Source organism: Nonomuraea sp. NPDC003560 (assembly GCF_042878785.1).
In the GTDB taxonomy this organism is placed as follows: domain Bacteria; phylum Actinomycetota; class Actinomycetes; order Streptosporangiales; family Streptosporangiaceae; genus Nonomuraea.
Genome location: NZ_JBIAOF010000017.1, coordinates 57180 through 112924, shown reverse-complemented (window position 1 = coordinate 112924; position 55745 = coordinate 57180). Strand labels below are relative to the sequence as shown.

The following is a 55745-nucleotide window of genomic DNA, read 5'->3' as shown; positions in this document are numbered from 1 at the left end:
GTCGCCGTCCGCGCTGTTCCTGCCCGGCCAGCCCGAGCGCACCAAGCTCATCCACGACTTCGAGACCAAGATCGCTCCTATGCTTCAGGAGCGCGTCACCACCGGCCACTTCTCCGACACCTACACCCAGAAGAACGGCGAGCTGAGCACCATGGGCAAGGACATGGTCGACGACATCGTCACCGGGCGTAAGTCGATGTCGGACTGGCCGGCCTTCGTCAAGAAGTGGCTGGGCAGGGGCGGCGAGGCGATGCGGGCCGAGTACGAGGCCTCCATCGCCAAGGGCTGATCGTTCTACCGTTTGAAAGGACACTTGTGGAAGACCTGCGCATCGGAGTCATCGGGCTCGGCCTGCGGACGAGTCTCGCCCTGGCCGCCCACCGGCCGGGCAAGGGCTCGGTCGTGGCGGCGCTGTGCGACTCCGACCCGGCAGTGCTCAAGAAGCAGTCGGAGCGGTTCGAGGCGGAGTTCCTGACCGGGGAGTACCGCGAGCTGCTCGACCGGCCAGATCTCGACGCGATCGTCGTCAACACCCCCGACGACACGCACGAGCGCATCGCCATCGACGCCCTCCAGGCCGGCAAGGCCGTCTACCTGGAGAAGCCGATGGCCATCACCGTCGAGGGCTGCGACAACATCCTGCGGGCCGCCCGCGAGACGGGCAGCCGCCTGTACGTGGGGCACAACATGCGCCACATGGGCGTGGTGCGCCTGATGCGGGACATCATCCGCAAGGGTGTGATCGGTGAGCCCAAGACCGTGTGGGTACGCCACTTCGTGTCCTACGGCGGCGACTACTACTTCAAGGACTGGCACGCCGACCGCACCCGTACGACGGGCCTGCTGCTGCAGAAGGCGGCGCACGACCTCGACGTGATCCACTGGCTGGCCGGCGGCTACACCACCCGCGTGAACGCCCTCGGCGACCTGATGGTCTACGGCGACCTGCCGCGCCGCGAGCCCGGGACGCCCCGGCCGGAGGGCTGGCTGCGGGAGTTCGAGTGGCCGCCCACGCAGCGGCGCGACCTGCACCACGTGATCGACGTCGAGGACGTGTCGGTCATGAACATGCGCCTGGACAACGGCGTCATCGCCGCCTACCAGCAGTGCCACTTCAGCCCCGACTACGTGCGCAACTACACGGTCATCGGGACCGAGGGCCGGCTGGAGAACTTCGGCGACGGCCCGGGGGACACGGTCAAGGTGTGGAACACCGGCCCCACCTCCTACCGGGACGACTGCGACATCGCCTACCAGGTGCCGGCCGCGCAGGGCTCGCACGGCGGGGCCGACCCCCAGATCATGGCCGAGTTCTGCCGGTTCGTCACGGAGGGCGGGGCGACCGACACCTCACCCGTGGCGGCCAGGATGAGCGTCGCCGCCGGGTACATGGCCACGATGTCGCTGCGCGACGGCGGCATGCCGTACGACGTGCCGCCGCTGGACCCGGAGCTGGCCGCGTACTTCGACAACGGCCAGCGCTGAGCGGCGCCGGGGCCGGGCGGGGGAACCCGCGCGGCCCCGGCGGACGTCAGCGGCCGGTGTCCTTGGGGTCGCGTTCGCGCTCCAGGTCGGGGAACGGGGACGGCTCGTTGACGGCCTGGGCGATCTGGCGGGGGCCCTTGGGGCTCTCGGCCTCCTGGGCGTCGGCGACCGCCTCGGCCGCCGCCTCCGAGGCCGCCGCGATCTCCCGGTCCAGCTCCTCCGACGGCCGGGGCTGCTCCTCGCGGGTGGCGGCCGACTTCGGCAGCGCCTCGGTGAACGCCTTCGAGACGCCCTGCAAGGCCGAGGTGACCTCGCTCGGGATGACCCAGAACGTGTTGCCGCTGCCCTGGGCGAGCTGCGGCAGCACCTGAAGGTACTGGTAGGCCAGCAGCTTGGGGTCGGGGTCGTTGCGGTGGACGGCCTGGAAGACCTGGTCGATGGCGCGCGACTGGCCCTCGGCCTCCAGGATGGCGGCCGAGCGCTGGCCCTCGGCCCGCAGGATGCGGCTCTGCTTGTCGCCCTCGGCCGTGAGGATCTGCGACTGGCGCTGGCCCTCGGCGTTGAGGATCGCGGCCCGCTTGTCGCGCTCGGCCCGCATCTGCTTCTCCATCGCGTCCTTGATGGTCTTGGGCGGGTCGATGGCCTTGACCTCGACGCGGTTGACCCGGATGCCCCACTTGCCGGTGGCCTCGTCGAGCACGCCGCGCAACTGGCTGTTGATGGTGTCGCGCGAGGTGAGCGTCTTCTCCAGGTCCATCGAGCCGATCACGTTACGCATGGTCGTGACGGTGAGCTGCTCTATGGCCGTGATGTAGTTGGCGATCTCGTACGCCGCCGCCCGCGGGTCGGTGACCTGGAAGTACAGGACGTTGTCGATCTCGACGACCAGGTTGTCCTCGGTGATGACCGGCTGCGGGCGGAAGGTCACCACCTGCTCGCGCAGGTCGATCATCGGATAGACGCGGTCGACGTAGGGGATGACGAAGTTGAGACCCGGCTTGAGCGTGCGGTGGTAGCGGCCGAGCCGCTCCACGTTGCGGGCCCGCGCCTGCGGCACGATCCGCACGGCCTTGAGCACGGTGAACGCGGCGAAAAGGATGATCAGCAGTCCGGCTATCAGCAACGGGTCCATGTGGTCACTCCCGTGGATACACGAGGGCCGTGGCGCCCTCGATCTCGATGATGTCGACGGTCGCCCCGGTGGGGATCACCAGGGTCTCGTCATAAGCGCGTGCGGACCACTCCTCACCCCCGATGCGGACCCGCCCGTCGCGGCCCGTGACCTCGGAGACCACGTACGCGGGCTTGCCGACCAGCGCCTCCACGCCGAAACGCTGCAACGGCGGCTGCTGAAGATGGCGGACGGCGAGCGGCCGGATGACCACCATCCCCGCCGCGGACGACAGGGCGAACACGAGGATCTGCAAGGGGACGGGCAGCCCGACGGCGGCCGTCACGGCGGTCAGGAGAGCGGCCACGCCCAGGAGCCCGAGGGCCGCCGTGAGAGTGAACAGTTCGGCCACACCGAGGACGACTGCGAGGATTATCCAGATGACCCATTCATCCATGCTCCGGCCCTCCTGAACCTATAACGGGCCTGTGTGTAGGACTGGTTCCCCCTTACCACCGTAATCCCCCATTCGTCCGCAGGGCACCCGTCACCGGCCGGTCGCCGGGGCGGTCAGGGCGCTTCCCAGGATCCACTTCTCCCACGGAAGTTGCCAGAAGCCCCACCCGTTGTCCCATTCCAGCCGGCGGGCGGTGCCCGTGATCAGCACCGGGTCGCCGCGCAGCGAACCGGCGTAGAACCAGGCCGCCTGGTCGGGGCGGGCGTTGATGCAGCCGTGGCTGACGTTTTCCCTTCCCTGGGCCCAGACGTTGTCCTTCGCGTGCACGTACTCGCCGCTGTTGGAGATGCGCACGGCGTGCTCGATCAGCAGGTCGTAGTAGCCGGGGTCGCCCTTGGCGCGGCCTGGGGAGATCATCCGGACCGGGTTGCCCTTGTCCATGGTCAGGTGCATGCCGCTGGTGGTGGTGTATTCCCGCGTGGTGGCCATGCCGGCGCTGATGGCCATCTGCTGCACCACCCGGCCGTCGCGGCGCACGACCATCTGGTGGGTGCGGGCGTCGACCGTGCTGGTCTGCCTGCGGCCCACGGTGAAGGCGAAGGTGGAGTCGAGGGTGCCGTAGACGCCCGGGGCCGGGCGCACCCCGGCCAGGTGGGCGCTGACCATCACCTGCTGCCCCGAGGCCCAGAACCGGCGGGTGCGGTAGACCACCTGCGTGTCGCTGGTCCAGCGCCAGGCGCCCTCGGCCGGGGTCTTCGTGGTGACCTCCAGCGACCGCTCGACGGCCGCCTTGTCCTGGATCGGGGTGTCGAAGTCGATGACGACCGGCATGCCCACGCCCACGGTCTCGCCGGGCAGCGGCGCGGTGGCGGCCACCCCGAACGTGTGCTCGGCGGCGCGGGTGCGGAAGCGGCCCATGGAGACCGTGGACGGGCCGTTCTCGCCCGCGGCCGTGGCGGTGACGGTGTACTCGGTCGCGGGTTTGAGCGTCCAGTCGGAGCGCCACCTGGTGTGCGAGGCGTCGAGCCGGCCCGGGACGTGCTCGCCTCCCTCGTAGACCAGGACCTGGGTCAGCCGGCCGCCCTGCGCCGTGATGAGCAGCCCCTTGTCGGGACGGGCCCGCTTGGCGTCGAAGGAGGGGGAGACGTGCACGACCGCGGGCGCGGCCGGGGAGTCGCCGACGGGACCGCAGCCGCAGCAGGCCAGGAGGAAGGCGACACACAGGATCGCGGCACGCCGCACGTCACTCTCCGAGGGCTTTCCGAGGGAAGGGGACTTCCCAGGTTAGCGGTGAGTGACGGTCTAAGCACCTTGAGTTACTTATCCGATGGTTCCGGACACCTCGCCCAATGTCAGGCCGCCCGCGGTGGCCCGGATCGTCACCGTGTCGCCGTCCTGGAGGAAGGTGCGGGTGTCGCCGCCGGACAGCTTGATCGGTTCGGCGCCGTTCCAGGTCAGCTCGATGAGCGAGCCGCGCTCGTCGCGTTCAGGGCCGGAGATCGTGCCGCTGGCGAACAGGTCTCCGGTGCGCAGGGAGGCGCCGTTCACGGTCATGTGGGCGAGCATCTGGTCGGGCGTCCAGTACATGCTCGGGTACGGCGGGCGCGAGATCACGTCGCCGTTGAGCACGACCTCGACGGCGATGTCCAGGCCCCAGTCGCCCTGCCTGCGCAGGTAGTCGAGCGGCTCGGGGTCCTGCGGGCGGCCCGGGACCCGGGGCAGCGCCTCCAGCGGCGTGACCCACGGCGAGACCGAGGTCGCGAACGACTTGCCCAGGAACGGCCCGAGCGGCACGTACTCCCACGCCTGGATGTCGCGCGCGCTCCAGTCGTTGACCAGTGTCACCCCGAACACGTGGTCCTCGAACGCCCCCGCCGGCGAGCCCAGCTCCGACGGCACGCCGACCACGAACCCCAGCTCGGCCTCGATGTCGAGCTTGGCGCACGGCCCGTAGACCCCGGCCCTGAGCTGGCCGTGCGGGCGCCGGACCGGCGTGCCGGACACGACGACCGTGCCCGACCTGCCGTGGTAGCCGACGGGCAGGTGACGCCAGTTGGGCAGCAGCGGCTCGGCGTCGGGACGGAAGATCCGGCCGATGTTGCTGGCGTGGTCGAGCGAGCAGTAGAAGTCGACGTAGTCGGCCACCTCGAACGGCATGTGCAGCCGCACCTGGTCGAGCGGGATCAGGTGGCTCTCGGTGACCGAGGAGTCGCCGGTCAGCTTGTTCTGGATGAGGGTCCTGGTGTCGTGCCAGGCCGAGCGGCCCCTCGCCATGAAGGGGTTGAGCGAGGGCGCGGCGAACACCTCGTCGTGCAGCGCGGCGGCCAGGTCGAGCACCTTGTCGCCGTACCTGACGCCCACTCTGGGCGATTCGCCCTGACGGGAGAACACGCCGTAGGGCAGGTTGTCCACTCCCCAGCTCACTGAATCACTCCTAGCGTCTGCAGGTCCTCGATGGGCGTGCCGGTGCTGCAGGAGCCGTAGCTGACCAGCAGCCGCCGCGCCCGCTTCGCGGTCTCCTCGGTCACGGCGCCGGCCAGCCGCACGAGATGGCCGACGTCGGTGGTGCGCAGCACGGGCGCGGGGTCGCGGCCCTCCACGGCCTCGCAGACCGACAGCAGCAGGTTGAGGAAGCCGTGCCGGTCGACGCCGAGGCTCGGGTCGAAGTGCCGCACCGCGTGGTGCAGCCCGGCCGTGGCCTTGAACGGGACGTCGGCCTCGACGCAGGCCCGGACGAACGCCGCGAGGTGCTCCACCGACGGGAACGCCTCGGCCTTGAGCCCGCCGCAGCGCACCTTCAGCCCCACCCCGTCGGGCACCCCGGCGACCTTCCGGTCCGGCGGGACCTCGACGAACAGCCGCACGTGCGCCGGCAGGCCGAGGCGCCGGGCCAGCTCGGCGACGGACTCGTCGGCCCCGAGCGGGATCTCGACGAAGTCCACCGGCAGGTCGCCGAAGTCGGGGAGCTCGGGCGTGTCCACGATCAGCCCGATGCGCCGCGGCCGGTAGGCGTGCCCGCGCAGCCGGTCGAGCCGGCTGGCCGGGCAGAGGAAGCGGTGGGTGAGCACGCCGTTGCCGTGCTCCAGGTCGCGCTGGTTGCGGGCCAGCGCCTCGTCCATGTGCAGCGACGTCGGCGGGAACAGGCCCGCGTCGTCGACCAGTTCGCTGAAGAGAGTCATCGTGCCCAGGTCCATGCGTAGCCGGGATCCTCACAGGACAGCGCGCCCGGCCCGAGGTCGAGCGGGCGGAAGGTGTCGACCATCACGGCCATCTCGCTCGTGGTGGTGACGCCGCGGGCGACCGCGTCGATCACCGCCTCGACCGCGCCGGGCTGCGGGCCGTGCGTGAACCCGGCCGGGTGCAGCGAGACCGAGCCGACGTCGATGCCCGAGCCCTTGCGCGCGGTGTAGTCGCCGCCCACGTAGAACATGAACTCGTCGGAGTCCACGTTGTGGTGGTTGTACGGGATCGGGATGGCCTCGGGGTGGTAGTCGAGCGGCCGCGGGCAGAACGAGCAGACCACGAACCCGGGCCCCTCGAACGTCTGGTGCACCGGCGGCGGCGCGTGCGTCTTCTTCACGATCGGCTCGAAGTCGTCGATGTTGAAGGCGTACGGATAGAGGTAGCCGTCCCAGCCGACCACGTCGAAGGGGTGGTTGCGGTAGACCAGCCTGGTCAGGCCGCCCCGCGTGCGGACCAGGACGGGCACCTCCTCGCCCTCGGCGAGCAGGGTCTGCGTGGGGGCGCGCAGGTCGCGTTCGCAGTACGGCGCGTGCTCCAGGAACTGCCCGTACTGCGACAGGTAGCGCTTGGGCGGCCTGATGTGCCCGGACGCCTCGATGGCCAGCACGTTGACCTGCCCGTCGGGCACCCAGCGGTGGATCGTGCCGGTCGGGACGACGACGTAGTCGCCCTCGCCGGCCTCGATGACGCCGTAGGTGGACTCGAAGCGGACCGAGCCGCGCTGCACGTAGACGCACTCGTCGCCCATGGAGTTGCGGTACAGCTCGCTGGGGCGGTCGCTGGTGGCGTACGACAACCGGACGTCGGCGTTGCCGGCGAGCAGGATGCGGCCGTCGACCAGGTCACCGGCGCTGGACAGCTCCTGCGTGCGGAAATGGCGCGGGGAGAGCGGCAGATTGGGCTCCAGTCGCGTCGCGGACGCGGGCGTGACCGCCTCGGCCTTGATGATCGCGGTGGGCAGGTGGCGGTGGTAGAGCAGCGAGGAGTCGGACGAGAAGCCCTCCTCGCCCATCAGCTCCTCGGCGTAGAGGCCGCCGTCCGGCCGCCTGAACTGCGTGTGCCGCTTGCGTGGCACTTCCCCAACGACGCGGTAGTACGGCATCCGCCCTCCATGTTGTCCGCTTATCGGACGCATGTGTCCTCTATGTGTGACCACCGTCCGACATCGGTGTGGAGATGTCAACCCAGCGCGGCGGCCAGCTCGGCGGCCGCCGCCACCACGCGCGGCCCCGTCTCCTCCTCCAGCGGGCCGAACGTCACCACCCCCACCGAAGCCTCCAGCCACGGCAGCCCGGTCACGGGCGCGGCGATGCCCCGCGCCCCCACCTGCAACTGCCCCTCCGTCACGAGGTATTCGTCGCGCCCCTCGCGCAGGGCCAGGATCGCCCGGCCCGCCGCGCCTTTCGCCAGCGGATGGCGCGACCCCTCCCGGTAGGCCACGTGCAGATCGGTCCAGGACGGCTCCACCACCGCCACCGCCAGCCCGTCGTCGCCCTCGGCCACGGTCAGGTGCGCGGTCGCGCCCACCTGCTCGGCCAGCCGCCGCAGCGTCGGCACCGCCGCCGCCCGCAGCAACGGCTGCACGGCCTGGGCCAGCACCAGCACCCCGAACCCGAGATGCACCCGCCCTTCGGCGTCGCGGCGGACGAACCCCTCGTTCAGCAGCGTCGTCAGCAGCCGGTAGACCACCGGCCGGCTCAGCGACAGCTCGGTGCTCAGCTCGGTCGGGGTGCGCCCGCCCTTCCCGTCGGCGAGAAGTCGCAGCAGGCGCAGCCCGCGTTCGAGCGTCTGGGCGGATTCGGCGGCCATGACTTCGATTATGGAGTGACGGCTGACCAGTGAAAGAGCACGGTGAAGGGGTACGTAGGGACGAGAGGCGTCGGGGGGTGGAGATGCGGCAGAGGTGGCTGTTCCTGGTCGCCGGGCTGGCTCTCTGCGCCCTGCCGCCGGCCGTGCCGTCGCTCACCACGCCGATCGCGTACATGGCGAGGGAGACCCTGATCGACCCGCCGCCGCGCGCGGAGGGCGACCGGCTGGTGGAGAACACCTTCTACCTCACCCAGGGCATCACGGTGAGCCAGTGGCTGCTGCCGGTCGCCAAGGGCGTGACCTTCCGTCCCGGCTACGTCGCCGTGGGGGTCAGCGTCGACGCGGGCGGGCGGCTGTCCGGCACGCCCTCGCGCGTGGGCACGTTCATCGCCCCGGTCCGGCTCTGCGCCGGGCACTCGTGCGACGAGCAGCTCATCACCCTCGTCGTGCTCGGGAACGTTCCATGGGAGCCGCGCGAGCTGACCTTCCCGGGCCGGGCCGGCGTCCCGCTCGCCGGCGAGATCGGCATCAACGGCGGTCCCCCGGGCGTCATCCCGACCTTCAGCGTGACCGACCACGCCAAGCTGCCCGCGGGCGTGACGATCGGCCCCGACGGGCACGTGGGCGGGGTGCCCCAGGCGGCCGGCATCTCCGAGGTCCCGGTGCGTGTCTGCGTGGCGGGCAACTGCGCGGGCGTCGTGGTCCGGTTGATCATCGTCTGAACCCTTGCGCGGGGCGGTTCCTGCGGTCACGGTGGTTCCATGAAATCGGTCATTGTGGTCGGAGCCGGTATATGGGGGTCGTCGCTGGCGTTGCGGCTGGCCGAAACCGGCTGGCAGGTGACTCTGGTCGAACAGCACAAGCCTGGACACGTCCGGCAGGCCAGCGCGGGGGAGACGCGGCTCCTGCGCTGCGCGCACGGCGCTGACGACTGGTACGCGCGGCTGGCCTGGGAGGCGCGGGAGGGCTGGCGGCGGCTGGGCGAGCGGGCCGGCGAGGAACTGTTCCTGGAGTCGGGCATGGTGTGGTTCGCGGCCCGGCCGGACGGGTGGGAGCACGCCAGCGCCCAAGTACTGAAAAATCTGGATATCCCGGTTGAGGTGCTCGACCCGGCGGACGGCCGGCGCTTCTTCCCCGACTACCGCGGCGACGACCTGAGCTTCCTGCTCCACGAGCCGCACGCGGGCGTGCTCAGGGCGCGGCGAGCGACGCAGGTGACCGCCCGGCTGGCCCAGGCGGCCGGCGTCCGGCTGGTCAGGGGACGGGCGACGCCCGTGCCGGGGCTGAGCGCGGTCGAGGTGGACGGCGAGGTGCGGCGGGCCGACCGCGTCGTGTGGGCGTGCGGCGCCTGGCTGCCCGGCCTGTTCTCCGTGCCGGTCACGGTGACCAGGCAGGACACGGTGCACTTCGCCGCGCCCGCCGCGTGGTCGTCCCCCGAGACGCCCGCCTGGGTGGACTACGGCTCCTCGGCCTACGGGCACGGCGACGTGGACGGGGTCGGCATGAAGGCCACCTCCGACGCCGAAGGGCAGCCGTACGAGCCGGAGGAGGGCAGCCGGGCGGTGGACCCGTCCGCGGTCGAGCAGGCCCGCGACTACCTGCGGCGCAGGTTCCCCTCGCTGGCGGCCGCGCCGGTGCTGTTCAGCCAGGTCTGCCAGTACGCGCTCACCCCCGACGCCGAGTGGATCATCGCCGAGGACGCGCCCGGCGTGTGGCTGCTCGGCGGCGACTCGGGCCACGGGTTCAAGCACGCCCCGGCCCTGGCCGCGTACGTGGCCGAGATCCTGGACGGCGAGCGCGCCCCCGAGCCGCGCTTCGGGCTCGGCCACGAGCGCGTGGTGACCCGCGGCCTGCGCACGAGCGGAGACCTCGGGGTAGGGCCCGCCTCACCGGGATTCGGGGGACGACGGGCATGATCGGCGCGGGCGCGCGGATCAGACTTTCCCTGTAATCGAAACGACAGGGAGCCCGCCATGACCACCGCCCTCGCCTCGCAGACCGCCGAGCCTCGTACCCCCCAGCCGCCGCCCGTCGTGCACGCCGCCGCGCTGCTGTGGATGTCCGCCGTCGCGGCGGGGGCGTTCGAGACCGTGCTCGCCGTCGGCAGGGAGCTCTACGAGGGCACTTCGGGCGTCCTGGACCTGCTGCCCGGCGCCGGTCTGCGGGTGGCCGTCTTCGCCGCGGCGGTCTTCCTGGCGCTGCGGATGCGCGCGGGGCAGAACTGGGCCAGGCTCACGCTGGCCGTGGGGCTCGGCGTGTTCGGCACGTTGTCGCTGGTCGTGGGGCCGATCCAGTGGCTGCTGCACGGCGGCTCGATCGCCGGGGCCGCCGCCGGGGCCGACGTGGTGACCTGGCTCTTCACGATCAGCCGGGTGCTGCACGTGACGGCCGTGCTCGGGGCCGTCACGCTGATGTTCCAGCCGAGGGCCAACGCCTGGTTCCGCTCAGAGTGAGACCGGCTCGGGCTCCGGCTCGGGGGCGCGCAGGTTGCGCACCCCCGGCGCGGCCAGCGCGGCGAGCGTGGACAGCACGACGAGGGCGGCGCAGCCGAGCAGCGCCCCCTCGGTGCCGAAGGCCACCGCCGCCGGCGCGGCCAGCATCAGCCCGATCGGCCCGAACATCAGTGACCCGAGCGCGTCGTACGAGCTGACCCGCGACAACGACTCCGCCGGGATCTCGCGCTGCATCGTCGTCTGCCACAGCACGCCGAAGACGTCGAAGCACACGCCCAGCACGAACGCCCCCGCCACGATCGCCCACAGCGGCGCGTCCAGCCCGAGCAGCACGTACGGCAGCGCGGTCGGCAGGCACAACAGCGTGCCGAGCAGGATCGGCCGGCGCGGACGCAGCCGCAACGACACCAGCACCCCGGCGATCGTCCCGACGGCCTCGCCCGCCAGGAACGCCGACCAGGCCGCCGGCCCGCCCAGCGTCTCCTTGGCCAGCAGCGGCCCGAGCACGCCGTGCCCGGCCTGGATCGCCATCACCAGCACCGAGAACTGGGCGACGACCACCCAGATCCACTGCCGCGAGCGGAACTCCCGCCACCCGTGGCGCAGGTCGGCCAGCACCGAGTGCCGCTCGGCCGCCGCGCGCTCGGCGGGGGGCAGTCGCAGCAGCGCGATCAGCACGCCGGCCACCGCGAACATCGCACCGCTGACCAGCAGGGCCCAGCCGCCGCCGAACCACAGCACCGTGGCGCCGCTCAGCACCACCCCGGCCACGCGCGAGGCGTTCGCGCCGAGACCGAGCAGCGCGTTGCCGGCCTGCAGCCGCTCGGCGGGCACGATCTCGGGGATGATGCCGGTCAGCGCCGGGAACATGATCGCCATGCCCACGCCGCAGGCCGCCGCCGCGACGCTCATCACGGGCAGCGGCGCCCAGCCGGTCAGCAGCATCGCCGCCAGCGCGAAGTAGCCCAGCGCCATGAGCAGCTCGCCGGCCATCATCACCCGCTGCCGCGGCAGCCGGTCCGCGATCACCCCGCCGATCAGCATGAACACGATCATGGGCAGTGACTCGGCGGTGAGCACCACCGACAACGTCGTGGCGTCCGCGCCGGGCAGTTCCAGGATGCCGAAGGCGAGCGCCACGGGCGCGAAGGCGCTGCCGAGCATGGAGATGGTCCGCGCGGACAACAACAGGGCGAACTTGCGGTCGCGGAGCAGCCCGAGGTCGCGGAGGTAGCTGTGCACTGGGCCGGTCCCCTCGAAAACGTTCAAATCCGTCCCAGTCTGCCGCTTGTGGCAGTGCGGTGTCGTCCCAATATTTGCCATGGGGGTGACGAGGCCGGTCGGGCCGCGCGGGCGGAGGGGTGATCGCCTGCGCTCGACTGCGACGCCTACTGCGCGTCGAGAACCGCGTGAGGATCGCCGTGGATCTCATTGAAGGTTGTTGATCGTCCCGATATTGTGCTATCTGCCCACGATCGCCCCCCATGGGAGTAAAGGCGCCATGCGACTGCGGAAGATCTTCGTCATCGGACTGGCCCTGTCGTTGCTCGGCGTCGGAGTTCCCGCCTGGTCGGAGGACGATCCACGGGGCTGCAACGACCTGATGTCCGCCGACACCCCGGCGTTCGTCGTCTGCCGCTGGCTGGCCACTCCCGAGGAGGCCGCCGACATCGCCCGGTTCTGGCTGGACAACGACGGCAAGAACATGATCGACTCCGGGCCGATGCACGAGATCGTGGTCGACTGCAGCGAAGCGGGCAACGAGTGCGCGACCGACTCCGAGGGCGACGGCGAGATGCACGACGTCGGCTCCCCGGACGTCGACGGCGCCGAGGACGGCGGCACCCCCGACCAGTGCCCGGACGGCCAGAAGTGCCACGTCGACCCCGACGGGATCTCGGCCGCCGCCAAGACGGCCGCCGCCGAGAGCCCGGCGGGCCAGGCCGTGAAGAGCGCGGTCGAGGCCGGCCTGCGGACCTGGATCGAGACCGAGCTGGCCGACGACTACAAGGCCGGCAAGCTGGCCGAGGCCGCCAAGAAGGTCGCCGCCCTGGCCGCGCAGCCGGGGGTCGCCGGGATCAGGTTCACCTCGCAGCTCGGCTACAACCAGACCTTCGCCACGGCCGAGGAGCTGGACAAGTTCGTCACCGAGGCCACGACCGCGCTGCGCAACCTCGTGCCGGGCAAGAAGCTGGCGGCGCACACGGTGGTCCCGCTGTTCGGCTGCGGCGCCAACGACGCCTGCAAGGCCGAGATGACCAAGAAGTACCCGCTGCTCGACCCCGCCCGCATCGGCGCCTGGCTTTCCGGCGGCCAGATCGACCAGCTGACCCTGGACACCGGCCACCTGGCCACCGAGTACGCCACCTGGAAGATCGACGCCGCCGAGGCCCAGCGCAACCAGTGGATCCAGGTCCGCGCCCGCGCCTGGGACGCCTACGCCCAGATCGCCGCCGAGGACGCCGGGTTCACCGCCGCCGGCACCTCCAAGCTCACCGCCGAGCAGGCCACCCAGGCCATCACCGACCGCATCGCCGCCCCGCTCCAGGCCGACGCCGCCGAGACCGTCGTCCTGTGGAGCCGCTGGCAGGACGCGCAGGGCCAGGTCAACCGGGTGTACGGCGAGAAGTGGGCGGCCAACACCACCTGGGACCAGCTCAAGAAGCTCGGCACCGTGCGCCCGCGGCTGGCCACCGTCTACGACTACAGCAGCCCCGAGGCCGACGTCGCCACGGACATCAAGAACCTGTCCGAGGTCTTCGGCCAGGTCTACCTGCACACCGCCTGACGGCAGCCGCCCGGCCCCGCCCGGTCCCCGCCGCGCCGGCCGGGCGCGGCGGGCCGCTCACGGCCCGGCGGCGATGAGGGTCTGGCGGGCCCTGAGCACGATCTCCAGCTCGAACCGGACGTCGGGATCGGCGAGCTGGTCGCCGTAGAGCTCTTCGAGCTGCCGCAGCCGGTAGCGCACGGTCTGCGGATGCACGTGCAGCCGGGCGGCCACCTCGCCGGCGCCCCGGCCGTGCCGCAACCAGGCCAGCAGCGTCTCGGCCAGCCGGTCCTGCTGGGCGGGCCGCAGGTGGGCCAGCGGCGCGAGGCGGGCCTGCGCCATGGCGCCGACCAGCTCCTCGTCCTTGAACACCACGAGCGTGGCCATGTGGTCGGCGCAGCGCAGCAGCCCGCGCGGCAGCACGCCGCGCCGGGACAGCTCCAGCGCCTCGCGCGCCCACCTCAGGGACGTCGCCGCCGCGGCCAACGGCACCGCCGGGCCGATCGCGGCACGGTGGCCGCGCAGCGCGTGGTCGAGCAGCTGCGCCTGTCCCGGCCCGTCCGGGTCGGGCACCAGCAGGCACGGCGCGGGCCGCTCCAGGCCGCCGAGCACGCCCGGCGGCAGCGCGGGCGCCCGGTACGTGCCGTGCCGGTCGTCGAGCGCCACGCCCGCCACGGTTCGCGGCAGCCGCCATCCGGCGGCCCTGGCCAGGTCGGCGACGGCCTCGGGGGCGGCGGGTGGCCGGCTGAGGAGCAGGTCGAGCAGGCGGTTGCGGCGGCGTTCGAGCTCGCCGGCGGCGTGCGCCCTGGCCTCGTCGAAGCCCTGGGCGGCGGCGTCGGCGAGCCGGTCGAGGCAGACGAAGATGGCCTCGCCCAGGTCGTACAGGGTCTGCGGGGTCAGGCCGAGCGGGTCGGCGATCTCCGTCAGCCGCCGCCAGCAGACGCGGGCGCCGAGCCGCATGGCCGTCTGCAGCGGCTCCAGGTTGCGGCCCTCGGCCGCCTCGCCCTTGCCGATCATGCGGAACGGCTCGGGGTCGAAGGAGGCGCCCGGGTTCTCGATGCGGTCGAGGAAGCCGTCGATGGCCTCCTCGACCGCCATCTTCACGACTTTGACGGAGATCTCGTCGGCCGGTCGGGCGTACTCGGGGATCCGGGTCCGGATCTCCTCGACCACCTCGGCCGAGACCTTTCCGATGCCCGCCCTGAGCGTTCTCACGATGTCCGCGGGGAGCCCGGTTTCGTTGATGTCACTCTTGATGGCCATCGTCCCTCATGTCGCCATTGTGGCTCAGGCGACAAGACTTGCCTAGCAAGAGCTTGTTTCTGTCATTTCTGCAGGAATGCGCCGAACTCGTCCACGTCAATCAGGCCGTCGCCGTCCTTGTCCAGTTTCCGCACGCCTTCCTGGGCCGCGTCCAGCGTGATGGGCTGGCCGAGGATCTCCATCAGGCGGACGAGTTCGACGGCGGAGATGCGGCCGTCCTTGTCGACGTCGATGAGGTCGAAGGTGATGGCGTGGTCGCTCATAGGGGGTGCCTTCCTGTGTTACCGGTGCGTCGGGTCAGACCTTAGTGGCGACTTCCCGAAACGTGCCGATGAATTCGGGGTGATCACCGGAAAAGCGAGTCTTTCCCGGATTTGCGGCTTCCGGGACGACGACGCGGACGGCGCGACAGTCGCCGAGGTCACCTGACGCCGGAGGGCTGGGGACGGGGCATCGTCCTCACCGAGGTCCGCTACCGGCGCTCGCTCGCCTGACCGGCCCGGCCGCGTCAGACCGTGGCGGCGGCCCGTTTCAGGGCCTCGACGAAGGCGGTGACGTGGGGACGGGCGTCCCCGCGGCGCCAGGCGATGGCGAGCCGGCCCGGCTGCAGGCCCGTCACCGGGCGGTAGACCATGCCCGGACGCTTGTAGAGCGCCGCGTTCCCCTCGGCCACCAGGACGACGCCCAGCCCGCTGATCACGGCCTCGAACACCTCCTCGGGCGTGTTCGCCGTGACGCCGACGACCGGGTCGTCGTCCCGGGCGTCGCGGGCGAGCCAGAAGTCGCGCAGCGGGCCGGCCGCGGCGGGCAGCGCGATGAACGGCTCGTCCCGCAGCTCGGCGAACGGGACCTCGGCCAGGCCGGCCAGCCGGTGACCGGCCGGCATCGCCACCCCCCGCTCCTCGGTGACCAGCACGTACGTCTCCAGCCCCGGCGGCACCGGCAGCCAGATGAACGCCACGTCGGAGGAGCCGTCGGCCAGGCCGCCGCTCGGGTCGTCCCAGCCCACGAGCCGGAGCGACACCTCCCATCCGGGCCGCGCCTGCCGGAACAGCCGCAGCGCCTCCTGCTGCAACCCACGGCCGACGGCCGTCTGCATGCCGATGACCAGCGTCCCGGCGGGGGCGGCGGCGCGGGCCGTCTCCACGCCGGCGGCCCAGCGTCCGAGCAGGTCGCGGGCCACCGGCAGCAGCGCCGCGCCCTGCCGGGTCAGCGTCACGCCGCCGTGCACGCGTTCCAGCAGCGCGAACCCGAGCTGCCGCTCCAGCACCCTGAGCTGCTTGGACAGGGCCGGCTGCGAGACGAAGAGGCGCTCGGCGGCGCGCGTCACGTTCAGCTCCTCGGCCACCGCGACGAAGTAGCGGAGGTCCCGCAGGTGCACGTCCATAACCGATGGTTATAGCAAAGGGTCTTGGACGCCGGGCGCCCCCCGGCGGCACGATCATCGTCATGAAGACACGCGAACTCGGAACACTGCAGGTCCCCGCGCTCGGTTTCGGCGCGATGGTGCTCTCGCCCGGTGTGTACGGCGACATCGACGACACCCGGGCCGAGAAGGCGTTGCGGGCGGCCCTGGACGGCGGCGCCGGCCACATCGACACCAGCGACGCCTACGGCGTGGACGGCCACAACGAGCGCCTGGTCGGCCGCGCGCTCAAGGGACGCCCCCGCGACGAGGTCGTGGTGGCCACCAAGTTCGGCCTGGCGATCCCCGAAGGCGAGCCCAGCCGCCCGTACCCGGTCGGGTACGCCTTCAACGAGCTGCGCGTGAACGCCGACCCGCGCCTGGTCCGCCGCTACGCCGAACGCAGCCTGCGCAACCTGGACACCGACGTGATCGACCTGTACTACCTGCACTACCCGGACCCCGGCGTCCCGGTGGAGGAGACGGTCGGCGCGATGGCGGACCTGGTGCGCGACGGCCTGATCAGGCACATCGGCCTGTCCAACGTGACGGCGGCCCAGCTCAGGGCCGCGCACGCGGTCCATCCGGTGACGGCCGTGCAGAACGAGTGGTCGATGTGGCGGCCGGTGGAGCCGGACCTGCTGGCCGCGGCCCGCGAGCTCGGCGTCGGCCTGGTGGCCTGGAGCCCGCTGGGCAACGGCTTCCTGACCGGCACGGTCCAGCGGCTGGAGGAAGGCGACTTCCGCCACAACGCGCCCCGGTTCTCGGCGGAGAACCTGGCCGGCAACAACGACAGGTACGCCCCCATCCGCACCCTGGCCACCAACCTCGGCATCACCCCCGCCCAGCTGGCCCTGTCCTGGCTACTGCACCAGGACGAGCACGTGGTGGCGATCCCGGGCAGCCGCACCCCCGCCCACATCGAGGAGAACCTGGCCGCCGCCGACCTCACCCTGCACCCGGACACCCTGGCCAGGATCGACGAGGCGCTGGTCAGGTTCGACGTGTCCGGCGGCACCCTCCTGTGACCGCCGGGCCGCCGCTCCCCAGCGTCGCCCGGACGGCGCACAGGGCCGCGCCCACGAGCAGGACGGCGACCGCGGCCACGACCCGCAGCAGCCCGTCGGCCGAGGACGGCGCGGCGAAGTAGACGCTGCCCAGCCCGGCGACGGCGGTCACCCCGGCCAGCACCGGCCCGGTGGCGTTCAGCGCCGAGATCGCCGACGCCAGCCGGGGCTCGACCAGCGTGGTGACGCGCGCGATCAGCGGGCTGTACCCGGCGGCGTGCCCGGCCCCGGCCAGCAGCAGCAGCGGGACGGCCACGACCGGCCGCCACTCGTCCCGGCACAGCAGCGCCAGCAGGCCCGCCCCCGCCGCGAAGGCGACCGGACCCGCGACCGGCAGGACCCGCTGCAACCTCTGCGGATACCGGGTCCAGCTCAGGCTGAGCGCGCCGAATCCCAGCGCGTACGGGACGAAGGCCAGCCCCGCCCACAGCGGCGAGTACCCCAGCGCGGTCTGGAGGTGCAGCGTGAGGGTGAGCAGGAAGACGGTGTAGCAGCCCATGACGATCCAGCACGCCGCCAGCCCCGGCCGCACCCCGCGCGGCCGTACCGAGGCCAGGTCGAGCAGCGGGTGCCGGGCCCTGGTCTCGTGCCGGACGAACACCACCGACAGCGCGGCGCCGCAGGCCAGCGAGATCCACATCCAGAGCGGCCGGCCGAGGTCGCGGCCGAAGATCAGCGGGACGGTGATCGCGGCCATGGCCGCGGTCAGGATCGCCACGCCGCCCGGGTCGAGGCGCGCCCGCGCGTTCACGGGCGAGGGCGGCAGCAGGCGCGGTCCCACGGCCAGCGCGATCACGCCGATCGGGATGTTGATCAGGAACACCGGCCGCCAGGACAGGCCCAGGAGGTCGGCGCTGACGACCAGCCCGCCGACCACCTGCCCCAGCGCGACGCCCAGGGCGAGCACCATGCTGTACAGGCCGATCGCCCGGCGGCGGGCGTCGCCCTGCCAGTGCGTCTGGATGAGCGCGAAGATCTGCGGCGTGAGCAGCGCCGCCCCGGCGGCCTGCGCGACGCGTGCGAGCACCAGCACGCCCACGTCGGGGGCCAGCCCGCACAGCAGCGAGGCGGCGGTGAACCAGCCCAGCCCGAACAGGAACGCGCGCCGCTGCCCGACGAGGTCGCCGATGCGCGCGCAGGTGACCAGGAGCACGCCGACGGTCAGCAGGTAGCCCGACACGACGAGCTGGATCGCCGTGCCGCCGGCGTGGAGGTCCTGGCGGATGGTCTGCGCGGCGACCGACACGATCGAGCCGTCCATGGAGGCCATGACCTGACCGGTGAGCAGCACGGCGAGCATCGGGCCACGGCGCACGCCGGTCACCAGGGTAGAAACGGGTGAAATCACCCGCCCAGCATCGGCCGTCCGACCCTGCCCGGTCTTGAAGAAACTTGCGGGCCCGCCGGGGTCATCGGGGCGCGTCGAATCCGGCCGCCAGACCGAAGGCCGCGAAGATCTCGGTCCCCTGGAACACCGAGTTCCGGCTGATGCCCTCGGCGGTGACGGTGAAGATCTGCAGCGTGTGGGGCTCGTACCGGTCGCCGGCGCGCCGGAAGGCGCCGAACCCCGGCTGGCCGTTGGCCGTGACCGCCGCCAGCCGCCAGTCGGTGCCGGCCGCCTCGAAGACCCAGTCCATGAACAGGCCGTAGTTGCCGCGCCCGGCGAACCAGTTGAGCATCGGCGGCATCTCCATGACGACGTCCTCGGTGAGCAGCCGTTTGAGCTCCTCGACGTCGGCGTGCTCGAAGGCGCGCATGTAGCGGTCGACCCAGGCGCGCTGCTCGGCCAGCGGCGGCTCGCCGAGCGGTTCGCGCCGGACGCCGGCCTCCTTCACCCGGGCGCGCGCCCGCTGCAGGGAGCTGTTCACCGACACGACGGTGGTGCCGAGGATCTCCGCCGACTCCGCCGCGGAGAAGCTCAGCACGTCCCGCAGGATCAGCGCGCCGCGCTGGCGCGCCGACAGGTGTTGCAGGGCGGCGGCGAACGCCAGGCGCAGGCCGCTGCGCTCGACCACGGCACCGGCCGGGTCGCCCGCGTCCAGCATCGAGTCCGGCAGGGGCTGGAGCCAGGCCAGGTTCTCCCCCTGGACGAGCGGCGCCAGCGGGTCGGACGCGGCCACCAGCCCCGACGGCAGCGGCCGGCGCCCCCGGACCTCCAGGGCCGTCAGGCAGGCGTTGGTCGCGATCCGGTAGAGCCAGGTGCGCAGGGAGCTGCGGGTGCCGTCGTACTGCTCCCGCGCCCGCCACGCCCGCAGGTACGTCTCCTGGACCAGGTCCTCGGCGTCGTGGGGTGAGCCGAGCATCCGGTAGCAGTACGTCAGCAGCTCCTTGCGGAACGGCTCGATCCGGCGATCGAAGCCCTCTTGTCCCGGCGTCACCGCGTCCACGCCCTTGCCCTGCCTTCCGCCTGCCTTACGGGTACGTCAGCCTGCCACGACGGCCGGGCTGTTGTGGTAGGCCGCGAGCAGCCAGGCGCCGTCCCGCTTCTCCAGCACCCAGGTCGCGTACACCATACGCTCGGCGGGGACCTCGGTCTCGCCGGGGAAGAGCACGCCGGTCTCGCTCACCGCGATCGCGGCGCTCTCGCCCAGGAAACGGATGCTCTCCAGCCGGTCGGCGGTCGTGCTGCCCTTGAGGTAGGACGCGAAGCCCTCGGCCATCTTCCCGCGCACCTCCTCCCTCGACCGGCGCACGCTGCCGGGCATGATCGCGGTGGCGTCCTCGGTGTAGTCGGTGACGAAGGCGTCGGCGTCGCCGTCGGCCCATGCCTGGTAGAGGCGCTCAAGGACGCTCTTGATGGCGGCCACGTCGTGCTCTCGGGTCTCGGTCATGGCTCTTCTCTCCTCATCGCTGGTGACAGGTTCACGGATACGTACCGGCGGGGCCGCCGGAACTCATCGCGCCGGGACGGAGAACTTTCGGGCAGTTGCGGTTCGGGTTACGAACTATTATGGTTCGTAATACGAACGAGCTGTGGTCCCGATGGGAGATGTGCACCATGAGCCGTACTGTGGCGATCATCGGTGGTGGTTACGGCGGCGCGGCGGCCGCCAAGGCGCTGGACGAGCACGCGGACGTCGTGCTCATCGAGCCCAAGGACGCCTTCGTCCAGAACGCCGCGTCCATGCGGGCGCTGGCCCGGCCGGAATGGGCCGGGAAGATGTTCTTCCCCTACGACCGGTTGATGGAGCGTGGCCGGATCGTCCGCGAGCGGGCGGTCTCGGTGGATTCGCGGGGCGTGCTGCTGGCGTCCGGGGAACGGGTGGAGGCCGACTACCTCGTGCTGGCCACCGGGTCGGGGTACCCCTTCCCGTTCAAGTTCGAGGACGACCTGGCCGGGCAGGCGCGGGAGCGCATCCACGCCGTCCACGGGGAGCTGGCGGGGGCCGGGCGGGTGCTGATCGCCGGGGCCGGGCCGGTCGGGCTGGAGCTGGCCGGGGAGATCAAGGCCGTGTGGCCGGACAAGCGGGTCACGATCGTCGATCACGGCACGGAGCTGCTGCCGGCGTTCGAGCCGCAGGTGCGCGCCGACCTGCGCAGGCAGCTCGCCGAGCTGGGGGTGGAGCTGCTGCTCGGCACCACGCTGGACGCCGAGCCGCCCACCGGGCCGGGGCGGGCCGGGCCGTTCACCGTCGGGTCCACGGCGGGGGAGCTGTCGGCCGACATCTGGTTCCGCGCGTACGGCGTGCGCGTCCGGACCGGCTACCTCGACGGCGACCTCGGCGACGCGCGCACGCCCCGCGGCCACGTACGGGTGACCGAACGGCTCAACGTCGAGGGCCACGAGCACGTCTACGCGATCGGCGACATCACCGACCTGGCCGAGGCCAAGATGGCCGGGAACGCGATGCAGCACGCCGAGGTCGTGGCCGCGAACATCATCGCCCAGCTGCGCGGCGAGCGGCCCTCGTCGGTGTACCGGCCCTCGCCGCTGCCGTTCGTGCTGCTGCCGCTGGGGGCCGAAGGGGGCGTCGGCCAGCTCCCCTCGCCCGAGGGGCCGATCGTGCTGCCGGCCGAGTCGGTGGCCGACTACAAGGGCCGGGACCTGTTCACCGGACGGTTCGCCGAGCTGTTCGGGGTCGCCGGCGAGCCGGCGCCGGCCGGGGTGTGACCGCGCGCGGCGGTCAGGGGGTGTCGGCGCGCTCGATGAAGACCGTGGGGGCGTTGTTGTCCCGCACCAGGCGGGAGAGCAGGTCGGCGAGCGTGGCGCGCTCGGCCTCGTCGAGCCCCGACGGAAGCTCGTCGATGCGCCGGCACGCCTCGGTGTAGAACTCGTCGGCGAGCTTGGCGCCCTCCTCGGTCAGCGTGACCTGGACGGCGCGCCGGTCGGCGGGGTTGGGCTCGCGGCGCACCATGCCGCGCTGCGCGGTGCGGTCGACCAGCTCGGTGAGGCTCGACTTGGCCAGGCGCAACATCGCGCCCAGCTCGCTCATCCCGTACGGCTGGGCCATCAGCACGCACAGGAGCTGGCCCTGCTGGGAGGTCAGCCCGTACGCGCGGGCGGACTCGGCGTAGACGGCGTTGACCAGGAAGGTCGAGCGCACCAGGGCGGAGACGACTCCCAGCTGCTCCTCGGGCTTGGCCATGAGATCAGGTTACCATCAGTTCGGCTCCCGAACTATTTGCGTGGGATCCGCACGGCTGCTCGGGCTCGGCAATGCCCTGGTGGCCCGAGGTCACGGGATTAGAACCGGACGCAAACCACCAAAAGGACATTTCTTCTGGTCGGGTGGGTAGCAGGCCCGCCATGCGACTGACGTACACCTCCGACGTCTGGTGGAAGAACGCCGTCGTGTACTGCCTGGACGTGGAGACGTTCAAGGACGGTAACGGCGACGGTGTGGGCGACTTCCGCGGCTTGACCCAGCAGATCGACTACCTCGCGGGTCTCGGCGTGACCTGCCTCTGGCTGATGCCGTTCTTCCCCACCCCCAACCGGGACGACGGTTACGACATCACCGACTTCTACAGCATCGACCCCCGGCTGGGGACCCTGGGCGACTTCGTGGAGTTCATGCGGACCGCCAACGACCGGGGCCTGCGGGTGATCGCGGACCTGGTCGTCAACCACACCTCGGACCAGCACCCCTGGTTCAAGGAGTCGCGCAGGAGCAAGGACTCGCCGATGCGCGACTGGTACGTCTGGTCCGACACCCCCGAGCCCGACGACCCGAAACAGGTGGTCTTCCCCGACAAGGAGGACTCCATCTGGCAGTACGACGAGGGCAGCGGCCAGTACTACCTGCACAGCTTCTACCGTCACCAGCCGGACCTGAACGTCGGCAACCCCGAGGTCAGGGACGAGATCACCCGCATCCTCGGCTTCTGGATGGAGCTCGGCCTGTCGGGCTTCCGGGTGGACGCGGTGCCGTTCCTCATCGAGAACGTCAACCCCAAGCTGGCCAACCCGCACGAGTTCCTGGCCGACCTGCGGGCCTTCATGACCAGGCGCAAGGGCGGCTCGATCCTGCTGGGCGAGGTCAACCTGCCCTACAAGGAGTTACTGCGGTACTTCGGTGAAGGGCTCGGTGACCAGATCACCATGTGCTTCGACTTCATCGGCATGCAGAACAGCTGGCTCTCCTTCGCCCGTAACAACGCCCGCCCCCTGATGGACGCCCTGCAGGAACGCCCCCGGGCCCCCAAGGACTGTCAATGGGCGATGTTCCTCCGCAACCACGACGAACTGACTCTCGACAAGCTCACCGAAGAGGAACGCCAGGAGATCTTCGAGGCGTTCGGCCCCCGTAAGGACATGCAGATCTTCGGCCGCGGGCTGCGGCGGCGGCTGCCCACGATGTTCGGCGGCGACCTGCGGCGCATCAAGATGGCCTACAGCCTGCTGTTCTCCCTTCCCGGCACCCCCGTGATCTTCTACGGCGAGGAGATCGGCATGGGGGAGAACCTGGACGAAGAGGGGCGGATGGCCGTCCGCATCCCCATGCAGTGGTCCGAGGACGGCGGCTTCAGCCAGAAGGAGGAGACGGTCCGCGAGATCCCCGAGGGCTCGTTCGCGCCCGACCGGGTCAACGTGGCCGACCAGAAACGCGACACCGACTCGCTGCTGCGCTGGTTCCAGCTCCTCATCGAGCGGTACCGCGAATGCCCTGAGCTGGCCTGGGGGCAGTACACGGTGCTGGACACCGGCGACGACGCGATCTTCTCGCACCGCTGCGACGCCGACGGCGCGACGGTCGTGGTCGCCCACAACCTGTGCGACACGGCCAGGGACGTCGAGCTGCGGCTGGACGGCCTGGAGAACTGCGACCTCACGGACCTGCTGGTGGACGGCACGATCAAGGTGTCGGCCGACGGCACGGCCAAGCTCGCGCTGGGACCGCACGGCTGCCGCTGGCTGCGCGCCTCGCCCCCCGAGCTGCCGCCGGAGGACGCGGGCGTCATGTCGCAATAATCCGGACGCGCGAAAGCCTTCACGAGCCGGGCGGCCGCGCGGGTCAGGTTCTTGTGCGCCGGGCGGCTGTGCGGCCTTCGCGCGGCCGTCAGTGCGCGGGCGGCGGGTAGGCCGCCATGGCGAGTTCGGCGACCCCCAGCAGGCCGGCGTAGGAGGCGCCGTCGCGGGACTGCGTGGACATGCCCTGGATCACCGACGCGAAGAAGGTGGCCAGGGCTTCCGTGTCGGTGCCGGGGGCCAGCCGGCCGGCCGCCACGTCGTCGTCCACGCGCCTCCTGATCGCCGCCTTCGCCGCCTCCCTGAACCCGCGCAGCAACTCCGCCACGTCGGCGGACTCCGGCCCGCAGTTGACCGCGGCGCTGATGATCAGGCAGCCGGGCGGGTGGTCCGCGTTCGTGTACTCGGCGGCCGACTCGCGCAGCACGCGTTCGACGGCCTGGCGGCCGGTGGGCTCTTCGGCGAGCGCCCTGGTGGTGAACGCGCCGTGGGTGAGCTGGTAGCGGCGCACCGCCTCCTCGAACAGCCGCCGTTTGTCGCCGAAGGCCGCGTACAGGCTGGGGGGCCTGATGCCCATGGCGGCGGTCAGCGCCGCGATCGAGGTCGCCTCGTAGCCGTGCTCCCAGAACGCGCGCAGCGCGCTCTCCAGTGCCGTGTCCCTGTCGAATGCCCGCTGCCTCGCCATGCGCCCATTCTATAGCGATCGCTATGTTATGGTTTCTGTATCGATCGCTAAAGAAAGGATTCGAGCGATGAGGACTGCCCTGGTGACGGGCGCCGGCAGGGGCATCGGCCGGGCCATCGCGCTGCGCCTGGCCAAGGACGGGTTCCGCGTGATCGTGAACTACGCCAGGGACGCCGCCGCGGCCGAGGAGGTCGTCGGGCTGATCGGGGCGAACGCCGTGGCCGTGCGGGCCGACCTGGGCGTGCCCGAGGAGGTCGAGCGGCTCGCCCGCCGGGTGGCCGAGGAGACCGACGTGCTCGACGTGCTGGTCAACAACGCCGGCATCGGCCTGTCCAAGCCGCTCGCGCAGGAGACGGAGGAGGGCTACGACCGGCTGTTCGCGGTCAACGTCAAGGGCCTGTTCTTCCTCACCCGGCAGGTGCTGCCGCTGATCCCCGACGGCGGCCGCATCGTGAACATCACCTCCGGCGCGGCCCGCATCGCCTATCCCGAGGGCATCGCGTACGCGATGACCAAGGGCGCGGTCCAGGTGTTCACGCTGGCCCTGGCCAAGGAGCTGGGGCCGCGCGGCATCACGGTCAACAACGTCGCGCCCGGCATCATCGACACCGACGTCAACGCGGGCTGGCTGAGCGAGCCCGGGGCCCGCGCGTACGCGGCGAGCAGGCACGCGCTCAACCGCATCGGCGAGCCCGGCGAGATCGCCGACGTGGTCGCGTTCGCCGCCTCGCCCGCGGCGAGCTTCATCACCGGCACCACCCTCGACGCCACCGGCGGCGGAAACCTCTAGGAGACCCCCATGCCCACAGTCGTCCACGACGGCGGACACGTGCACTTCAACCGGGCGGGCAGCGGCCCCGGCCTGGTCATGGTGCACGGCACCGGCGGCGACGCCGTCAGCAACTACGGCCACCTCGTCCAGAACCTCACCGACATCCGCACGGTGATCACCCCCGACTACGCCGGCAGCGGCGAGACCGCCGACCCCGGCGGCGACCTCACGCTCGACCTGCTGATCGAGCAGGTCGCGGCGACCTTCCCCGAGGGCGGCCCGGCCGACCTGGTCGGCTTCTCGCTGGGCGCGGTAGTGGCGGCGGGGGTCGCCGCCCGGCGTCCCGAGCTGGTCAGGCGGCTGGTGCTCATCGCCGGCTGGACGCACGCCGGCGACCCCCGGCTCCGGCTCGGCCTGCGCACCTGGGCCCGGCTGGCGGCCACCGACCCCGAGAGCTTCGCGGCGTACGCCCCGCTGGTCGGCTTCAGCCCGGCCTTCGTGAGCGGCCAGGGCGAGGACGGCCTGAAGGCCATGATGGCCGGCGACCCGCCCCCCGGCACGGTGCGCCAGATCGAGCTGGACCTCAGGACCGACATCAGGGACCTGCTCCCCAGCATCACCGCGCCCACGCTGGTGATCGGCTGCACGCAGGACCACCTCGTCCCGGTCGGGCACGCCCGCGCCCTGCACGCCGCGTTGCCCGGCAGCCGTTACGCCGAGCTGGACAGCGGGCATGTGGTGCTACACGAACGTCCCGAAGAGGTGACAGCCTTGATCCGCGATTTCGTAACCAACGAGTAATTTGTCCTGGTTACCCTCCAGGCACATGCAGACCAAGAAGCTCGCCGCCACAGGGGCCGCCGCGCTGACCGCGCTGGCCCTGGTGGCGCTCCCCGCCCACGCGAGCGGGGACAAGAGCGTCACCGTCACCGTGATGGGGACGTCGGACATCCACAGCAACGCCCTCAACTGGGACTACTTCAAGGACGCCGCCTACGCCGACAAGCAGGGCAACACCATCGGCCTGGCCCAGGTGTCGTCGCTGGTCAACAAGGTCAGGGCCGAGCGCGGGGCGGACCACACGCTGCTGTTCGACTCGGGTGACACGATCCAGGGCACGCCCCTGGCCTACTACTACGCCAAGGTCGAGCCGATCACCGAGACCGGGCAGACCCACCCGATGGCCAAGGCCATGAACGCCATCGGCTACGACGCCGTCACCCTCGGGAACCACGAGTTCAACTACGGTCTGCCGCTGCTGGCCACCTGGATCAGGCAGATGCGGGCGCCGGTGCTGGGCGCCAACGCCGTGCACGCCGGGAGCGGGCTGCCGGCGTACCGGCCATTCGTGATCAAGAGTATGAAGGTCAGGGGCGACAAGCCGATCAAGGTCGGCGTGCTCGGCCTGACCAACCCCGGCGTGGCCATCTGGGACAAGGCGAACGTCGAGGGCAGGCTGCGCTTCACCGACCTGGTCGAGTCGGCCAGGAAGTGGGTGCCGGTCATCCGCGGCCTCGGCGCGGACGTGGTCGTGGTGACCGCGCACGCGGGCGACAGCGGCATGTCCTCCTACGGCACCGACCTGCCCGTGGAGAACGCCTCGGCGATGGTCGCCGAGCAGGTGCCGGGCATCGACGCGGTGCTGTTCGGGCACGCGCACAACGAGGTCGCCCAGCGCTTCGTGACCAACAGGACCACCGGGCAGCAGGTGCTGCTCACCGAGCCGGGCAAGTGGGGCCAGCGCCTGTCGCGGCTCGACTTCACCCTCGCCAAGCAGCGCGGGAAGTGGGTCGTCACCGGCAAGAGCTCGGCCACGCTCAACACCAACACGGTGACGGAGGACCCGAAGATCGTCTCGCTGCTCAAGCCGCAGCACGACACCACGGTGGGCTACGTCAACAAGGTCGTCGCCAAGTCGGCCGAGGAGCTGTCGGCGGCCGAGTCGCCGTACAAGGACACGCCGATCCTCGACTACATCCAGCAGGTGCAGACCGAGACGGTGAAGGCCGCCCTGCCGGGCAACACGCTGCCGGTGTTGTCGATCGCCGCGCCGTTCAGCCGCACCGCCGTCTTCCCCGCCGGTGACGTGCGGGTCAGGGACGTGGCCGGGCTCTACGTCTACGACAACACGCTGCTGGCGATCAAGCTGACCGGCGCCCAGATCAAGGACTACCTGGAGTACTCGGCCCGGTACTTCAACCAGCTCAACCCGGGCGACCCGGTGGACGTCACCAAGCTGACCAACGCCGGCAACACCCCGGACTACAACTACGACCAGCTCTCGGGCGTCTCCTACGACATCGACGTGGCCAAGCCCGCCGGGCAGCGCGTCGCCAACCTCACCTTCGAGGGCGCGCCGATCCCGGCCGGCAAGGAGTTCGTGGTCGCGATCAACAACTACCGCCAGTCGGGCGGCGGCGGCTTCCCGCACGTCACCACCGCTCCCGTGCTGTACAACGCGCAGGTGGAGATCCGCCAGGCGCTGATCGAGTACGCCACCGCCAAGGGCACGATCAACCCCGCCGACTTCGCCTCCGCCAACTGGCGGCTGACCCGCGACGGCGCTCCGCTGTTCTGACCCGACGCCAGGCGGGTGCTCCACCAGGGTCACCCGCCTGGTCACAGGTACGAGGGCCCGCTGACCCGGTGCCGGAACGTCCACCACACCCACCCCTGCGAGGCCACCAGCAGCGGGATCAGGACGAGGATCACCGGCGTCAGCAGCGCCCCCGACGACCCCGCCACCAGCGGCAGCCGCAGCCCGGCCAGCACCCCGACCACCAGCAGCGCACCGGCCGTCAGCGCGTACGTGCGGCCCTCGCCCGCCTCGCCGGACAACACCCCGGCCCGCTCCCGCAACGATCCGCGCAGCCGCAGCGCCGCGAACGCCAGCCCGTGCACCGCGAACAGCGCCGCCACCACCAGCGCGGCCAGCAGCACGAGCGGCCCCTGGATGCCGAGCAGCACCTCGGCGAGCAGCAGCCCCCAGCTCAGCGCGAGCCCCCAGCTCCCGGCCACGATCCCGCCGTCCCAGAACGCCTGCCAGCGCGCGCCGGGCACCCGCCCGCGCAGCCACAGGCCCATGTCCCTGACCACCCACGAGACGAGCAGCGCGACGACCACCGCGTAGTTGCCGCTCAGGAGATGGCCCTCCAGATCGGGGAAGAGCCCCGCGAGCACACCGGCCGAGGCCACCAGCCACACCTCGTTGCCGAGGAAGAACGGCGCGATGGCGGCGATCACCTCGCGCCGCTCGCCCGCCGACCGCCCGAGGTACGGCAGCGCCATGCCGACCCCGATGTCGGCCCCGCCCAGCACGAGGTAGCCGAGGGCGAAGAAGGCCAGGACGAAGATCTCCATGATCGGCTCCTTCAGAACGCGGGGACGGGGACGGGGGTCTCGGCCGGAAGGGCGCCGAGCGCGACCGCGCCGGGCCCGCGCCTGGCCGCCCGGGCCAGCAGCCAGTAGTTGACCGCGATCAGCACCGTGAACACCGACACGAACGCCGTCAGCGACAGCCGCATCTCGCCCGCCGTCACCGGCGACATGGCCTCGGACGTGCGCAGCAGCCCGTAGACCACCCACGGCTGCCGCCCCACCTCGCGGAAGGTCCACCCGGCGAGCATGGTGACGAACGGCACGGGGATCATCAGCGTCAGCAGCCAGTGCCAGGCCCGGAAGCCGCGCACGACCGGCCGGAAGAACATCAGCAGCAGGCTCAGCCCCGCCACGACGGTCATCACCACCCAGAGGATCATCATCGTGATGCCGGCCCCCTGCACCAGGCCGGTCGGCGGCAGGTAGTCGCCCGGCCCGAACCTGGCCGTCATGTCCGCCTGCACGGCGGCCAGCCGCTCGGCCTGGCCCGTCCAGGCCGCCGCCTTGGACGGCTGGAGGGTCTGGAACCCGAGCCCGCCGAACGTCACCGTGAAGAACGAGGCCGGCAGCGCGACGCCGACGCCGATCCGCAGCGACTTCCTGAACAGGTCCTGCTCAGCCGTGCGTCTGCGCAGGTGGTAGGCGCTCACCCCGGCCATGAAGAACCCGCCGACGATCATCGCGCCGCCGATGACGTGCCCGAACGCGATCTGCGCGGCCGGGTTGGCGATCATCGCCCCGAAGTCGGTCAGCCGCAGCCTGCCGCCCTCGACGGCGTGACCGACCGGGTTCTGCAGGAAGCCGTTGGAGATCATGATCCAGAACGCGGACGCGTACGCGGTGAGCGTGACGACCCAGATCAGCGCCAGGTGCGCCCAGCGGTTCAGCCGGTTCCAGCCGAAGATCCACAGGCCCAGGAACGTGGCCTCGACGAAGAAGGCCACCAGCGTCTCGATCGCCAGCGAGGCGCCGAAGACGTTGCCCGCGTAGTCGGTCAGCCCGCTCCACGACAGCCCGAGCTGGAACTCCATGACCAGCCCGGTGACGATGCCCATGGCGTAGTTGATGAGGTAGAGCTGCCCCCAGAACCTCGTCATCCGCAGGTGGACGGGGTCGCCGCTGAACGTGGCCCGGGTCTGGACGACGGCCACCAGCGTCGCCAGGCCGAGCGTCAGCGCGACGAAGAGGAAGTGCGCGCCCGCGGTGAACGCGAACTGCAGCCGGGCGAGGTCGACGGTGTCCATGCCGAGAGCTTGGCGTCACGGCCTGCTCCGCCGCGTCAGCCTCCGGTCTGCAATCCGGCGTACAACCCCGGGCCGAAGATCACTGAAGTCGTACGACTCAGGTTGTAAGCCAGCCCGGCGTGATCATCCCGGCCTCGTAGGCGACCACCACGAGCTGGGCCCTGTCGCGCACGCCGAGCTTGGTCATGATGCGGCTGACGTGCGTCTTCGCCGTGGCGGGGCTGAGCACGAGCCGGGCGGCGATCTCGTCGTTGGACAGCCCGGCCGCCACCAGGCCCATGACCTCCCGCTCGCGTTCGGTGAGCGCGTTGAGCTCGGGGCCCGGCTCCGGCCGCTTGACGCGGCCGGCGAACTCCGCGATCAGCCGCCGCGTCACCGACGGCGAGATCAGCGCGTCGCCCCTGGCCACGACCCGGACCGCGTGGATCAGCTCGGCCGGCTCGGTGTCCTTGACCAGGAACCCGCCCGCGCCCGCGCGCAGCGCGCCGTAGACGTAGTCGTCCAGGTCGAAGGTGGTCAGGATGATGACCTTGACGCCGTCGAGCCGCGGGTCGCCGGCGATGCGCCGGGTGGCCTCCAGGCCGTCGAGCTCGGGCATGCGGATGTCCATGAGCACCACGTCGGGCCGGTGCTCGTGGGCGCCCGCCACGGCCGCCGCGCCGGTGCCGGCCTCGCCGACGACCTCGATGTCGTCCTCGTCGGAGAGTATCGACCGGAATCCGGCGCGGACCAGGGTCTGGTCGTCGGCGAGCAGTACGCGGATCATCGGGCTCCGTTCAGTGGCAGGCGGGCGACGACGCGGAAGCCGCCTTCGGGGCGCGGGCCGGCCTCCAGGTCGCCGCCGAGCGCGGCGGCGCGCTCGCGCATGCCCTGCAGGCCGAAGCCGCTGCCTTCGGTGTACGTGGCGCCCGGGCCGTCGTCCTCGACCCGGATCAGGATGTTCCCTGAGGAGTTGCTGACCGAGAGGGTGGCCTTCGCCGTGCCGGAGTGGCGGGCGACGTTGGTCAGCGACTCCCTGATGATGCGGGCGGCGGCCAGGTCGACCTCGGTCGGCACGGCGTCCAAGGGCCCGGACGGCTCGACGGCCACCTCCAGCCCCGAGGCCGCGACCAGGTCCGGCAGCCGCGCCAGGCTGTCCGCGGGCCTGGTCGGCGCGTCCTCGTCCACCTGGCGCAGCACCCCCAGCGTGGTGCGCAGCTCGCGCAGCGTCTCCTTGCTGGTCTCCTTGATGGTCCGCAGCGCGGCCTCGGCCTTCTCGGGACGCCTGGCCAGCCCGTGCAGCGCGGCCGACGCCTGCACGTTGATCATGGAGATGTTGTGCCCGAGCACGTCGTGCAGCTCCCTGGCGATGCGCAGCCGTTCCTCGCTCTCGCGCCGCCTGGCCTCCTCCTCCTTGGAGTGCTCGGCGTCCAGCGCGCGCCGCTGCGCCTCCAGCAGGTACGCCCGGCGGTTCCTGGTGACCCCGCCGAACGCGATGGCGGCCACCACCCAGCCGGTGATCGCGCCGAACGTGCCGTCGTCCACGTGCCTGGACCCGTGGGACTCGCCGAACCCCATCGCCAGCAGCACGGCGGCCCCGGTGGCGATCGCGGCGGCCAGCCGTCCCTGGTCGGCGGCGGTGTAGAGGGCCACGAACACCAGCACGACCAGCGGCCCGTCGAACCGGGCGAGCGGATAGTAGGCGGACACCGCCACGACGACCACGATCAGCGACGTGACGGGAAGGCGCCGCCGCAACAGCAGCGCGCCGCACGACACGATCGGCAGCACCACGTCGAGCGCGCTGGGAGACTGCTCGCTCCTGAGCCCGGCGACCAGGGTGCCGACGAGCGCGACGGCGACCACCACGAGGGACACCGCGGTGCTCGCCGACAATCTACGCATGTGCTCCATTTTGTATGGTCGTGCGAGTGATGGGGTAGTTGACCGAGATGAGTACCAAGGATGAGCTCCGGCAGGTCGAAGAGGACCTGGCCCGGCTGAAGGCGGAGAACCAGGACGTGCGCGACCAGGTGGGCACCATGGGCGCGACCGACCAGATCGAGACCGCGGCCATGATCGCCCAGGCCGACGAGCAGTCCGAGCTGATCGCCGACCTCGAACGACGCCGTGCCGATCTGGAGAGGCGGGTCGAGGAGGAGGGCTGAGGCTCAGCGGCGCAGCGGAGCGCCCACCTCGTGCAGGTGGCGCAGGGCCTGGCCGTAGGAGGCGACGAGCCCGGTCTGCAGGTAGCTGACGCCGACCTCGGCGCAGTAGCTCTCGACGATGGGCTGCGCCTTGCGCAGGTTGGGCGCGGGCATGTTCGGGAACAGGTGGTGCTCGATCTGGTAGTTGAGCTGGCCGAGCGCCACGTCGGTGAACAGGCCGCCCCTGACGTTGCGGGAGGTCAGCACCTGCTTGCGAAGGAAGTCCAGCTTGTCGTCCTTGGTCAGGACGGGCATGCCCTTGTGGTTGGGCGCGAACGTGGAGCCCAGGTAGAGGCCGAACAGCCCCTGATGCACGGCCAGGAACACCAGCGCCTTGCCGAACGGCAGCACGGCGAAGACCGCGCCGAAGTAGAGCACGAAGTGGGTGGTCAGCAGCGCCAGCTCCGCCCACGGCCGCTTGGCCGCCGGGGCGAGCAGCGCCTTGAAGCTGGCGATGTGCAGGTGCCAGGCCTCAAGGGTGAGCAGCGGGAAGAACAGGAACGCCTGGTACCTCGCGACGGCCCGCGGCAGGCCCGCGCTCCGCGCCACCTGGTCGTCCGACCAGACGATCACCGCGGGTGAGACGTCCGGGTCGTGGTCCTCGTGGTTGGGGTTGGCGTGGTGGCGGTTGTGCTTGCTGGTCCACCATCCCCAGCCCAGGCCGATGCCGAGGTTCCCCAGCAGGAGACCGGTCACGTCGCTCGGCCGCCGCTTCCTGAACACCTGGCGGTGGCCCAGGTCGTGGGAGACGAAGCCGATCTGCGCGAAGACCACGGCCAGCGCGACCGCGACGAGCAGTTGCCACCACGAGTCGCCCACCCAGGCGAACAACGCCCAGCAGCCGAGGTACGCGGCGACCACGATGGTCAGCCGCACCGCGTAATAGACCGGACGCCGGTCGAGGAGACCGGCGTCAGAGATTCGGCGGGCTAGTCGGGCGAAGTCACTGCCCCGGGTGTCGACCACACTTGGACTGGCCACAGATCTCCTCACATTGCGGTGGAAAGTTGCCACAACCCTGGCGTATCCGCCGCGAAACCGGAAGGTGTTCCATGCTCGTCCGGGGAGCGGCGGAGAAGGGGTTCGTCGTCGGTTTCCGTGGCCTCTTCCCCGACCATATGGCCCGGCGGCGCATGCCGCGTACGCGACGGGCTCAGCCGAGCAGGGACAGTGCGTGCCGCTCCGGGTCCGGCAGCGCCGCTCCGCTGGTCAGAGCCTCGTGGAAGGCGTCGGGGCCGAGGGCGGAGCGGCACCATCCGAACAGGGCCACCACGGCGGGGTCGACGGAGCCGGTGACGCCGCGCAGCGCGCGGGCCGCGCCCAGCAGCTCGGCCGCCGGCCGGGGCGGCAGGTGCTCGGCGACGCCTTCCAGCACGGTCGCGCGGGCCGTCCGGTCGCCGCAGGTCTCCATCAGCTCCAGCGCCGTGCGCAGCGGCGGCCCGGGCTCCGCCACGCGGGCCAGCTCGACCTGCATGAACGCCCTGAACTGCGCGGGCCCGTCGCCGTTGTCCAGGGTCAGCGCGCGGTCGAGCAGCCGGGCCGCCTCCGACCGATCGCCGGTGCGCCGGGCCAGCTCGGCGCGGGCGTGCAGGACCCTGGCCTGGGTCACCGCGTCCTCGGCCCGCAGCGCCGATCGCCACGCCTCCGCCAGCGTGGTCGCGGCCCCCTCGTGGTCGCCCGCCCGCGCCTTGAGCTGCCCGAGCCGGAGCAGGAACGTCATCGGGCCGAACGGCGCGTCCAGCCCCGACAGCTCCGCGGCCAGGCGTCCCGGCTCCTCGGCACGGGCGAGCGCGGCGGCGAAGTCGCCCCGGTTCTCGGCGACCAGCGACAACCAGTAGAGGCAGGCCCACTGGCCCCAGCGGTCGCCGGTGCGGCGGAAGCCGTCGAGCGCCGGGCCGAGCAGGTCCTGCGCCCCCGCGACCGTGCCGTACTCGAACCGGACGATGCCGCCGACCAGCAGCGCGGCCGAGCGCGTCCACAGGTCGGGGGAGTCGCGCAGGCGCTCGACGACGTCCTCGGTGAGCTCGACGACGTCGTCGGGCGGGCGTTGCGCGCCGCTCATGGCCCAGAAGTTCAGCGCGGCGGGATGGTCGGAGTCGAGCACCGCCGGGGTCGGCTCGCCGCCCGTGAGCACCCGGCACAGCCCGTGCGCCAGCTCGCGTCCCGGCGGCGGCACGTCACCGACCCGGCGCAGCACGGCCGCCGCCCGCTCGCTCATCTCGCGCCGCCGTCCGCGCATGATCCAGGGCCAGAACCGGGGCAGGATCAGCCTGAGCGGGTCGTCGGAGTGGCGCAGCGCGGCGTCGAGGTTGTCCTGCTCGGCGTCCAGCACCTCCAGCCAGGCGAGCTGCTCGCCGGTACGCAGGAGTGGATCGGCGGTCTCGGCCAGCCGGGTGTAGTAGCGGGCGTGGGCCTGCCGGAGGGCGGGCAGGTCGGCGGCGGCGTACTGCCTGATGGTGGCCAGCATCGAGTAGCGCTCGCCGGAGACCGAGACGAGCGACTTGTCCACGAGCGAGGCGAGATCGTCCGGGTCGCCGCCGCACACCTCCGCGACGGCCTCGTACGTCGCGCCGCCGGAGAAGACCGTCAGCCCGCGCAGCAGCTCGCGCTCGGACGCCGACAGCAGGTTCCAGCTCCAGTCGATGACGTCGCGCAACGTGCGATGGCGCGGCTCTGACGTACGCCCCCCGCGGAAGGCCAGCCGGTCGCCGAGCTGCCGGACCAGCACGGACACCGGCATCGTGCGCAGCCGGGCGGCGGCCAGCTCGATCGCCAGCGGGATGCCGTCGAGCTCCCGGCAGACGCGCCCGGCGTCGGCCGCGCTCACCTCCAGGCCGGGCCGGGCCGCCGCGGCCCGCGCCAGGAACAGCTCCGCGGCCTCGGGCAGCGGCAGGACGGGATGCAGCACCTCGCCGGGGATGTCGAGCGGCTCCCTGCTGGTGGCCAGGACGCGAAGTCCGGCGACCTCCGACAGCAGCCACCGCGCGACCGTGGCGGCCTCCTCCACGACGTGCTCGCAGTTGTCCAGCACGATGAGCGGCGACGTGCCGCGCAGCGCCCGGACCACGTCGGTCGTCCGCAGCACGCTCTCGACCGCGGCCCGCACCCCCGTGGCGGAGGCCAGCTCGACCAGCCACACGCCGTCGGGCACGTCGAGACCGCGGGCCGCCTCCAGCGCCAGGCGGGTCTTGCCCACGCCGCCGGGGCCGACCAGCGTGACCAGCCGCTCGTCCCGGCCGCCCAGCAGGGCGTGCAGCCGGGCGACGTCGCCGGCCCGGCCGACGAAACCGGTCAGCCGGGCGGGCAGGTTGCCCCTCGGCGCGGGAGCCGGGTCGCGCAACGCCGCCATGTGGGCCGCGCGCAGCTCGGGGCCGGGATCGACGCCCAGCTCGTCGGCCAGGTCGGCCCTGATCCGCTCGAAGACCTCCAGCGCCTCGCCGCGCCGCCCGCGCGCCACCAGCGCCCGCATGAGCAGGGCGTGGAACGGCTCGCGCAGCCGGTGCGCCGCGACCAGCTCCTCCAGCTCGACCACGGGCTCGGCCGCGAGGGCGGAGGCGGGCTCGGCGGTCAGGTCGGCGGTGATCGCGGCGGCCAGGGCCGTGAGGCGCAGTTCCTCCAGCCGGGCCGCGGGCGCGGCGGCGAAGGCCAGCCCGGCCGCGTCCGCCAGCGCGGGCCCGCGCCACAACGCCAGCGCGCCGCGCGGGTCGCCGGCCCGCACCAGCCGCTCGAACGCCGACGCGTCCACCTCGCCGGGCGGCACGTCCAGCAGGTAGCCGGCCGGGTGCGAGGAGATCAGCCCAGGCGCCTGCCTGCGGGCCCGCGACACCAGCGACTGGAGCGCCGCGGCCGGATGGGCGGGCGGGTCGCCGGGCCACAGGTCGTCGATCAGCCGGTCGGCGGTCACCACCCGGCCCGGGTCGAGCGCCAGACGGACGAGCAGGGCCCGCACCCGGGCGCCGCCGATCTCGGCCCCAGCCACCTGGAGCGGCCCCAGGACCCCGATCCGCATGCCCCCACCGTACGGGCATGCGGCCATGCCGGGTTCCCGGCGGGCCGCCTGCCTTCACCCGGTTCGAGCAGCCCGGCGCAGTGCGCTCAGCTCTCCGAGAGCCGGTCGAAGAGGGTGAGCGCCGCCTGGCGCACCTCCTCCGGGGTCAACCCGTCGAGGGCCTGCCGCGCGTCGGCGATGTCACGCGTCGTGGCCAAGGTGATGGCCACGGACGAGGCCGCGGCACGGTCGATCGATCCCGTCGGGGCGGCGTCGGCCAGCTGCTGGGCGCTCGCGGCGAGGTCGAGGTTGTCTCTCAACGGATCTCCTCGGACGAAGTCGGCTTCGCACATTTCATCACTTTGCGTCGCCCCACATCCACCATTTGTTGAATTCGAGGCGTTATGCCCTGAGCGGGTCGTGCCCGACGGACATGAGCTCGCGCCGCGAGTCGTCGTCCGTCCGGTCGCCCATGGTCTCGACCAGCTCGATGACCTGACGCATCACGTCCAGGTCGGCCTTGGTCAGGTCGCCCTTCCGCTTGCTCAGGACGTGCAGCACGCCCCTGCCCAGCTCGTCGATGCCCATGTCGGGGTCGGGAGGGAAGCCCTCCTCGTCCGAGGCGTCGGCGAGCAGGTAGCCGCGCAGCTCCTCTGAGTTCATGTTGACCGCCCGGTGGAACTCGTCCCAGAGCGTGTCCGTGTCGAAACCCTCAGTCATATGGGCCGCCTACCCGCCCGACCCTCGCGTTACGCCCCGGGAACGGTCAGCCCCGACTCGTAGGCCGCGATCACCGCCTGCACCCGGTCGCGCAGCCCCAGTTTGCTCAGCACGTTGCTGACGTGCGTCTTCACCGTGTGCTCGCTGACCACCATGGCCTCGGCGATCTCCGCGTTGGACAGGCCGCGCGCGATCAGCTGCAACGTCTCGCGCTCCCTGGCGGTCAGCGACTCCAGCGTGTGCGCGGGGGCGGCGGTCGTCGCGGGACGGGAGGTGAACTCGGCGATCAGCCTCCTGGTCACCGTGGGCGCGAGCAGCGACTCGCCCGCGGCCACGACGCGCACCGCGGTCACCAGGTCGTCCCGCCGCACGTCCTTCAGCAGGAACCCGCTCGCGCCCGCGCGCAGCGCGTCGAACACGTAGTCGTCCAGGTCGAACGTGGTCAGCATCAGCACCCGGCAGGCGGTCTCGGCGCACACGATCCTGGCCGCCTCGATGCCGTCCATCCTGGGCATGCGGATGTCGAGCAGCAGCACGTCCGGCTCGTGGGCCCGTACGGCGGCCACGGCCTCGACCCCGTCGCCCGCCTCGGCCACCACCGAGATGTCGGGCTGGGCGTCGAGGATCATCGCGAACCCGCCCCTGACCAGCTCCTGGTCGTCGGCCACCACGACGCGCACGCTCATCGGCCGGCCCCCAGCGGCAGCCGCGCCGACACCGCGAAGCCGGGCCCGTCCGCGCGGGGGCCGGCGGTCGCGCTGCCGCCGCAGGCCGCGGCCCGTTCGCGCATGCCGATCAGGCCGTTGCCGCCCGAGGGCAGCGCGGGCCCGCCGCCGCGCCCGTTGTCCGTGACGTCGATCATCAGGTGGTCGTCCTCCCAGGTGAGCCGGATCTCGGCGCGGTCGGCGCCGGAGTGCTTGACGATGTTGGTGAGCGCTTCCTGCGTGATCCGGTAGGCGGCCAGCGCGCTGTCGGGGCCGATCGGGCGGGGCTCGCCGGACTCGGCGAAGCGCACGTCCAGGCCGGTGCCCGCCACCTGGCCGGCCAGCGCGGGCAGGTCCGCGAGGGTCGGCTGCGGCGTCCGCGGCGCCTGCGGCTCGTCCTCCTTCAGTACGCCGAGCATGCGGCGCAGCTGCACCATCGCGTCCCGGCCCGCGGCGGCGATGGCGTCGAAGGCGGCCTCGGCCCTGGCCGGGTTGCTGCGCACCACGACGGGCCCCGCCTCGGCCTGGACCACCATGAGGCTGACCGCGTGGGCCAGGATGTCGTGCATGTCGCGGGCGATCCTGGCCCGCTCGCGTTCGGCCGCGCGCTCGGCTTCCAACTGACGCTCCCTTTCGAGCCGGGCCGCGCGCTCGGCCAGCTCGGCGGCGTGGGCGCGGGACGTGGCCGCCGCGCGGCCGATGGCGTAGGCGGCGGTGAACAGGGCGACCCCGCGCATCGCGGTCTCCCACGAGCCGACGGAGGCCAGGCCGCCGACGAGGGTCACGACGAGCATGACGACCCTGGGCAGGCGGGGCGAGTACGCGGCGACCGTGTAGAAGGCGACCAGGGCGCCGTACCAGATGGGCTGGCGGGCGACGTTGTCGGCGAAGTCGTAGAGCGCGCCCACGACCAGGCTGGTGATCAGCATGGTCACCGGCCACCGGCGCCGCCAGACGACGGGGAGCGAGGCGCCGATCGCGATCACGTACCCCCACCAGTCCCAGCTGCCGCCCTGCGAGTCATGGCTGGAGATCAGCGGCCAGACCTGGACGAGGGCGATCAACAGGGCGAGCGCCCCGTCCACCCAGAGGTGGGGGAGCGCTCGAAGCCGGCGACGGAGGACGTCGACAAGCGTCAGATCGGACACAGGGTCCCATTCTTCCTCACGCATGGACGAGCACGGGCCGGGCGCCGGCCTGGGCCTGGCGGCGGGCCAGCGGCCAGAACGACACCAGCATGCACACGGCGCCGAGCGGGATCAGGTCCTTCTCCAGGATCGGGATGGCGAAGTCGAGCATGACCAGGACGGGGGTCCAGAGCTTGACCTGCCGCCGCGCGGCGAGCTGGACGACCAGGGCCAGCTGGGCGACGTAGAACAGGACCGGGCCGGCGGCGTAGACCGCGAGCGACACCCCCGGAACCGCCTGGACCTGGTCGAACAGCGGGGACATCGCGTCGTGGTCGGCGGCCATGAACCCGACGACGATGTCGATCGCGAACTGCGCGGCCGCGCAGGCGATGCCCACCAGGCCGACCACGAGGCTGGTGGTGGCGATGCGGTTGCGGCCCAGCATCCGCCACATTTCCCGAAATATCACGATGAACAGGGCAAGAGCGGCAAGAAAGGCGAGATGGCCGGCCGTCCAGGCCAACCCCGGCCCTCGGCTCCCGTCCAGGCCGTCGACGATCCGGAACACGCCGTACGACAGGACGAGCAGCGGGGCGGCCACGAAGGCGGCGCGGGTGTTCATCAGGAGGTCTCCTCAAGGGGCGGGGCGATGCACTTATCCTGCGGTTTTCCGCTCCGGATGTGATCGCCGGGACGGGCGATCCCGCGCCTCGCTCTCAAGAGGGATGCCCCTCGCTCCCACGCCCCACAAGCCTGCCGAACGCGCCCACATGCCCGCCGACCGCCCCCGCACGCTGCCGACCGGGCCCTACAGGCATGCCGACAACACGAGTCGGCTTGACAACCGATATTGTCGGTGCCATCGTCGGCCGCACACCGCGCCGGGCCGTGACAGGGAGACCGCCATGCCGCACGAGTTCGAGATCCGCCACGAGATCCAGCTGGACGCCGCCCCCGACGTCGTCTGGCAGGCCATCGCGGAGGGCCCGGGCATCGACTCGTGGTTCATGGGCCGTACCGAACTGGAACCGCGCGAAGGCGGCCGGGGCACGCAGACCTTCGGCGACGACGACGCCACCGAGTCGGTGGTGACCGCCTGGGAGCCGGGCAGGCGCCTGGCCCACCGGGGCGTGGAGAACCCCGACGGCACGTTCATGGCCTTCGAGTACCTGCTGGAAGCCCGCGGCTCGGGCAGCACGGTGCTCCGCTTCGTCCACAGCGGCTTCCTCGGCGACGACTGGGAGTCGGAGTACGACGACCTGGAGCGCGGCGACCTCCAGTACCTGTACAAGCTGGCCGTCTACCTCAGGCACTTCCCCGGCAGGATCTCCACCCACAACCTGTTCCTGGCCGGCCCGTGCGCGTCGGAGGAGCGGTTCTGGGCCGCGCTCGGGGCCGCGCTCGGCGTCGCCGGCCGTCCGGTGGCGGGGGAGAAGGTGACGGTCGCGATCGAGGGGCGTTCGCCGGAGCGGGGCGTCGTGGAGTGGGTGACCGCTCCGGGCACGTTCGTGGCGGTCCGTACGGACGACGGCCTGTACATGTTCGTCCAGGGACGCGGCATGGCGGTGGTGGAGCACCACGCCTACGCCCCGGTGGACGGCGAGGCCCTGGAAGCCGCCTGGACCCACTGGCTCGCCACCGTCTCCGCCTGACCGCCCGCCCTCAGGCGAAGAACCCCCCTGACCGCCCGCCCTCAGGCGAAGAACTCCCGCAGCACCGGTGCCAGGGCCTCCGGATTGACGATGTGGGTCTGCCCGTCGAGCGTGCGGTAGTCGGCCGCGGGCAGCGCCTTCGCCAGCGCGCCGACGGAGTTGCGCATCCACTGCGGGCTCTTCCCGCCGTCGGCGACGAGCGTCGGGACGGTCACCGACGCCCACGCGCCCTCCGGGTACGGCACGCCCCGCTGGTGCGGGAAGACGAGCGCGGTGTCGTACGGCAGGGTGTGCGCCACGGCCTTGAGCGTGGCCCACGCGGGCATGAACCGCATCATTGCCACCACGATCGCCGGCAGGCCGACCCCTTCGCGCATGAACATCCTGACCGCCTCGGCCCGGCGGCCGGCGGCCACCAGCGCCTCCAGGCGTCGCGGGTAGTCGTCCTTGAGCGGGGGGCGGGTGCCGTCCACGACGAACGGGGGCTCGTACAGGGCCAGGCGCTCGACGGGCAGGCCGTGCTGGACCGCGGCCAGGGCGAGGGCGGCTCCGGAGGAGGTGCCGTACAGGCGGACCGGGCCGCCGGCCTCCTTGACGAGCGCGGCCAGGTCCTCGACCTCCCGTTCGAGGGCGTACGGCTGGGTGTCGCCGCTCTCGCCCCGTCCGCGCCGGTCGTAGGTGTAGACCGTGAAGTCGGGGGCGAGCGCGTCGGCCAGACCGCCGTTGATGCTGGAGCCGCGGAAGCTGAGTGCGCCGTCCACGAGGATGACCGCCGGGCCCTGGCCTGCGCGTTCGTACGCGATGGGGGTGCCGTCCGCGGAGTTGATCATGCTGCTCATGGTGTTCCTCCGTTTCGTGGTGCCCACGCTAGCTACCGACAAATAAAATTGTCAAGAAATCTTTTGGGAGAAGACGTACTGATACGGGTACCTCTGCGCTCTTACCTGGTGGAGTCGTCCCGAGCGCGGGGGAACGCCGGGGCGGCTCCCACATCGCGTGCCGCGAAAAGGAGGGGACGGCACGTGCCGCAGACGGGGGCGGGCGGTCTGCCAGCCGCACGCCCCGGCCGCGGCACGTGCCGTGGGCGCCGTCCCCTCGGCGTCGGCTACGTCGCCGGGACAGTGACCGGCCCGCTCCCGGACGCCTGCGGCCTGCGGCCGAGCCGCCGTACCGGCCCGATCACCAGCAGCGCCGTCACCACGCCGACCGTCACCAGGGCCGAGCCCAGCATGAAGACGCGCGGCTCGACCAGCGCGGTGACCGGGCCGGCCAGCGCCTGCCCGACCGCCATGCCCGCGACCGACCCGGCCACCTGGTAGGCGTTGACCCGGTTCAGCACGTCCGGCGCGACCTGGGTCTGCACGGTGGTCGACCACATCACCGACCAGAACGCCATGGCGCACCCCCCGAGCAGGTGCCCGGCCATCAGCAGCGGCAGCGGCAGTCCGAGCGCGACCGACAGCGGCACGGCGACGTACCCGATCAGCGCCACCGCCCCCGCCGCCAGCGGCCTGCGCGGCTTCAGCCGGATCGCCACCAGCCCGCCCAGCACGGTCCCGAGACCGAGCGCCGCCATCACCCAGCCGTAGTCGGCCCCGATGACCTGGGACGACAGCGGCACGTACGGCCCCACCACCAGCACGCCCCAGAACACCCAGACCAGGATGACCGACCACATCCAGCTCCTGGCCTTGAACTCCTCCCAGCCCCTGCGCAGGTCGCTCAGCACGTCGGACGGCTCCGGCGTGGGCACGGCGACCCGCACCAGCAGCAGGCACACCGCGCTGACCAGGAACGTCGCGGCGTCCACGGTGTAGACGAAGACCGGCCCGGCGGCCACGACGAGGATCCCGGCCAGCGCCGGCCCGACGAGCTGGGTGACCGCCTCGGCGATCTTCAAGGTCGCGTTGGCCCGCTGCGGATCCTCGGCGACCAGCGGCACCATCCCGTTGACGCACGGTTCGAACACCCCGGCGGCCATGCCCGACAGGAACGCCATCGCCAGCAGCAGGGCGAACGGCGGAGCCCCGTCGAGGAAGGCGACGGCCACGACCGCCTGGGTGACCACCCTGACCACGTCCGCGCCGATCATCAGGCGCCGGGGCCCGATCCGGTCGGCGACGACCCCGCCGAACAACATGACCAGCACGGCCGACGCGGTCCAGAGCGCGAGCACGAAGCCGACGCCGGCGATCCCGTAAACCTTGCCGATCGCCAGCGCCGAGGCGACGGGCATCATCGCGTCGCCGAGCAGCGAGATCGTGCGGGCCCCGAAGTAGAGGGCGAAACTCCTCGTCCACATGAGCCCTAATTCTGGATTTTTCCAGATCAGAGCACCGGTGTCCCAAATGACATCATTGGGTACATTTGCGCCATGCCCCTGGACTGCCCCGAGACGCCTCCGGCCCCCGTGAGCCCGCACCGCGTGGTCGCCCTGGTCGCCCCCAACCAGGAGCTCTATCCCGTCACCTCGGCCTCGGCCGTCTTCGGCTACCAGGGCCCCGACATCCCCCAGCACTACAGCTTCACGCTGTGCGCCGAGCGGCCGGGCTCGCTGCCCACCACCCTCGGCGTCCCCATGCAGGTGGACAGCGGTCTCGAAGCCATCGACGAGGCCGGCACCGTGATCGTCGCGGGCTGGACGCTGGTCCCCTCGCCGGCCGTGCTCGACGCGGTGTCCCGGGCCCATTCCCGCGGGGCGCGGATCGTCGCCGTCTGCGCGGGCATCTTCATCCCCGCCGCCCTGGGCCTGCTGGACGGCCGCCGCGCGTCCGTCCACTGGGAGCTGTCCGGTGAGCTGGCCGCCCGCCACCCGCGCGTCATCCCCGACGACACCGTCATCTACGTGGACCACGGCGACGTCGCCACCGCCGGAGCCTCGGCCGCCACCCTCGACCTGTGCCTGCACCAGGTGCTCCAGGACCACGGCGCGGCCCACGCCATGCGCATCGGCCGCCAGCTCGCCGCCGGGCCGCACCGCGAGGGCTGCCAGCGCCAGTACCCGCCGCTGCCCACCGCGGGGCCCATGCCGGACTCCCTGGCCCCGCTGCTCGAATGGCTGCTCGGCCGCCTGCCCGACCACGTCACCGTCGAGGACATGGCCGCCTACTCAGGTGTCTCCGCGCGGACCCTGACCCGGCAGTTCGCCGACCAGCTCGGCGTGCCGCCGGCCCGCTGGCTGCTGGAACGCCGGCTGGCCGCCACCAGGGCGCTGCTGGAGGAGACGGACCTGCCGGTCGAGACGATCGCCACCCGCGTCGGGCTCTCCTCGGCCGTCAACCTCCGCCGTCGTTTCCACACCGCGCTGCGCACCACCCCGGCCGCCTACCGGCGCTCCTTCCGCTGACGGGCGGCGACCGCCGTCAGGCCGCGTGCCAGGGACGGGCGGGCTCGGTCTCCTTGGCGGCGTCCGCGACGCGCACCGCGTACGTCGGGCGCTCGGCGCCGGGCACCGGGCCGAGGTAGGAGTGGCCGGTCAGGTGGCACCACGCGGGCAGGTCGACGGGCGCGGCGGGGTCGCTGGCGATCAGGTGGATCACGGCGCCGGGACCGGCGCGCAGCACGTGCCCGCGCAGCTCGATGAGCAGTTGCACGCACATCTTGTCGCCGCCGTCGATCACCAGATCAGGTTCGGGCATGCGTATAGGAAACCACGCGTCGCCGTCGAGTAGGTTGAGGCCTGTCCTGGCCCCGTGAGGGGCCGGAGCAGGCGTCGGACGGTAACGGCCCGGACACAACGGGCGGATTATCCCAGTAAAAGGGTCATAATCCTGTTCAAGTGTTGGGGAAGGCGGTGATGAGATGACCGGGTTCACCGAGATCGCCGAAGAGGCCGGGCCGGCGGAGAGCCACGGGACCGGGCGCGGCTCCGCGGGCCGGGGCGCTCGGCTCGCGCGCGTCACGGCCGTCGTCCTGGCGGTGGCCTCGCCGGTCCTCACGGTCGCCGCGCTGCTCGTCTACGCCCGCCTGCCGGAGGCGTGGACGCCGCTGAGGACCGCCTCGCCCCAGACGGCCGCCGCCCTGACCTTCCCGGCCGTCGGCGCGTTCCTGATCTTCCACCGGCCGCGGCTGAACATGGCGTGGCTGATGGTCGCGGGCGGCATCGCCGCCGCCGTCAGCGACCTGTCCAGCGCGATGATGTTCCGGCTGGCCGCCGACGGCGACCTGGTCGCGGCCGGGCTCGTACGCTTCCCCGCGCAGGTCGGGTGGGCGGTGTGCGGCCTGGCGCTCACCATGCTGCTGCCGCTCTACTCGCCCGACGGGCGGCTGCCCTCGCCGCGCTGGCGGTGGGTGCTGCTGCTGGGCGCGTTCTCGCTCGGGCTCGACCTGGCCCGCTCGGTGTTCCGGCCCGACCCGCCCCCCGGCAGCTACCCCTATCCGGCCGTCATCCCCAACCCGCTGCAGATCCGCGCGCTCGGGCCGTACGTCGAGGCCGTCTCCATGGTGGCCTGGACCGGCATCTACGTCGCCATGGCGCTGACGGCGCTCTCCCTGGCGCTGCGGCTGCGCCGGGCCGACCCGGTGGGCAGGCGGCAGATCGGCTGGCCGCTGTTCGCGTTCGCGGGCTACGTCGTGTTCCTGATCATGGCCGCGTTCGTGCCGACTCTCCTGTGGCCGAGCATCGTGTGGGCGGCGCTCATCCCGGTCGCGGTCGCGTTCTCGGTGACCCGCTACCGGCTCTACGGCATCGACACGGTGATCAGCCGGGCCTTCGTCGCGGCCGGGCTGGTGGCCGTGGTGAGCGCGGTCTACTTCGGCGCGGGCGCGCTGTCCAGCCTCGTGGTCTCCGGCTACGACGAGATCGCGGGCATCGCCGCCGCGCTGTTCGCCGGCGCGTTCTTCCAGCCGCTGCGGCACGTGCTGCAACGCGCCGTCGACCGCCTCCTGTACGGCAGCGTCGGCGACCCCGCCGTGCTGGCCGAACGCCTGACCCAGGCCGTCCGGCGCGGCGACCCGGCCAAGGCGCTGACCTCCGTGGTCAGCGTGCTGCGCGACGGGCTCGCGGTCGAGGGCGTGGCCGTGGAGGTCGCCGACGGCGAGCCGCGTTACGTCGAGAGCGGCCGGGTGGGCGCGGAGCCCCGCCAGGTGCCGCTGGTGTGGCACGGCGAGCGCGTCGGCCGCCTGTTCGTCGGGCCGCCCGGCCCGCGCCGCTTCCCCGCCGCCCACAACGAGCGCGTGCTCACCACGCTCACGCCGTACGCCGCCGACGTGGCGCACGCCGTGCGCATGGCCGCCGACCTGCAGCGTTCCAGGGAACGCATCCTGACGGCCAGGGAGGAGGAGCGCCGCCGCCTGCGCCGCGACCTGCACGACGGGCTCGGCCAGACCCTCTCGGCCATGGCCATGACCATCAACATGGCCAGGATGAGCCTGAAGAAGTCCCCCGACGCCGCCGACGAGCTGCTGCGCGAGCTGCACACCGGCATGGGCGCGGTCACCGACGACATCCGCGAGCTGGTGTACGGCCTGCGCCCGCCCGCGCTCGACGACCTCGGCCTGGCCAGAGCCGTCCGCGAGCTGGCCGGCCAGTCCTCCCCGGACACCGAGATCGAGGTGGAGGTCGAGGGCAGCCTGACCGACCTGCCCGCCGCCGTCGAGGTGGCCGTCTACCGGATCGTCCAGGAGGCGCTGACCAACATCCGGCGGCACGCCAGGGCCTCCCGCGCCCGCATCGTGCTCCAGCGGGACTCCGTGCTGCGCGTGCTGGTCGCCGACGACGGCCGCGGGCTGCCCGCCGCGTACAGCGCGGGGGTGGGCCTCGGCTCGATGCGGGAACGGGCGGCCGAGCTCGGCGGCATCTGCGTCGTCAACAGCGGGCCGGGCGCCGGGACGCGGGTCGAGGTCATGCTGCCCCTGGGCTCGGCCGCGAAGGAGCCTGTCAGGCCGCCGCGCGCGGGCCGCTGAACGCTTAGCGGTGCCAGGCAAAATTAACCGAGAGTAGTTTTGATCTCACCCTTGGTGTGGAACATGGTGAAGTATCACCTCATTCCTCACGGAGGACGTGCCTTGCCCCAGCACACACCCCGCCTGGTGATGTACTACCGGACCCACTGCGACGGCGGCCTCTACGTCTCCCCGCTGCCCCTGATCGAACGGCGTACCGGCCTCACCCACCTCGTCGTCGCCACCGTGGAGGTCGGCGCGGACGGCGACGTCCGCCTCAACGGCGCCCCGCCCGACTGCCCCGATCTCGCCCAGATGTGGGACGACGTGCAGGTCACCCAGGTGTACGGCGCCCGCGCCCTGGCCATGATCGACGGCCTGGACCGCCTCGACCACGACTTCGGCGCCTGCTACCCGCCGCTGCGCCGCCTGCTCGCCCGCCGCCGCCTCGACGGCGTGGACCTGCGCCTGACCGCGCCCATGTCGCCGCCCGGCCTCGCACGCCTGATCGACCGGCTGCGCGCCGACTTCGGCCCGGCCTTCCTGATCGCGCTCACCCCGTCCGCCGCAGTGGACCACGACCAGGTCTTCCGCGACCGGGGTGCCGACCTCGCCTGGCTCAACCTGCCGATGTACGGGGGCTCGCGCAGCCTGGCCGACCCCTGCGACTACGACGCCGTGCTCGCCGGGGGAGTGGTGCCGGCGGGCCAGCTGGTGGCCGGGGCGGTCACCACCCCCGACAACGGGGGCGGCGGCTACGTCGAGATCGACCGCCTGGCCGCCACCGTCGCCGAGCTGCTGCACCGGCATCCCGGGATGGGCGGGGTGAGCGGCTGGGAGTACTACAACGCCCTGCCCGGCGGCACGGACGCCCCCTGGCAGTGGGCCGAACGCGTCGGCGCCGCCCTCAAGCTGACCCGCAAGCCCTGACCTTCCGAGCCCCTTGGAGGGCCCGGTCAGCGTCGCCGGCGCTTCTGGGCGCCCGCCGTCTTGCCCGGCTTGCGGGGCTTCCTGGGCAGGCGTCCGCGCTCGCCCGGCGGCCGTACGTGCACCCCGCGCCACCGCTGCAACGCCACGCGCGCGGCCGAGGCCACCCGGGGCGCCGGATGGTGCTCGATGAGGAAGCGCAACATCGGCGTCGTGTAGGGGTGGTCGCTGCACGTCATCATGCCGAGCATGCTGAGCACGTCGTCGACGTCGAGGTTGCCGGAGAGCTGGAGTATCGACTCGGCCGGGCCGCCGATCTCCATCGCGGCCACGGTCATGTCGGCGTACACCCAGGCCACGTCGACGGGTGCGGGCGGGACGTCGTGGTCCTCCTTCTCCCGGGCCCTGATGAGCGCCCCCAGCCGGGGCACCTCGCGCAACGCGGCGGCGATCTCCTGACCGGGCCGGCCGAGGTCCTCCAGCAACACGGTCAGGCCGACGGCCCGGCTCAGCGGGCTGACGTCGAGCAGGACGTCGGCGATCTCCTCGGCGGCCCGCGCCGGATCCCGCCCGCCCAGCCAGACGCGCACCTCCTCGGCGCGTTCGTCGTCGTCGTAGGTGCGCAGGGCCCGCAGCAGCGTGGGGGCGTCGGCGCCGGCCGTGCCGCCGTGGACCGGGATGTCCTGGCCGATGAGGGTCTTGAAGAGGTCGAGCGCGCTCCAGGTGCCGAGCGGGGTCAGCGACACCGACGAGCCCTCGCGCCGGATCAGCCGCAACCAGGCCAGCTCGTCGGCCGCCTCGTCGGTCAGCTCGGGGATCTCCGCCACCGGCAGGGCGTCGCGGTGGCTGAGCAGCATCAGCAGGGTGCTCGTGCCCGCGTCGAGCGCCGCGGCGTCGGCCTCGGGGGAGAACAGCGAGTAGAGGATGTCGCCCCACGTGTCCAGCACGTCGTCGGCCGGCCCCGACCTCAGGGTCTCGACCGCCGGGCCGGTCGTGACGGTCCCGTCGCGCACGTCGATGAGCCGGCTGTCCTCGGCCACGCCCCAGAGCCGCCCCTGCTCGGGCCGCGCCGCCCCAGGCTCACCGGCGGCGGAGGCGAGGCGGAGCAGGTCGTGGACGACCGGCGTCGCCCGGACCACGGCCGCGAGGTCGTCGGCCGGGAGGAGGCGCACCGGCGGCTGGAGGGTCACGGGCGGCAGCAGGTCCGCTTGATGGAGGAAAGAGTCCACGGTGGGTAAGGTTACTGTCTCATTGCGTGACGATGCCCGCTCTTTGCCTTCACGGGCGGCCGGAAAACCCCTCGGATTCTGTCGGTGGCCGGTGATACAAACGGGTCCGATGTCCGCCCGCCCTCGGCCAAGGGGTTTCACCGTGACCAGCGGCAGTTCGGAGTTCTCCGTCGAAGGCCCGCGCTACGACCGGCGTGGGCCGGTCCGCTGGCTCTGGTCCCACGTGCGCCGCCATCCGCTCCCCCTGACGGGCTTCCTCGGCGGCTCGCTGGTGATGGTGGTGCTCAACGCGCTGGTCCCCCAGCTCACCGGCTCGGCCTTCGACGCGGTGCTGAGCGGCCGGGGCACGTCCGCCGCCGCGCTCGGCCTGGTCGCCCTGGCGCTGCTGGCGGTGGTGTCGGCCCGCGGCCTGTTCGACCTCGTCGCCCGGCTGAGCAGCGAGATGCTGGCCAAGCGGCTCGAACGCGACGCCCGCGACGAGCTCTACGCCGGCCTGCTCGGCAAGAGCCAGACCTTCCACAACCGGCAGCGGGTGGGCGACCTGATGGCGCGCGCGGCCAACGACATCCGCCAGCTGTCCATCATGATCAGTCCGGGCGTCGACCTGATCGTCGACTCCGGGCTCACCGGCCTGGTGCCCCTGGTGTTCATCGCCGCGATCGACCCGCGGCTGCTGCTGGTGCCTGTGGTGTTCGGGGTGCTGTTCGGGTTCGCGCTGCGCCACTACATGGGGCAGCTCAACCCGGTGGCCACCCGCATGCGCGACGAGTTCGGCGACCTCAACGCCGGGCTGAGCCAGGCGGTGCGCGGCATCGAGGTCATCAAGGTGACCGCGCAGGAGGAGCAGGAGCGGCTGCGCTTCCGCGCCAACGCCCGGCGCTACCGCGACTCGTTCGTGCGCAACGGCCTCGTCCAGGCCCGCTACCTGCCCACGTTGCTGTTCGCGTGCGCCATGGCGGGGGCGTTGTGGCACGCGCTCCACCTCCACGCCGCCGGCGCGATCACGATCGGCGACCTGGTGGCCTTCATGGGGCTGATGGGCATGCTGGGCTTCCCGACCCAGATCTCGATCTTCACGTTCTCGCTGGTGCAGATCGGCATCGTGTCCTCCCGCCGGATCCTCGACATCGTCAACGCCGAGACCGAGCTGGAGCAGCCGGTCGCCGGCCACGTCGCGCCCATCGGGGGCGAGATCGTCTTCGCCGACGTCACGTTCGGCTACGGCGAGGGCGAGCCCGTCCTGCGGGGGGTGACGTTCACCGTGCGGCCGGGGGAGACGGTGGCGATCGTCGGCGAGACCGGGGCGGGCAAGAGCTCGCTGACGAAGCTGGTGCCCCGCATCTACGACGTCACCTCGGGCCGGATCCTGGTCGACGGCGTCGACGTCCGCGAGTGGGACCTCGACTCGCTGCGCTCCCAGATCTCCACCATCGAGCAGGACGTCGTGCTGTTCTCGCGGTCCGTGGCCGAGAACATCGCCTTCGGCCTCGGCCAGCGGGCCGACCGCGCCGCCGTGGTCAAAGCGGCGGAAGACGCGCAGGCGGCCGAGTTCGTGGCCGAGCTCGACGACGGCTACGACACCGTCATCGGCGAGCGCGGCCTCACCCTGTCCGGCGGCCAGCGCCAGCGGCTGGCCATCGCGCGGGCGCTGCTGACCGACCCGGCCATCCTGATCCTCGACGACTCCACCAGCGCCATCGACTCCGCCACCGAAGACCGCATCCAGCAGGCCATCGAGCGCATCCAGGAAGGGCGCACGACGCTGCTGATCACCCACCGGCTCTCCCAGATCCGCTGGGCCGACAAGGTCCTGCTGCTGCGGCGCGGCCAGGTGGCCGGCTTCGGCACCCACGACGAGCTGATCGCCGGCAGCCCCCTCTACCGCCGCATCTTCTCCCACTACGACGAGGTCACGGCCGATCAGGGCGCGCTCGACGAGCAGGAAAGGGTCCACTGATGGGCTTCATCATGGACGGCCTCGACGCCGAGGACTACGACCGCACCTACTCCGACCGTGACCTGACGCGCCGGATCCTCGCCTACTTCCGCCCCAAGCTGGGCGCGATGTTCCTGGTGGCGGCCATGATCGTGCTGGTGTCGGCGGCGCAGGCGGCCCTGCCGCTGCTGGCCAGCCAGGGCGTCGACGCCATCCAGGACGGCACGATCGCCGATGCGGGCCCGCTGCTGGCCGCCGGCATCCTGCTCGCCGGCGCGCTGAGCTGGGCCTTCAACTTCGTCCGCCAGTGGTACAGCGCGCGGGTGACCGGCGACGTCGTGCTGCGCCTGCGCGAAGACGCCTTCGACGCCGTGCTCGAACGCGACCTGTCGTTCTACGACGAGACCCCGTCGGGCCGCATCGTCAGCCGCGTCACCTCCGACACCGACGACTTCGCCACGGTCTCCACCCTGACGATGGACCTGATCAGCCAGGTGCTGATGGTGGGGTTCGTCACCGTCCTGCTGTTCCTGCGCAGCGTCGAGCTGGCGCTGCTGACCCTGCTGGTGGCGCCGGTCGTGATGGGCATGGCGCTGCTGTTCCGGCGGCTGGCCCGGTCCAGCACGCGGCGGGCCCAGCGGTCGCTGAGCCGGGTCAACGCCAACCTCCAGGAGACCATGGGCGGCATCGCCGTGGCCAAGAACTTCCGCCAGGAGCGGCAGGTCTACGACGAGTTCCGGCCGGTCAACGAGCAGAGCTACCGGGTGACGCTGCGCCAGGGTTTCGTCTTCTCGGCCATCTTCCCCCTGCTGTTCCTCGTGGCGGGGCTCGCGACGGTCGCGCTGGTCCAGCTCGGCGGCACCGCGGTGCTGGGCGGCGGCCTGTCGGCGGGCGACTGGTACCTGTTCCTGCAGGGCGTGTCGCTGTTCTGGATGCCGCTGACCTCCATCGCCGCCTTCTGGTCGCAGTTCCAGCAGGGCCTGTCGGCCTCCGAGCGGGTCTTCGCGCTGATCGACGCCCCGCCCCGGGTGGTGCAGACCGGCTCGGCCGACCCGGGCAGGCTGGCCGGGCGCATCGAGTTCGACGACGTCACCTTCGGCTACGACGCGGCCCACCCCGTGCTCCGCCGCTTCGACCTGGTCGTCGAGGCGGGCGAGACGGTCGCGCTGGTCGGCCACACCGGCGCCGGCAAGTCCACGCTGGGCAAGCTGATCACCCGCTTCTACGAGTTCCAGGAAGGCCGCCTGCTGATCGACGGCCACGACATCCGCTCGCTCGACCTCGGCGCGTACCGGCGGCAGATCGGCGCGGTGCCGCAGGCGCCGTTCCTGTTCAGCGGCACGGTCGCCGACAACATCCGCTATCCGCGTCCCGACGCGGGCGACGACGAGGTGCTGGCCGCGGCGGCCGCGGTCGGCGGCGGCGACTGGATCGAGGCCCTGCCCCACGGCCTGGCCACCGACGTGGGCGAGCACGGGCGGGCCCTGTCGATGGGCCAGCGGCAGCTCGTCGCGCTGGCCCGCCTGCTCATCCAGGACCCGGCGATCGTCGTCCTCGACGAGGCCACCGCGAGCGTCGACCCGCTGACCGAGGCCCAGATCCAGGAGGGGCTCGACGTGGTGCTGGCCGGCCGCACCTCGATCGTCATCGCCCACCGGCTGTCCACGATCGAGCACGTCGACCGCATCATCGTGCTCGACCACGGCCGGATCGTGGAGGAGGGCGACCACGCCTCGCTGCTGGCCCGCGGCGGCCGCTACTGCCAGGTCTACAACACCTACTTCCGCCACCAGTCGCCCGACTACCGGCCCGACAGCGGGTTCGTCGCCGTCGGCGAGACCTGACGGGCTCACATGACGAGCCGCTGCTGCCTGCTGCTGCGCCACTCCACCATCAGCACGGTCGCGTCGTCCTGGAGCCGTCCGTGCTGGTGCTCCAGGATGGCCTGCACCAGCCGGCGCAGCGTCTCGGGCGCCGACAGGCCGTCGGCCTCGTGCCGGAGGATGAAGTCGATGAAGCGCTCCAGGCCGAACAGCTCGCTGTCCGGGCTCTGCGCCTCGATGATCCCGTCGGTGTAGAACAGCAGCCGGTCGCCGGGCTGGAGCTGGTAGCGGAGTTCCCCGGTGTACGGCCGCAGCAGGAAGCCCATCGGCGGGTCGGGCTCGCTGGACAGTGTGGCCACCTGCTGGCCCTCGCGGATCACCAGCGGCGGATGGTGCCCCCGGTTCACCCAGGTCAGCCAGCCGGTGTGCAGGTCGAGGCAGGCCAGGATGCCGGTGGCGAAGCGGCCGGTGAACTGCTCGGCGATGGCTGCGTCGATCGCCTGGCCCGTGTTGACGAGATCGGCGCCCTGCCGCCGGTTGTTCCGGCTGGCCCCGACGGCGATGGTCGCGGTCAGCCCGGCGGAGGTGTCGTGGCCCATCGAGTCGAAGATCGACACGTGCAGCGACTCGCCGTCGATGGCGTAGTCGAAGGCGTCCCCGCCCACCTCGTACGCCGGTTCGAGCACGGCGCTGACCACCACGTCGTCGTCGGCGAACGTCCCCGGCGGCAGCAGCGGCACCAGCACCTCGGCCGACAGCGTCATCGGCCGGGCGCGGATCAACCGCGAGTAGGAGTCGCTGTGCGGCCGCTTGCTGATCACCAGCAGCGCGACCAGCGACGCGAGCTGCTGGGCCCGCCACTCGGCGACCTCGTCGTCCAGCGGCACCGTCACCCCGAGCACGCCGACCCGCTCGGTGCCGTCCAGGAGCGGCAGCCACAGCCGCCGAGCCGTGTCGCCGGGCCCGCCCGGCACGTGGACGACCTCGACGTTGCGGAAGGCGAGCCCGGCGAGCGTGCCGTCGATCCGCAGGGCCGTCAGCGGGTCGCCGGACGCGTCCCGCTGCTCCGTGATCGGGATGAGCTCCTGCTGCTGCAGGTCGGTGACGTAGATCGCGGTCTCGGAGAAGCCCACCAGCGCGGCGTGCCCGGCGACCACGTGCGGCAGGTCCTCCATCGCGGTCAGATGGTTGGCGGACAGCATGCCGCCCAGCATCAGCTCGCCGCCACTCCGCCGCATCGGCACACCCTTCCTGAGGTCTGCCCGGGGACCTACCCATTCGAGGGGCGGTTCCTGCCCCGTCGACCGCCGCCGACACCTCCGTACGGACCGGGACGGCCTCACCCGGCGGCAGGCGGCCCTTCCGCGCGCTCCGCCGCCGGCGCCCGCCACCGCGCCGCGTCCTGGTACGCCTTCGTCACCGCGAGGATCATGGCCGCCTGCGCGCCGGCCAGCGACAACCAGAACATGCTCCCGCCCACGAAGAGGGGGAACAGCAGCAGCGCGGCGACCGCGGACACCCATCCGCCGACCGGTCCAGGAATCTTCAAAACCGGCTCTCCCATACGTACCAGGGGCCTTCGAGATGCGTGTACTCCGAGTGGGACTCCTCCGCCGGCGCGCCGCCGGGGAGCCACGCGAAGCCGTACCGGTCGATAAAGCCGGTGTCGCTCACCAGGAACCGCGCGCCGCCCGGCACCCGTTCGATCGACGTCAGCGGGAAGAGGCCCACCCACTGGTCTTCGCGCCTGACGGTCCCGGTGTCCGCGGCGACCGTCCGGGCGAACTGCTCCAGCCCCGACTCCGACAGCGCGAACCGGGCGCTGAACGGCGCCCCGGTGAGCACCAACGCGGTCACGATCACGCCCATCACCGGCGCGGCCGCCCAGCGGACCCAGTGGCGGCGCAGCCCGGGACGTCCGTCGGAGCGCAGCAGCCCCACCGCGAACCGGGCGACCCAGACGACCGCGGTGCCGACGAAGAGCGCGAGCCCCGCCAGCAGCGGCGTGAACGAACCCCCGCCCGGCATGCTCGTGTAGTCGAGCACGATCAGCCCTGCCACGGCGACCAGCGGAAGCAGCACCTTGCCTGGCGGGCCGACCAGGGCCTGGGTGAGCGCCGGTAAGGGAGGCCGCTCGACGGCGTTTTCAGACATGCCCGAGCGTACCGCGATCATGTGACCCCGGCCCAGCGGGCGGGAGGGACCGGCTACAGCAGCCGGGAACGGTCCAACGCCGCCCTCTTCCGCACCTCGGCCAGGAAGACCTCCGTGTGGCGGTGGTGGCGGCGCGGACGGCCGGGATCCCGGCCGGGCGGGGTGTCGGCGTGCTGGGAGAAGGTCAGCCAGCAGCTGCGGATGCCGTAGAGGAGGTTCTCCAGCAGGTCGAGGGCCGGGCGGGCGGGGTTGAGCGGGGTGATGGGCAGGTAGACCGTGCTGGGGCCGAGGCCGAGCTCGGGATGGTCGGTGCGAGCTCGGGCGATCAGCTCCTCGGCCACGCCGATGCGGTGCTTGGCCTCGGTGACGCCGTAGAGGTGGCCCTCGGCGACGTGCAGCGCGTTGCGGATCATCGGCATGACCGCGGCCCTGGGCGAGCCGCCGCCGCTCATCGCGGAGATCACCTCGGTGAGGCTCTCCTGGGCGGGGGCCTTGATGTTGTCGACCTCGGAGATGGTCTGCATCGGATGCAGGCCGGTGTGCCGGGCGCTGATGGTGGCGGCGGCGTAGAGCCAGTGGGCCGCCGCGATCGCGGCCGCGGTGGGGTCGATCTTGGTGAACAGCGCCTCCGTGCCGAACGGATGCTGGTGCAGCAGGCTGTCGGCCTGGGCGACCTGGAGGGGCGAGGCGTCCTCGCGGCTGAGCATGACGGCCTGCTGGGCGCGCGCGGTCAGGTCGCCGAGCTCGGCGTTCTCGATGGCGGCCAGCTCGGCGGTGACGTCGGTGGCCACGCTGCCGGCCAGCGGCGCGTGGTTGATCGTGTGCAGCGTACGGCCGACCCGGTGGGCGACCTCCTCCACCCGCGTGGAGTAGAGGGTCAGCGCGCCGTTGGCCGGCCGGACGGGCGCCAGCAGGGCCGGGATGACCGAGGCGAACGCGTCGCGCTCGGCCTGCCGCTGCCAGCCGACGCTGTTGGGGCCGTGCTGGTCGGCGGCGCTGGACGGGTGGGTGTAGCAGCGCCAGCAGGCATAGGACAGCTCCGTGAGGCTGGTGGCCAGGCGGAGCACGTCGGGGCTCGAAGGCACCTGTTCCGCCACGGTGGTGGCGATGTCGCCGATCCCCGTACCCCAGGTGGCGATGAGCGCGTGGCGTGAGTGGTCGACGGCGAACCGGGTCACGGAGGCTCCTTACAACGGGGGGTGGGGGAGCGTGATGACATGCTCAGGATGCTTGATCCGGCGTGGTCGCGGAGGGGAATTCGCATGGTTGCCGGTCCCTGATCTGCGGATTTGCCGTGATATGCGCCAGAAGATTTTTCCAGCGGACGGGCCGGTTCCCACACCCCTGACACGGGCCGGTTCGGGCCCGTGGCCGGGGCGGGCGCGCCGGTGCCGCGGGCCGGTGCCGCGGGCCCATGTCGCGGGCCCATGTCGCGGGCCGGTACGCGCCCGTCGCGGCGGGCCGCCGTCTCCGCCCTCGTTCCTCCGGCCTGGCCCTGTTTCGGTCCGTCGCTTTCGGCGGCCAATATCCGCTGGCAGAAAAGAAACTTGGGCGCCGGTGTAATGGAACCTCACCCGGCGAAATCAAGATCATCCCCACGCGGGCGGCCGATGTGCCACCGTTTTCGTCATCCCCGGGGCGCCCGCCCGCTCGTCCGGCGCAGGCCCCTGTCCGGCTGCGCGAAGGCAGGAATGTGTGGACCTAGAGACACGGATACTCAAGTTGCTGTTGCGCCTGCGGAAGCACAAGGCGGGCAGGCCCGCCGGCGACCTCACGGCGACCACGGCCGGCATCACCCGGATGCAGGCCGACATCGCCGACATCCGGACGGAGATGCGACAGGACTTCGCCGCGCTCGGCGACGA

55 protein-coding genes (2 of these 55 cut by a window edge) are annotated in these 55745 nt (G+C 72.1%); 20 read left to right on the top strand and 35 right to left on the bottom strand.

Annotation, left to right across the window (positions count from 1 at the left end):
• Together ACFYUV_RS46125 and ACFYUV_RS46120 are read left to right on the top strand one after the other, a co-directional pair.
• Positions 1 to 289: the 3' end of a hypothetical protein gene (locus ACFYUV_RS46125; RefSeq protein WP_387681256.1), read on the top strand. 1334 nt of this gene lie to the left of the window's left edge; the window shows 289 of its 1623 coding nt (coding positions 1335-1623); its start codon lies off the left edge, out of view; the stop codon is at positions 287 to 289.
• Positions 290 to 315: 26 nt separating this feature from the next.
• Positions 316 to 1485 (top strand): Gfo/Idh/MocA family protein, encoded by a 1170-nt coding sequence (locus ACFYUV_RS46120; protein WP_387681253.1) that lies wholly within the window; start codon positions 316 to 318, stop codon positions 1483 to 1485.
• Positions 1486 to 1531: 46 nt separating this feature from the next.
• Here the strand turns inward: ACFYUV_RS46120 and ACFYUV_RS46115 are convergent, their stop codons facing one another.
• From ACFYUV_RS46115 to ACFYUV_RS46085, 7 genes are all read right to left on the bottom strand, one after another.
• On the bottom strand, positions 1532 to 2617 hold the full coding sequence (locus ACFYUV_RS46115; protein WP_352361641.1) for an SPFH domain-containing protein: 1086 nt from the start codon (positions 2615 to 2617) through the stop codon (positions 1532 to 1534).
• A 4-nt stretch (positions 2618 to 2621) separates the two neighbouring features.
• The gene (locus ACFYUV_RS46110) at positions 2622 to 3053 is read right to left on the bottom strand and encodes an NfeD family protein (protein WP_352324976.1); all 432 of its coding nucleotides are present in this window, start codon (positions 3051 to 3053) and stop codon (positions 2622 to 2624) included.
• 90 nt (positions 3054 to 3143) lie between these two features.
• Positions 3144 to 4295, bottom strand: a complete 1152-nt coding sequence (locus tag ACFYUV_RS46105) for an Ig-like domain-containing protein (protein ID WP_387681249.1) — start codon at positions 4293 to 4295, stop codon at positions 3144 to 3146.
• 78 nt (positions 4296 to 4373) lie between these two features.
• A complete protein-coding gene (gene fahA, locus ACFYUV_RS46100) occupies positions 4374 to 5477 on the bottom strand; it encodes a fumarylacetoacetase (protein ID WP_357976260.1) in 1104 nt (367 codons plus the stop codon).
• Positions 5474 to 6232, bottom strand: coding sequence for a hypothetical protein (locus tag ACFYUV_RS46095; protein WP_387681246.1), 759 nt, complete (start codon positions 6230 to 6232; stop codon positions 5474 to 5476). Before ACFYUV_RS46095 ends, fahA begins: the two co-directional genes overlap by 4 nt.
• The gene (locus ACFYUV_RS46090) at positions 6229 to 7398 is read right to left on the bottom strand and encodes a homogentisate 1,2-dioxygenase domain-containing protein (RefSeq protein ID WP_358298814.1); all 1170 of its coding nucleotides are present in this window, start codon (positions 7396 to 7398) and stop codon (positions 6229 to 6231) included. Before ACFYUV_RS46090 ends, ACFYUV_RS46095 begins: the two co-directional genes overlap by 4 nt.
• A 77-nt stretch (positions 7399 to 7475) precedes the next feature.
• Entirely contained in the window at positions 7476 to 8105 is a 630-nt protein-coding gene (locus tag ACFYUV_RS46085; protein ID WP_352361631.1) for a helix-turn-helix domain-containing protein, read from the bottom strand.
• 83 nt (positions 8106 to 8188) lie between these two features.
• Here ACFYUV_RS46085 and ACFYUV_RS46080 point away from each other — a divergent pair, with 83 nt between their 5' ends.
• From ACFYUV_RS46080 to ACFYUV_RS46070, 3 genes are read left to right on the top strand one after another with little or no spacing between them, the layout of a single operon-like run.
• On the top strand, positions 8189 to 8827 hold the full coding sequence (locus ACFYUV_RS46080) for a hypothetical protein (RefSeq protein WP_387681242.1): 639 nt from the start codon (positions 8189 to 8191) through the stop codon (positions 8825 to 8827).
• A 39-nt stretch (positions 8828 to 8866) separates the two neighbouring features.
• A complete protein-coding gene (locus ACFYUV_RS46075) occupies positions 8867 to 10021 on the top strand; it encodes an NAD(P)/FAD-dependent oxidoreductase (RefSeq protein WP_387681239.1) in 1155 nt (384 codons plus the stop codon).
• 57 nt (positions 10022 to 10078) lie between these two features.
• The gene (locus ACFYUV_RS46070; protein ID WP_387681236.1) at positions 10079 to 10558 is read left to right on the top strand and encodes a hypothetical protein; all 480 of its coding nucleotides are present in this window, start codon (positions 10079 to 10081) and stop codon (positions 10556 to 10558) included.
• Here the strand turns inward: ACFYUV_RS46070 and ACFYUV_RS46065 are convergent.
• Positions 10550 to 11800, bottom strand: coding sequence for an MFS transporter (locus tag ACFYUV_RS46065; RefSeq protein WP_387681233.1), 1251 nt, complete (start codon positions 11798 to 11800; stop codon positions 10550 to 10552). The genes ACFYUV_RS46070 and ACFYUV_RS46065 overlap by 9 nt on opposite strands.
• Positions 11801 to 12059: 259 nt before the next feature.
• Between ACFYUV_RS46065 and ACFYUV_RS46060 the strand changes: the two genes are divergently transcribed.
• Complete coding sequence (locus ACFYUV_RS46060) at positions 12060 to 13346, top strand: hypothetical protein (protein ID WP_358298823.1); 1287 nt, start codon at positions 12060 to 12062, stop codon at positions 13344 to 13346.
• 57 nt (positions 13347 to 13403) lie between these two features.
• Here ACFYUV_RS46060 and ACFYUV_RS46055 read toward each other — a convergent pair whose 3' ends face one another.
• From ACFYUV_RS46055 to ACFYUV_RS46045, 3 genes are all read right to left on the bottom strand, one after another.
• Positions 13404 to 14588, bottom strand: coding sequence for a helix-turn-helix domain-containing protein (locus ACFYUV_RS46055; RefSeq protein ID WP_387681230.1), 1185 nt, complete (start codon positions 14586 to 14588; stop codon positions 13404 to 13406).
• Between the two features lie 62 nt (positions 14589 to 14650).
• On the bottom strand, positions 14651 to 14851 hold the full coding sequence (locus ACFYUV_RS46050; RefSeq protein ID WP_352324961.1) for an EF-hand domain-containing protein: 201 nt from the start codon (positions 14849 to 14851) through the stop codon (positions 14651 to 14653).
• 245 nt (positions 14852 to 15096) lie between these two features.
• Positions 15097 to 15975, bottom strand: coding sequence for a LysR family transcriptional regulator (locus ACFYUV_RS46045; protein WP_358298825.1), 879 nt, complete (start codon positions 15973 to 15975; stop codon positions 15097 to 15099).
• 62 nt (positions 15976 to 16037) lie between these two features.
• Here ACFYUV_RS46045 and ACFYUV_RS46040 point away from each other — a divergent pair, with 62 nt between their 5' ends.
• Positions 16038 to 17021 (top strand): aldo/keto reductase, encoded by a 984-nt coding sequence (locus ACFYUV_RS46040; protein ID WP_387681227.1) that lies wholly within the window; start codon positions 16038 to 16040, stop codon positions 17019 to 17021.
• Here ACFYUV_RS46040 and ACFYUV_RS46035 read toward each other — a convergent pair.
• The 3 genes from ACFYUV_RS46035 to ACFYUV_RS46025 form a co-directional block, all read right to left on the bottom strand.
• Positions 16987 to 18375, bottom strand: coding sequence for an MFS transporter (locus ACFYUV_RS46035; protein ID WP_387681224.1), 1389 nt, complete (start codon positions 18373 to 18375; stop codon positions 16987 to 16989). The genes ACFYUV_RS46040 and ACFYUV_RS46035 overlap by 35 nt on opposite strands.
• Before the next feature lie 94 nt (positions 18376 to 18469).
• On the bottom strand, positions 18470 to 19447 hold the full coding sequence (locus tag ACFYUV_RS46030) for a sigma-70 family RNA polymerase sigma factor (protein WP_387681222.1): 978 nt from the start codon (positions 19445 to 19447) through the stop codon (positions 18470 to 18472).
• 36 nt (positions 19448 to 19483) lie between these two features.
• On the bottom strand, positions 19484 to 19891 hold the full coding sequence (locus ACFYUV_RS46025) for an SgcJ/EcaC family oxidoreductase (protein WP_387681219.1): 408 nt from the start codon (positions 19889 to 19891) through the stop codon (positions 19484 to 19486).
• Between the two features lie 167 nt (positions 19892 to 20058).
• Between ACFYUV_RS46025 and ACFYUV_RS46020 the strand changes: the two genes are divergently transcribed.
• Positions 20059 to 21171: an NAD(P)/FAD-dependent oxidoreductase gene (locus ACFYUV_RS46020; protein ID WP_387681216.1), complete on the top strand. Its 1113-nt coding sequence runs from the start codon at positions 20059 to 20061 to the stop codon at positions 21169 to 21171.
• Between the two features lie 13 nt (positions 21172 to 21184).
• Here ACFYUV_RS46020 and ACFYUV_RS46015 read toward each other — a convergent pair whose 3' ends face one another.
• Complete coding sequence (locus ACFYUV_RS46015; protein ID WP_358000015.1) at positions 21185 to 21646, bottom strand: MarR family transcriptional regulator; 462 nt, start codon at positions 21644 to 21646, stop codon at positions 21185 to 21187.
• Positions 21647 to 21807: 161 nt separating this feature from the next.
• On the opposite strand from ACFYUV_RS46015, the gene ACFYUV_RS46010 reads away from it, so the two are divergent.
• The gene (locus ACFYUV_RS46010; RefSeq protein ID WP_387681213.1) at positions 21808 to 23472 is read left to right on the top strand and encodes an alpha-amylase family protein; all 1665 of its coding nucleotides are present in this window, start codon (positions 21808 to 21810) and stop codon (positions 23470 to 23472) included.
• Positions 23473 to 23560: 88 nt separating this feature from the next.
• Here the strand turns inward: ACFYUV_RS46010 and ACFYUV_RS46005 are convergent, their stop codons facing one another.
• Entirely contained in the window at positions 23561 to 24154 is a 594-nt protein-coding gene (locus ACFYUV_RS46005) for a TetR/AcrR family transcriptional regulator (RefSeq protein WP_387681210.1), read from the bottom strand.
• Positions 24155 to 24221: 67 nt separating this feature from the next.
• Between ACFYUV_RS46005 and ACFYUV_RS46000 the strand changes: the two genes are divergently transcribed.
• Genes ACFYUV_RS46000 through ACFYUV_RS45990 form a run of 3 tightly spaced genes read left to right on the top strand, consistent with a single transcriptional unit; the run spans position 24222 to position 27504 of the window.
• Positions 24222 to 24944, top strand: coding sequence for an SDR family NAD(P)-dependent oxidoreductase (locus tag ACFYUV_RS46000; protein ID WP_387681208.1), 723 nt, complete (start codon positions 24222 to 24224; stop codon positions 24942 to 24944).
• Between the two features lie 9 nt (positions 24945 to 24953).
• Positions 24954 to 25727 carry an alpha/beta fold hydrolase gene (locus tag ACFYUV_RS45995; RefSeq protein WP_387681205.1) on the top strand — a complete coding sequence of 258 codons (774 nt, stop codon included), beginning with the start codon at positions 24954 to 24956 and terminating at the stop codon, positions 25725 to 25727.
• A gap of 25 nt (positions 25728 to 25752) precedes the next feature.
• The gene (locus ACFYUV_RS45990; RefSeq protein WP_387681202.1) at positions 25753 to 27504 is read left to right on the top strand and encodes a bifunctional metallophosphatase/5'-nucleotidase; all 1752 of its coding nucleotides are present in this window, start codon (positions 25753 to 25755) and stop codon (positions 27502 to 27504) included.
• Positions 27505 to 27545: 41 nt separating this feature from the next.
• On the opposite strand, the gene ACFYUV_RS45985 is transcribed toward ACFYUV_RS45990, so the two are convergent.
• From ACFYUV_RS45985 to ACFYUV_RS45970, 4 genes are all read right to left on the bottom strand, one after another.
• Entirely contained in the window at positions 27546 to 28286 is a 741-nt protein-coding gene (locus tag ACFYUV_RS45985; RefSeq protein ID WP_387681199.1) for a cytochrome d ubiquinol oxidase subunit II, read from the bottom strand.
• 11 nt (positions 28287 to 28297) lie between these two features.
• Positions 28298 to 29548, bottom strand: coding sequence for a cytochrome ubiquinol oxidase subunit I (locus tag ACFYUV_RS45980; RefSeq protein ID WP_387681196.1), 1251 nt, complete (start codon positions 29546 to 29548; stop codon positions 28298 to 28300).
• A gap of 97 nt (positions 29549 to 29645) precedes the next feature.
• A complete protein-coding gene (locus tag ACFYUV_RS45975) occupies positions 29646 to 30314 on the bottom strand; it encodes a response regulator transcription factor (protein WP_352361586.1) in 669 nt (222 codons plus the stop codon).
• Positions 30311 to 31432, bottom strand: coding sequence for a sensor histidine kinase (locus tag ACFYUV_RS45970; RefSeq protein ID WP_387681192.1), 1122 nt, complete (start codon positions 31430 to 31432; stop codon positions 30311 to 30313). Before ACFYUV_RS45970 ends, ACFYUV_RS45975 begins: the two co-directional genes overlap by 4 nt.
• A gap of 47 nt (positions 31433 to 31479) precedes the next feature.
• Between ACFYUV_RS45970 and ACFYUV_RS45965 the strand changes: the two genes are divergently transcribed.
• The gene (locus ACFYUV_RS45965) at positions 31480 to 31695 is read left to right on the top strand and encodes a hypothetical protein (protein ID WP_358000040.1); all 216 of its coding nucleotides are present in this window, start codon (positions 31480 to 31482) and stop codon (positions 31693 to 31695) included.
• 3 nt (positions 31696 to 31698) lie between these two features.
• Here the strand turns inward: ACFYUV_RS45965 and ACFYUV_RS45960 are convergent, their stop codons facing one another.
• The 7 genes from ACFYUV_RS45960 to ACFYUV_RS45930 form a co-directional block, all read right to left on the bottom strand.
• On the bottom strand, positions 31699 to 32610 hold the full coding sequence (locus ACFYUV_RS45960) for a fatty acid desaturase family protein (protein WP_387681189.1): 912 nt from the start codon (positions 32608 to 32610) through the stop codon (positions 31699 to 31701).
• A gap of 277 nt (positions 32611 to 32887) precedes the next feature.
• Positions 32888 to 35743, bottom strand: a complete 2856-nt coding sequence (locus tag ACFYUV_RS45955) for a BTAD domain-containing putative transcriptional regulator (RefSeq protein WP_387681186.1) — start codon at positions 35741 to 35743, stop codon at positions 32888 to 32890.
• 86 nt (positions 35744 to 35829) lie between these two features.
• Complete coding sequence (locus tag ACFYUV_RS45950; protein ID WP_352323140.1) at positions 35830 to 36042, bottom strand: hypothetical protein; 213 nt, start codon at positions 36040 to 36042, stop codon at positions 35830 to 35832.
• An 82-nt stretch (positions 36043 to 36124) separates the two neighbouring features.
• A complete protein-coding gene (locus ACFYUV_RS45945; RefSeq protein ID WP_387681184.1) occupies positions 36125 to 36442 on the bottom strand; it encodes a DUF3140 domain-containing protein in 318 nt (105 codons plus the stop codon).
• A gap of 29 nt (positions 36443 to 36471) precedes the next feature.
• Positions 36472 to 37128, bottom strand: coding sequence for a response regulator transcription factor (locus tag ACFYUV_RS45940; RefSeq protein WP_357976348.1), 657 nt, complete (start codon positions 37126 to 37128; stop codon positions 36472 to 36474).
• Positions 37125 to 38294 (bottom strand): sensor histidine kinase, encoded by a 1170-nt coding sequence (locus ACFYUV_RS45935; RefSeq protein ID WP_387681181.1) that lies wholly within the window; start codon positions 38292 to 38294, stop codon positions 37125 to 37127. Before ACFYUV_RS45935 ends, ACFYUV_RS45940 begins: the two co-directional genes overlap by 4 nt.
• A gap of 16 nt (positions 38295 to 38310) precedes the next feature.
• On the bottom strand, positions 38311 to 38898 hold the full coding sequence (locus ACFYUV_RS45930; RefSeq protein ID WP_387681177.1) for a hypothetical protein: 588 nt from the start codon (positions 38896 to 38898) through the stop codon (positions 38311 to 38313).
• A 283-nt stretch (positions 38899 to 39181) separates the two neighbouring features.
• On the opposite strand from ACFYUV_RS45930, the gene ACFYUV_RS45925 reads away from it, so the two are divergent.
• Positions 39182 to 39928 carry an SRPBCC domain-containing protein gene (locus ACFYUV_RS45925; protein WP_387681174.1) on the top strand — a complete coding sequence of 249 codons (747 nt, stop codon included), beginning with the start codon at positions 39182 to 39184 and terminating at the stop codon, positions 39926 to 39928.
• 41 nt (positions 39929 to 39969) lie between these two features.
• Here ACFYUV_RS45925 and ACFYUV_RS45920 read toward each other — a convergent pair whose 3' ends face one another.
• Positions 39970 to 40767: an alpha/beta fold hydrolase gene (locus tag ACFYUV_RS45920; RefSeq protein ID WP_387681172.1), complete on the bottom strand. Its 798-nt coding sequence runs from the start codon at positions 40765 to 40767 to the stop codon at positions 39970 to 39972.
• 266 nt (positions 40768 to 41033) lie between these two features.
• Entirely contained in the window at positions 41034 to 42230 is a 1197-nt protein-coding gene (locus ACFYUV_RS45915; protein ID WP_387681169.1) for an MFS transporter, read from the bottom strand.
• A gap of 72 nt (positions 42231 to 42302) precedes the next feature.
• Between ACFYUV_RS45915 and ACFYUV_RS45910 the strand changes: the two genes are divergently transcribed.
• On the top strand, positions 42303 to 43274 hold the full coding sequence (locus ACFYUV_RS45910; protein ID WP_387681166.1) for a GlxA family transcriptional regulator: 972 nt from the start codon (positions 42303 to 42305) through the stop codon (positions 43272 to 43274).
• 16 nt (positions 43275 to 43290) lie between these two features.
• Here ACFYUV_RS45910 and ACFYUV_RS45905 read toward each other — a convergent pair whose 3' ends face one another.
• Positions 43291 to 43566: a sulfurtransferase TusA family protein gene (locus tag ACFYUV_RS45905; protein ID WP_358298869.1), complete on the bottom strand. Its 276-nt coding sequence runs from the start codon at positions 43564 to 43566 to the stop codon at positions 43291 to 43293.
• Positions 43567 to 43729: 163 nt separating this feature from the next.
• On the opposite strand from ACFYUV_RS45905, the gene ACFYUV_RS45900 reads away from it, so the two are divergent.
• Both ACFYUV_RS45900 and ACFYUV_RS45895 read left to right on the top strand, forming a co-directional pair.
• Complete coding sequence (locus ACFYUV_RS45900; protein ID WP_387681162.1) at positions 43730 to 45832, top strand: histidine kinase; 2103 nt, start codon at positions 43730 to 43732, stop codon at positions 45830 to 45832.
• Positions 45833 to 45934: 102 nt separating this feature from the next.
• On the top strand, positions 45935 to 46741 hold the full coding sequence (locus tag ACFYUV_RS45895) for a hypothetical protein (protein WP_387681160.1): 807 nt from the start codon (positions 45935 to 45937) through the stop codon (positions 46739 to 46741).
• A gap of 26 nt (positions 46742 to 46767) precedes the next feature.
• On the opposite strand, the gene ACFYUV_RS45890 is transcribed toward ACFYUV_RS45895, so the two are convergent.
• Positions 46768 to 47967 carry a hypothetical protein gene (locus ACFYUV_RS45890; protein WP_387681157.1) on the bottom strand — a complete coding sequence of 400 codons (1200 nt, stop codon included), beginning with the start codon at positions 47965 to 47967 and terminating at the stop codon, positions 46768 to 46770.
• A gap of 142 nt (positions 47968 to 48109) precedes the next feature.
• Between ACFYUV_RS45890 and ACFYUV_RS45885 the strand changes: the two genes are divergently transcribed.
• Positions 48110 to 49924, top strand: coding sequence for an ABC transporter ATP-binding protein (locus ACFYUV_RS45885; RefSeq protein ID WP_387681154.1), 1815 nt, complete (start codon positions 48110 to 48112; stop codon positions 49922 to 49924).
• The gene (locus ACFYUV_RS45880; protein ID WP_387681152.1) at positions 49924 to 51747 is read left to right on the top strand and encodes an ABC transporter ATP-binding protein; all 1824 of its coding nucleotides are present in this window, start codon (positions 49924 to 49926) and stop codon (positions 51745 to 51747) included. The genes ACFYUV_RS45885 and ACFYUV_RS45880 overlap by 1 nt, the downstream gene beginning before the upstream one ends.
• 5 nt (positions 51748 to 51752) lie before the next feature.
• On the opposite strand, the gene ACFYUV_RS45875 is transcribed toward ACFYUV_RS45880, so the two are convergent.
• The 4 genes from ACFYUV_RS45875 to ACFYUV_RS45860 all read right to left on the bottom strand — a co-directional run bounded on the left by ACFYUV_RS45875 (position 51753) and on the right by ACFYUV_RS45860 (position 55058).
• Complete coding sequence (locus ACFYUV_RS45875; RefSeq protein WP_387681149.1) at positions 51753 to 52964, bottom strand: PP2C family protein-serine/threonine phosphatase; 1212 nt, start codon at positions 52962 to 52964, stop codon at positions 51753 to 51755.
• Positions 52965 to 53065: 101 nt separating this feature from the next.
• Positions 53066 to 53275 carry a hypothetical protein gene (locus ACFYUV_RS45870; protein WP_387681146.1) on the bottom strand — a complete coding sequence of 70 codons (210 nt, stop codon included), beginning with the start codon at positions 53273 to 53275 and terminating at the stop codon, positions 53066 to 53068.
• Entirely contained in the window at positions 53272 to 53880 is a 609-nt protein-coding gene (locus tag ACFYUV_RS45865) for a hypothetical protein (protein ID WP_387681144.1), read from the bottom strand. The genes ACFYUV_RS45870 and ACFYUV_RS45865 overlap by 4 nt, the downstream gene beginning before the upstream one ends.
• Positions 53881 to 53933: 53 nt before the next feature.
• Entirely contained in the window at positions 53934 to 55058 is a 1125-nt protein-coding gene (locus ACFYUV_RS45860; protein ID WP_387681141.1) for a hypothetical protein, read from the bottom strand.
• A gap of 517 nt (positions 55059 to 55575) precedes the next feature.
• On the opposite strand from ACFYUV_RS45860, the gene ACFYUV_RS45855 reads away from it, so the two are divergent.
• Positions 55576 to 55745, top strand: the 5' portion of a protein-coding gene (locus ACFYUV_RS45855) for a hypothetical protein (RefSeq protein WP_387681139.1). The gene runs 127 nt beyond the window's last position; the window shows 170 of its 297 coding nt (coding positions 1-170); its start codon is at positions 55576 to 55578; its stop codon lies off the right edge, out of view.

Coding starts and splice junctions, on each gene's coding strand:
- ACFYUV_RS46115 (WP_352361641.1), bottom strand. CDS start 2,617: ATGGACCCGTTGCTGATAGCCGGACTGCTGATCATCCTTTTCGCCGCG.
- ACFYUV_RS46110 (WP_352324976.1), bottom strand. CDS start 3,053: ATGGATGAATGGGTCATCTGGATAATCCTCGCAGTCGTCCTCGGTGTG.
- ACFYUV_RS46095 (WP_387681246.1), bottom strand. CDS start 6,232: ATGACTCTCTTCAGCGAACTGGTCGACGACGCGGGCCTGTTCCCGCCG.
- ACFYUV_RS46090 (WP_358298814.1), bottom strand. CDS start 7,398: ATGCCGTACTACCGCGTCGTTGGGGAAGTGCCACGCAAGCGGCACACG.
- ACFYUV_RS46085 (WP_352361631.1), bottom strand. CDS start 8,105: ATGGCCGCCGAATCCGCCCAGACGCTCGAACGCGGGCTGCGCCTGCTG.
- ACFYUV_RS46080 (WP_387681242.1), top strand. CDS start 8,189: ATGCGGCAGAGGTGGCTGTTCCTGGTCGCCGGGCTGGCTCTCTGCGCC.
- ACFYUV_RS46075 (WP_387681239.1), top strand. CDS start 8,867: ATGAAATCGGTCATTGTGGTCGGAGCCGGTATATGGGGGTCGTCGCTG.
- ACFYUV_RS46070 (WP_387681236.1), top strand. CDS start 10,079: ATGACCACCGCCCTCGCCTCGCAGACCGCCGAGCCTCGTACCCCCCAG.
- ACFYUV_RS46060 (WP_358298823.1), top strand. CDS start 12,060: ATGCGACTGCGGAAGATCTTCGTCATCGGACTGGCCCTGTCGTTGCTC.
- ACFYUV_RS46055 (WP_387681230.1), bottom strand. CDS start 14,588: ATGGCCATCAAGAGTGACATCAACGAAACCGGGCTCCCCGCGGACATC.
- ACFYUV_RS46050 (WP_352324961.1), bottom strand. CDS start 14,851: ATGAGCGACCACGCCATCACCTTCGACCTCATCGACGTCGACAAGGAC.
- ACFYUV_RS46045 (WP_358298825.1), bottom strand. CDS start 15,975: ATGGACGTGCACCTGCGGGACCTCCGCTACTTCGTCGCGGTGGCCGAG.
- ACFYUV_RS46040 (WP_387681227.1), top strand. CDS start 16,038: ATGAAGACACGCGAACTCGGAACACTGCAGGTCCCCGCGCTCGGTTTC.
- ACFYUV_RS46025 (WP_387681219.1), bottom strand. CDS start 19,891: ATGACCGAGACCCGAGAGCACGACGTGGCCGCCATCAAGAGCGTCCTT.
- ACFYUV_RS46020 (WP_387681216.1), top strand. CDS start 20,059: ATGAGCCGTACTGTGGCGATCATCGGTGGTGGTTACGGCGGCGCGGCG.
- ACFYUV_RS46015 (WP_358000015.1), bottom strand. CDS start 21,646: ATGGCCAAGCCCGAGGAGCAGCTGGGAGTCGTCTCCGCCCTGGTGCGC.
- ACFYUV_RS46010 (WP_387681213.1), top strand. CDS start 21,808: ATGCGACTGACGTACACCTCCGACGTCTGGTGGAAGAACGCCGTCGTG.
- ACFYUV_RS46005 (WP_387681210.1), bottom strand. CDS start 24,154: ATGGCGAGGCAGCGGGCATTCGACAGGGACACGGCACTGGAGAGCGCG.
- ACFYUV_RS46000 (WP_387681208.1), top strand. CDS start 24,222: ATGAGGACTGCCCTGGTGACGGGCGCCGGCAGGGGCATCGGCCGGGCC.
- ACFYUV_RS45995 (WP_387681205.1), top strand. CDS start 24,954: ATGCCCACAGTCGTCCACGACGGCGGACACGTGCACTTCAACCGGGCG.
- ACFYUV_RS45990 (WP_387681202.1), top strand. CDS start 25,753: ATGCAGACCAAGAAGCTCGCCGCCACAGGGGCCGCCGCGCTGACCGCG.
- ACFYUV_RS45985 (WP_387681199.1), bottom strand. CDS start 28,286: ATGGAGATCTTCGTCCTGGCCTTCTTCGCCCTCGGCTACCTCGTGCTG.
- ACFYUV_RS45980 (WP_387681196.1), bottom strand. CDS start 29,548: ATGGACACCGTCGACCTCGCCCGGCTGCAGTTCGCGTTCACCGCGGGC.
- ACFYUV_RS45975 (WP_352361586.1), bottom strand. CDS start 30,314: ATGATCCGCGTACTGCTCGCCGACGACCAGACCCTGGTCCGCGCCGGA.
- ACFYUV_RS45970 (WP_387681192.1), bottom strand. CDS start 31,432: ATGCGTAGATTGTCGGCGAGCACCGCGGTGTCCCTCGTGGTGGTCGCC.
- ACFYUV_RS45965 (WP_358000040.1), top strand. CDS start 31,480: ATGAGTACCAAGGATGAGCTCCGGCAGGTCGAAGAGGACCTGGCCCGG.
- ACFYUV_RS45955 (WP_387681186.1), bottom strand. CDS start 35,743: ATGCGGATCGGGGTCCTGGGGCCGCTCCAGGTGGCTGGGGCCGAGATC.
- ACFYUV_RS45945 (WP_387681184.1), bottom strand. CDS start 36,442: ATGACTGAGGGTTTCGACACGGACACGCTCTGGGACGAGTTCCACCGG.
- ACFYUV_RS45940 (WP_357976348.1), bottom strand. CDS start 37,128: ATGAGCGTGCGCGTCGTGGTGGCCGACGACCAGGAGCTGGTCAGGGGC.
- ACFYUV_RS45930 (WP_387681177.1), bottom strand. CDS start 38,898: ATGAACACCCGCGCCGCCTTCGTGGCCGCCCCGCTGCTCGTCCTGTCG.
- ACFYUV_RS45925 (WP_387681174.1), top strand. CDS start 39,182: ATGCCGCACGAGTTCGAGATCCGCCACGAGATCCAGCTGGACGCCGCC.
- ACFYUV_RS45920 (WP_387681172.1), bottom strand. CDS start 40,767: ATGAGCAGCATGATCAACTCCGCGGACGGCACCCCCATCGCGTACGAA.
- ACFYUV_RS45915 (WP_387681169.1), bottom strand. CDS start 42,230: ATGTGGACGAGGAGTTTCGCCCTCTACTTCGGGGCCCGCACGATCTCG.
- ACFYUV_RS45910 (WP_387681166.1), top strand. CDS start 42,303: ATGCCCCTGGACTGCCCCGAGACGCCTCCGGCCCCCGTGAGCCCGCAC.
- ACFYUV_RS45905 (WP_358298869.1), bottom strand. CDS start 43,566: ATGCCCGAACCTGATCTGGTGATCGACGGCGGCGACAAGATGTGCGTG.
- ACFYUV_RS45900 (WP_387681162.1), top strand. CDS start 43,730: ATGACCGGGTTCACCGAGATCGCCGAAGAGGCCGGGCCGGCGGAGAGC.
- ACFYUV_RS45880 (WP_387681152.1), top strand. CDS start 49,924: ATGGGCTTCATCATGGACGGCCTCGACGCCGAGGACTACGACCGCACC.
- ACFYUV_RS45875 (WP_387681149.1), bottom strand. CDS start 52,964: ATGCGGCGGAGTGGCGGCGAGCTGATGCTGGGCGGCATGCTGTCCGCC.
- ACFYUV_RS45865 (WP_387681144.1), bottom strand. CDS start 53,880: ATGTCTGAAAACGCCGTCGAGCGGCCTCCCTTACCGGCGCTCACCCAG.